Origin of the sequence: Aeromonas sp. S8(2024) (assembly GCF_041403085.1) — a bacterium.
GTDB classification, from domain to species: domain Bacteria; phylum Pseudomonadota; class Gammaproteobacteria; order Enterobacterales; family Aeromonadaceae; genus Aeromonas; species Aeromonas dhakensis.
Window position 1 is genome coordinate 459,410 of record NZ_JBGLRF010000001.1, and the last position, 57,671, is coordinate 517,080.

Annotated in this window: 42 protein-coding genes, 1 pseudogene and 1 other annotated feature (2 of these 44 running past the window's edge); of the genes and pseudogenes, 18 read left to right on the forward strand and 25 right to left on the reverse strand. The window is 61.3% G+C overall.

What is annotated here, in order from left to right:
- Positions 1–693, reverse strand: the 5' portion of a protein-coding gene (rluC, locus tag ACB031_RS02015; protein WP_205214720.1) for a 23S rRNA pseudouridine(955/2504/2580) synthase RluC. The gene continues 252 nt to the left of window position 1, outside the view; the window shows 693 of its 945 coding nt (coding positions 1–693); its start codon is at positions 691–693; the stop codon falls past the left edge of the window.
- 411 nt (positions 694–1,104) lie between these two features.
- On the opposite strand from rluC, the gene rne reads away from it, so the two are divergent.
- Complete coding sequence (gene rne / locus ACB031_RS02020; protein WP_371138891.1) at positions 1,105–4,233, forward strand: ribonuclease E; 3,129 nt, start codon at positions 1,105–1,107, stop codon at positions 4,231–4,233.
- Positions 4,234–4,959: 726 nt separating this feature from the next.
- Here the strand turns inward: rne and ACB031_RS02025 are convergent.
- The 4 genes from ACB031_RS02025 to apbC form a co-directional block, all read right to left on the reverse strand.
- Positions 4,960–6,429 carry an inorganic phosphate transporter gene (locus ACB031_RS02025; RefSeq protein ID WP_371138892.1) on the reverse strand — a complete coding sequence of 490 codons (1,470 nt, stop codon included), beginning with the start codon at positions 6,427–6,429 and terminating at the stop codon, positions 4,960–4,962.
- Positions 6,430–6,828: 399 nt separating this feature from the next.
- Positions 6,829–7,410, reverse strand: coding sequence for a dCTP deaminase (gene dcd / locus ACB031_RS02030; protein ID WP_005300960.1), 582 nt, complete (start codon positions 7,408–7,410; stop codon positions 6,829–6,831).
- A gap of 63 nt (positions 7,411–7,473) precedes the next feature.
- Positions 7,474–8,118 carry a uridine kinase gene (gene udk, locus ACB031_RS02035; protein ID WP_005300963.1) on the reverse strand — a complete coding sequence of 215 codons (645 nt, stop codon included), beginning with the start codon at positions 8,116–8,118 and terminating at the stop codon, positions 7,474–7,476.
- A 110-nt stretch (positions 8,119–8,228) separates the two neighbouring features.
- On the reverse strand, positions 8,229–9,311 hold the full coding sequence (gene apbC / locus ACB031_RS02040; protein ID WP_017779010.1) for an iron-sulfur cluster carrier protein ApbC: 1,083 nt from the start codon (positions 9,309–9,311) through the stop codon (positions 8,229–8,231).
- A 186-nt stretch (positions 9,312–9,497) separates the two neighbouring features.
- Here apbC and metG point away from each other — a divergent pair, with 186 nt between their 5' ends.
- Both metG and ACB031_RS02050 read left to right on the forward strand, forming a co-directional pair.
- Positions 9,498–11,531, forward strand: coding sequence for a methionine--tRNA ligase (gene metG / locus ACB031_RS02045; RefSeq protein WP_371138893.1), 2,034 nt, complete (start codon positions 9,498–9,500; stop codon positions 11,529–11,531).
- 197 nt (positions 11,532–11,728) lie between these two features.
- A complete protein-coding gene (locus ACB031_RS02050; RefSeq protein ID WP_010633965.1) occupies positions 11,729–12,364 on the forward strand; it encodes a glutathione S-transferase family protein in 636 nt (211 codons plus the stop codon).
- A gap of 89 nt (positions 12,365–12,453) precedes the next feature.
- Here the strand turns inward: ACB031_RS02050 and ACB031_RS02055 are convergent, their stop codons facing one another.
- The gene (locus ACB031_RS02055; protein WP_005300975.1) at positions 12,454–12,726 is read right to left on the reverse strand and encodes an acylphosphatase; all 273 of its coding nucleotides are present in this window, start codon (positions 12,724–12,726) and stop codon (positions 12,454–12,456) included.
- An 85-nt stretch (positions 12,727–12,811) separates the two neighbouring features.
- Between ACB031_RS02055 and ACB031_RS02060 the strand changes: the two genes are divergently transcribed.
- Complete coding sequence (locus ACB031_RS02060) at positions 12,812–14,242, forward strand: methyl-accepting chemotaxis protein (RefSeq protein WP_252604744.1); 1,431 nt, start codon at positions 12,812–12,814, stop codon at positions 14,240–14,242.
- A 113-nt stretch (positions 14,243–14,355) separates the two neighbouring features.
- Positions 14,356–15,549, forward strand: coding sequence for a class I SAM-dependent methyltransferase (locus ACB031_RS02065; RefSeq protein ID WP_005300980.1), 1,194 nt, complete (start codon positions 14,356–14,358; stop codon positions 15,547–15,549).
- Positions 15,550–16,032: 483 nt separating this feature from the next.
- Here ACB031_RS02065 and ACB031_RS02070 read toward each other — a convergent pair whose 3' ends face one another.
- The gene (locus ACB031_RS02070; protein ID WP_336289362.1) at positions 16,033–16,677 is read right to left on the reverse strand and encodes a glutathione S-transferase family protein; all 645 of its coding nucleotides are present in this window, start codon (positions 16,675–16,677) and stop codon (positions 16,033–16,035) included.
- A 254-nt stretch (positions 16,678–16,931) separates the two neighbouring features.
- On the opposite strand from ACB031_RS02070, the gene ACB031_RS02075 reads away from it, so the two are divergent.
- From ACB031_RS02075 to ACB031_RS02090, 4 genes are all read left to right on the forward strand, one after another.
- Positions 16,932–18,116 (forward strand): acyltransferase family protein, encoded by a 1,185-nt coding sequence (locus ACB031_RS02075; RefSeq protein WP_371138894.1) that lies wholly within the window; start codon positions 16,932–16,934, stop codon positions 18,114–18,116.
- A 398-nt stretch (positions 18,117–18,514) separates the two neighbouring features.
- Positions 18,515–19,552: a selenide, water dikinase SelD gene (gene selD / locus ACB031_RS02080; protein ID WP_005300989.1), complete on the forward strand. Its 1,038-nt coding sequence runs from the start codon at positions 18,515–18,517 to the stop codon at positions 19,550–19,552.
- Positions 19,549–20,649: a tRNA 2-selenouridine(34) synthase MnmH gene (mnmH, locus tag ACB031_RS02085; RefSeq protein WP_017784306.1), complete on the forward strand. Its 1,101-nt coding sequence runs from the start codon at positions 19,549–19,551 to the stop codon at positions 20,647–20,649. Before selD ends, mnmH begins: the two co-directional genes overlap by 4 nt.
- Before the next feature lie 25 nt (positions 20,650–20,674).
- Positions 20,675–21,319: an MBL fold metallo-hydrolase gene (locus ACB031_RS02090; protein ID WP_005300995.1), complete on the forward strand. Its 645-nt coding sequence runs from the start codon at positions 20,675–20,677 to the stop codon at positions 21,317–21,319.
- Here the strand turns inward: ACB031_RS02090 and ACB031_RS02095 are convergent.
- From ACB031_RS02095 to ACB031_RS02125, 7 genes and pseudogenes are all read right to left on the reverse strand, one after another.
- Complete coding sequence (locus tag ACB031_RS02095; protein WP_010633956.1) at positions 21,309–22,310, reverse strand: HD domain-containing phosphohydrolase; 1,002 nt, start codon at positions 22,308–22,310, stop codon at positions 21,309–21,311. The two genes, ACB031_RS02090 and ACB031_RS02095, sit on opposite strands and share 11 nt — an antisense overlap.
- Positions 22,307–25,476 (reverse strand): annotated as a pseudogene (locus ACB031_RS02100) (response regulator). The gene ACB031_RS02095 and the pseudogene ACB031_RS02100 overlap by 4 nt, the downstream one beginning before the upstream one ends.
- A gap of 204 nt (positions 25,477–25,680) precedes the next feature.
- Positions 25,681–25,968 (reverse strand): 50S ribosomal protein L25, encoded by a 288-nt coding sequence (rplY, locus tag ACB031_RS02105; protein WP_005301003.1) that lies wholly within the window; start codon positions 25,966–25,968, stop codon positions 25,681–25,683.
- Between the two features lie 106 nt (positions 25,969–26,074).
- Positions 26,075–26,926: a hypothetical protein gene (locus ACB031_RS02110; protein WP_371138895.1), complete on the reverse strand. Its 852-nt coding sequence runs from the start codon at positions 26,924–26,926 to the stop codon at positions 26,075–26,077.
- Positions 26,927–26,989: 63 nt separating this feature from the next.
- The gene (hrpA, locus tag ACB031_RS02115) at positions 26,990–30,904 is read right to left on the reverse strand and encodes an ATP-dependent RNA helicase HrpA (protein WP_371138896.1); all 3,915 of its coding nucleotides are present in this window, start codon (positions 30,902–30,904) and stop codon (positions 26,990–26,992) included.
- Between the two features lie 216 nt (positions 30,905–31,120).
- Positions 31,121–31,543, reverse strand: a complete 423-nt coding sequence (locus ACB031_RS02120; protein ID WP_005301012.1) for a CBS domain-containing protein — start codon at positions 31,541–31,543, stop codon at positions 31,121–31,123.
- 84 nt (positions 31,544–31,627) lie between these two features.
- Positions 31,628–32,698, reverse strand: coding sequence for a transcriptional regulator (locus ACB031_RS02125; RefSeq protein WP_005301015.1), 1,071 nt, complete (start codon positions 32,696–32,698; stop codon positions 31,628–31,630).
- Positions 32,699–33,289: 591 nt separating this feature from the next.
- On the opposite strand from ACB031_RS02125, the gene ACB031_RS02130 reads away from it, so the two are divergent.
- From ACB031_RS02130 to katG, 3 genes are all read left to right on the forward strand, one after another.
- On the forward strand, positions 33,290–34,612 hold the full coding sequence (locus tag ACB031_RS02130) for a YjiH family protein (RefSeq protein ID WP_126881823.1): 1,323 nt from the start codon (positions 33,290–33,292) through the stop codon (positions 34,610–34,612).
- Between the two features lie 586 nt (positions 34,613–35,198).
- On the forward strand, positions 35,199–36,887 hold the full coding sequence (locus ACB031_RS02135) for an ArnT family glycosyltransferase (RefSeq protein WP_371138897.1): 1,689 nt from the start codon (positions 35,199–35,201) through the stop codon (positions 36,885–36,887).
- A gap of 740 nt (positions 36,888–37,627) precedes the next feature.
- On the forward strand, positions 37,628–39,814 hold the full coding sequence (gene katG / locus ACB031_RS02140; protein WP_371138898.1) for a catalase/peroxidase HPI: 2,187 nt from the start codon (positions 37,628–37,630) through the stop codon (positions 39,812–39,814).
- 481 nt (positions 39,815–40,295) lie between these two features.
- Here the strand turns inward: katG and ACB031_RS02145 are convergent, their stop codons facing one another.
- The 4 genes from ACB031_RS02145 to ACB031_RS02160 form a co-directional block, all read right to left on the reverse strand.
- Positions 40,296–40,625: a YbaB/EbfC family nucleoid-associated protein gene (locus ACB031_RS02145; RefSeq protein ID WP_005301028.1), complete on the reverse strand. Its 330-nt coding sequence runs from the start codon at positions 40,623–40,625 to the stop codon at positions 40,296–40,298.
- A 113-nt stretch (positions 40,626–40,738) separates the two neighbouring features.
- On the reverse strand, positions 40,739–43,285 hold the full coding sequence (gene dnaX, locus ACB031_RS02150; protein WP_371138899.1) for a DNA polymerase III subunit gamma/tau: 2,547 nt from the start codon (positions 43,283–43,285) through the stop codon (positions 40,739–40,741).
- A gap of 184 nt (positions 43,286–43,469) precedes the next feature.
- Positions 43,470–44,015: an adenine phosphoribosyltransferase gene (gene apt / locus ACB031_RS02155; RefSeq protein ID WP_371138900.1), complete on the reverse strand. Its 546-nt coding sequence runs from the start codon at positions 44,013–44,015 to the stop codon at positions 43,470–43,472.
- A gap of 131 nt (positions 44,016–44,146) precedes the next feature.
- The gene (locus ACB031_RS02160) at positions 44,147–44,524 is read right to left on the reverse strand and encodes a YbaN family protein (RefSeq protein ID WP_244364297.1); all 378 of its coding nucleotides are present in this window, start codon (positions 44,522–44,524) and stop codon (positions 44,147–44,149) included.
- A gap of 178 nt (positions 44,525–44,702) precedes the next feature.
- Between ACB031_RS02160 and dusC the strand changes: the two genes are divergently transcribed.
- From dusC to ACB031_RS02175, 3 genes are all read left to right on the forward strand, one after another.
- Entirely contained in the window at positions 44,703–45,647 is a 945-nt protein-coding gene (gene dusC / locus ACB031_RS02165) for a tRNA dihydrouridine(16) synthase DusC (RefSeq protein WP_371138901.1), read from the forward strand.
- A 97-nt stretch (positions 45,648–45,744) separates the two neighbouring features.
- A complete protein-coding gene (locus tag ACB031_RS02170; RefSeq protein WP_017782825.1) occupies positions 45,745–46,113 on the forward strand; it encodes an RNA polymerase-binding protein DksA in 369 nt (122 codons plus the stop codon).
- Between the two features lie 94 nt (positions 46,114–46,207).
- Positions 46,208–46,975 (forward strand): ABC transporter substrate-binding protein, encoded by a 768-nt coding sequence (locus ACB031_RS02175; protein WP_017778993.1) that lies wholly within the window; start codon positions 46,208–46,210, stop codon positions 46,973–46,975.
- A 39-nt stretch (positions 46,976–47,014) separates the two neighbouring features.
- Here the strand turns inward: ACB031_RS02175 and rnd are convergent, their stop codons facing one another.
- From rnd to ACB031_RS02210, 7 genes are all read right to left on the reverse strand, one after another.
- Positions 47,015–48,127, reverse strand: a complete 1,113-nt coding sequence (rnd, locus tag ACB031_RS02180) for a ribonuclease D (RefSeq protein ID WP_371138902.1) — start codon at positions 48,125–48,127, stop codon at positions 47,015–47,017.
- A gap of 96 nt (positions 48,128–48,223) precedes the next feature.
- Complete coding sequence (gene fadD, locus ACB031_RS02185) at positions 48,224–49,900, reverse strand: long-chain-fatty-acid--CoA ligase FadD (protein WP_080632946.1); 1,677 nt, start codon at positions 49,898–49,900, stop codon at positions 48,224–48,226.
- A gap of 198 nt (positions 49,901–50,098) precedes the next feature.
- A complete protein-coding gene (locus tag ACB031_RS02190; RefSeq protein ID WP_279700023.1) occupies positions 50,099–50,965 on the reverse strand; it encodes an alpha/beta hydrolase in 867 nt (288 codons plus the stop codon).
- A 9-nt stretch (positions 50,966–50,974) separates the two neighbouring features.
- Positions 50,975–51,490, reverse strand: coding sequence for a Slp family lipoprotein (locus ACB031_RS02195; RefSeq protein WP_010633940.1), 516 nt, complete (start codon positions 51,488–51,490; stop codon positions 50,975–50,977).
- A gap of 95 nt (positions 51,491–51,585) precedes the next feature.
- Complete coding sequence (gene tsaB, locus ACB031_RS02200; RefSeq protein WP_017788102.1) at positions 51,586–52,287, reverse strand: tRNA (adenosine(37)-N6)-threonylcarbamoyltransferase complex dimerization subunit type 1 TsaB; 702 nt, start codon at positions 52,285–52,287, stop codon at positions 51,586–51,588.
- A gap of 156 nt (positions 52,288–52,443) precedes the next feature.
- Positions 52,444–54,354, reverse strand: a complete 1,911-nt coding sequence (locus tag ACB031_RS02205) for an ATP-dependent DNA helicase (protein WP_042006787.1) — start codon at positions 54,352–54,354, stop codon at positions 52,444–52,446.
- Between the two features lie 71 nt (positions 54,355–54,425).
- Positions 54,426–54,668, reverse strand: a complete 243-nt coding sequence (locus ACB031_RS02210) for a hypothetical protein (protein ID WP_005301068.1) — start codon at positions 54,666–54,668, stop codon at positions 54,426–54,428.
- A gap of 186 nt (positions 54,669–54,854) precedes the next feature.
- Positions 54,855–54,979 (forward strand) — a sequence feature (His leader region).
- Between the two features lie 28 nt (positions 54,980–55,007).
- Here ACB031_RS02210 and hisG point away from each other — a divergent pair.
- The 3 genes in view from hisG to hisC are tightly spaced (at most 10 nt apart) and all read left to right on the forward strand, a layout consistent with a single transcriptional unit that may run on beyond the window.
- Positions 55,008–55,904, forward strand: coding sequence for an ATP phosphoribosyltransferase (gene hisG, locus ACB031_RS02215; protein ID WP_005301071.1), 897 nt, complete (start codon positions 55,008–55,010; stop codon positions 55,902–55,904).
- Between the two features lie 10 nt (positions 55,905–55,914).
- Positions 55,915–57,240 (forward strand): histidinol dehydrogenase, encoded by a 1,326-nt coding sequence (gene hisD, locus ACB031_RS02220; RefSeq protein ID WP_371138903.1) that lies wholly within the window; start codon positions 55,915–55,917, stop codon positions 57,238–57,240.
- On the forward strand, positions 57,237–57,671 hold the start of the coding sequence (gene hisC, locus ACB031_RS02225; RefSeq protein WP_371138904.1) for a histidinol-phosphate transaminase. The gene runs 636 nt beyond the window's last position; the window shows 435 of its 1,071 coding nt (coding positions 1–435); its start codon is at positions 57,237–57,239; its stop codon lies off the right edge, out of view. The genes hisD and hisC overlap by 4 nt, the downstream gene beginning before the upstream one ends.

Sequence of the window (57,671 nt, forward strand, 5' to 3'; positions counted from 1 at the left end):
AACCAGGGTCGCCTCGGCGAATTGACGGGCAATGCGAAACCGGGTTTCAGATGGCTTGCCATCGGCACTGACCCGCACGACCCGCTCGCCGGATTGCAGGTCATTTTTGCGCAGCGGCGCATTGACCACCTTGACGTGGGGTTGCCACTGGCCACGCACCAGCGCCAGGTACTGTTTGCGCATGGTCTTGATCCGCAGCTGCTCGTGCAGACTGCGCAGGGCGCTGCGCTTCTTGGCGACCAGCAGCACACCGGAAGTGTCGCGATCGAGACGATGCACCAGTTCCAGAAAACGGGCTTCCGGGCGCAGGGCTCGCAGCCCTTCGATGACCCCGAAGCTCAGCCCGCTGCCGCCGTGAACGGCCATGCCGGACGGCTTGTTGAGCACGATCATGGCGTCGTCTTCAAACAGGATCTGGCTCTCCAGACGCTGGATGCTACCAAGGTTGGCCGAGGGCAATTCGTTCTTTTCGGCGACCCGCACGGGAGGAACCCGTACCTCGTCACCGGCGCAGAGTTTGTACTCCGGTTTGATGCGCTTTTTGTTGACGCGCACTTCCCCCTTGCGAAGGATGCGATAGATCAGGCTCTTGGGGACGCCCTTTAGCTGAGTCTTGAGAAAATTGTCGATGCGCTGCCCGTCATGCTCAGCTTCGATGGTGAGCAGCTGCACTTGTTGTTGTATCTGTGTCATGACGCGGATTTTAACACTGCCGACGGCCCTTGGCTGCATGCTTTGTTGAAAAATGGCGCCTTGCTATAAAAGTGATTTAAATGGGATAATAAACAAGGTTTTGTCATTGTGTTCAAGCCTTGTACTAAGTGGCCAAAAATTATGCCACCCAATCCCGAAACACCGTGTATACAAGAACATGACGGTTCCCGGGTGCGAGGTACAGCGCATGGAGAACGCAAACAGAACCGCCTATTTGTCTCCACACCGGTATCCTTTTCATGCCTTCTCGAGAAGGCTGAACCAGAGTGCCCTTAGTTTGCGCCTCATGCATACCCCAACCGGGAGGTTGCCCCAGTATGCTGAAGACCCGAGGCCGGCGCCGGCAGGATCCTGTGGAGGAAATCAAAATGACAAAATAACGAGAACTCAATGAAAAGAATGCTAATCAACGCGACTCAGGAAGAAGAGTTGCGCGTAGCGCTGGTTGACGGACAACAGCTCTACGATCTGGATATTGAAAGTCCGGGACACGAGCAGAAGAAAGCGAACATTTACAAGGGCAAAATCACCCGCGTAGAACCCAGTCTCGAAGCTGCTTTTGTCGACTATGGCGCCGAGCGCCACGGTTTCCTGCCGTTAAAGGAAATCGCCCGCAATTACTTCCCCTCCGGTTACTCCTATCAGGGTCGTCCCAACATCAAAGAAGTGGTCCGCGAAGGCCAGGAAGTCATCGTCCAGATCGACAAGGAAGAGCGTGGCACCAAGGGTGCAGCCCTCACCACCTTCATCAGTCTGGCCGGCAGCTACCTGGTGCTGATGCCGAACAACCCCCGTGCCGGCGGTATCTCCCGTCGCATCGAGGGCGATGAACGGACTGAACTGAAAGAAGCCCTGAGCGGCCTGACCGTGCCGGACGGCATGGGCCTCATCGTGCGTACCGCCGGTGTGGGCAAGTCCCCGGAAGAGCTGGAATGGGATCTGAACGTTCTGCTCAACCACTGGGACTCCATCCACAAGGCGTCACAGAGCCGCTCCGCGCCGGTGCTGATCCATCAGGAAAGCAACGTCATCGTGCGAGCCATCCGTGATTACCTGCGCCGCGATGTGGGCGAGATCCTGATCGACAACCCGGTCATTTTCGAACGCGCCAAGTCACACATCGAGCTGGTACGTCCCGATTTCCTCAACCGCGTGAAGCTGTACAAGGGTGAAGTTGCCCTGTTCAACCACTTCCAGATTGAGAGCCAGATCGAGTCTGCCTTCCAGCGTGAAGTGCGCCTGCCCTCCGGCGGCAGCATCGTGATCGATCCGACCGAAGCGCTGACCTCCATCGATATCAACTCCTCCCGCGCCACCAAGGGCGGCGATATCGAAGAGACTGCGCTGCAGACCAACCTGGAAGCGGCCGACGAGATTGCTCGTCAATTGCGTCTGCGTGACCTGGGTGGTCTGATTGTCATCGACTTCATCGATATGACGCCGGTTCGCCATCAGCGCGAAGTGGAAAACCGTCTGCGTGAAGCCGTGCATCAGGACCGTGCCCGCATCCAGCTTGGCCGGATCTCCCGTTTCGGTCTGCTGGAGATGTCTCGTCAGCGTCTGCGTCCCTCCCTCAACGAGTCCAGCAGCCATATCTGCCCCCGTTGCCAGGGTCAGGGCGTGATCCGTGACAACGAGTCACTGGCGCTGTCCATCCTGCGTCTCATCGAAGAAGAGGCGATGAAGGACAACACCGAGCAGGTGCATGCTCAGGTGCCGGTCGATGTCGCCGCCTATCTGCTCAACGAGAAGCGCAGCTCCATCGCCAGCCTGGAACAACGCAATGATGTGCGTGTCTACATCATTCCGAACCAGCACCTGGAAACCCCGCACTACGAAGTGACCCGCATCCGTCAGAACGAGATCCCGGAAGCGGCCAGCTACGAGTTGAAAACCGAAATTGCCAAGCCGGTCTACCAGCCCAAACAGGCCCAGACCATCGAGCGCGAGCAGCCCCTGCTGCAAGGCTTCGTCCAGGCACCGCAACCGGCTGCGCCGGCGGCCCCCGCCCCTGTTGCAGCCCCGGTTGCCGAAGAGCCGGGCCTGTTCGGCAAGCTGTTCAAGAGCCTCTCCAACCTGTTCGGCGGCAATGCTGACAGCGCCGAGGTCACCGCGCCTGCCGAGAAACCGGCAACGCGCGAGGCTCGCAAAGAGGACGGTCACCGTCATCAGCGCGATGAATCCCGCAGCCGTGGTCAACGTGGTCGTCGTGACGACAACCGCAGCAGCCGCAACGGCGATGCCGGCGAGAAGCGCGAAGGCGTGGCCAGCCGCGAGAACGGCGAAGGCCGCAACCGTCGCCCGCGCAAAGAGCGTGAGCCGCGTCAGGAACGTGAAGCCCGTGGTGAGGTGCGCGAACAGCGCATGGAACGTGAACCTCGCGAGGCTCGTGAGCCGCGTCAGGAGCGCGAACCCCGTGCCCCGCGTCAGGCTCGTGAGCCCCGCGCTCCGCGTGAACCCCGTGCCGAGGTGGTGGTTGACACGCTGGACAGCGTAGAAGCCGTTGTCACCAACGTGGAACAGCGTCAGGAAAAAGAGCAGAAAGTGGCCGAGCGCCGCGAACGCCGCCAACTGCGCAAGCAGATCCGCGTCGATGCGCCTGCCGATGACGCCGCTGTTGCCCACGCTGCCGATGTAGCGCCGGTTGCCGCCGTCGATGCCGTTGACGCGACTGAACAGCAGGATGAGCAGGCAGAAGGCCAGCGTCGTTCCCGCCGAACTCCGCGCAATCAACGTATCGAAGGCCAACGCCGCAAGCGCATCAACGAAGAAGCTCGCAGCCAGCGTGACGATGAAGAGCAGACTGCCGAAGTCGCTGCACCGACTCTGACTGCCGCCGCGCAAGCCGATGCAGCCCAGGTCAAAGTGGAAGAGCCGGCTGTGCCCGTGATCACCATCCCGAGCGCTGAAGCCGTTGCTGCTGCCCTGCAGGCCTCCTCCGCCCTGACCGAGCACGTGGTTGCCGAGGCCGTCGCCGAAGAAGCCCGCGAGCAGGCCGAAGCCGTTGTCGCCGCTGAACCGGTAGCAACCGTCGTCGAAACCGCCCCCGTGGTGGCCGAACCGGTCATTGCTGCTGTTGAAGCCGCGCCTGTTGCAGTGGAAACCGTGGTAGAGGCGGTCGTTGAGCCCGTACAGGCTGTTGAGACTCCGGTTGTCGAGACCAAGCCGGTTGTGGAAGCGACCGTCGAAACCGCCCCGGCAGTTGCAGACGTCGTTGCCGCACCGGCCGTTGAACCGGTTGCCGCTGTGGCCGAGCCTGTTGTCGCTGCAGAGACTGCCAAGGTTGAACCCGCAACCGCAGCCCCGGCTGCCAAGCAGGTCAAGCGCGGTGGCAGCCTGCTGGCTGGTGCCCGCAAGGCCTCTGCCCCGATGGCAACTCCGGCCGCCGCCCCTGCCCTGCCGGCACGCAAGCCGGTCGAGTATGCACCCTTGGTGCGCAGCGAAGTGGCCACTTCCGGCCGCCATGGTGGCAGTACTGCCGCCGTCAACGTCGCTACCAGCCCGGCCGGTCGTCCCTGATTGACCCGCTAGCCTGATAAAAGAGCCACACAGTGTGTGGCTCTTTTTTTATCTCTCTATGTAGCTCGTATTGACCCAGGAGCAGCGCCTGCAACCCGGTCCATTACCGTCTGCTCATCTTCTTTATGCCACTCTGTGCAAACCTAACCCTGGCTTCTCGCACTGCTGATGGTTACCCGTCATGCTTCCCTACCCCACTATCCAGGCTTCACGCTTCTGATACATCCATATGATCTGAAACCCCGGTCGTTTTACGACAGCAGACATGGTCAGTTGAAACCGCGGTTAATACGGCTTGCTCCCCCCCATTCCCGCCGGCTTTCCAAGCAGTGAAGCTGTGATAGCGGAGCAGAACATTGCTCATGGCGTTGCACACTGTCCATTTCTTCTATCGGATATTCACCAACGCACATCTGACTGCCTCGTTACATCATCTGAACTCTGCTGCTCGCGCCGATTGGCCTCCCCATGACTTGAGTGACTGGTCTAACGGGCCACATTTTTGTTGATGTCAAATCCCCTCGCTTTGTAGACGGGTTTCTTTGAAGGTCGTGATATGGGTGAGATCAGTGACGAGTCTTTTACATTGTTTTCAAATATTTAGTTTGATGGCATATAACGAGAGCATTGGCATCCTCGTCAACTACGAAGGTATGGCTGAGTGTTTGTTTTGAAGACATGAAAAAAGGGCCCTTGGGGCCCTTTTGACAATCAGATGGAACTGGTTCAACTGAACAGATGGTTGCTGATCAGGAACAGACCACCGGAGAGCAGCATGGTGAGCGGCAGGGTCAGCACCCAGGCCATCAGAATGGTCTTGATGGTCTGGCTCTGCAGACCCGACTTGTTGGCCACCATGGTCCCCGCTACCGCAGAGGAGAGAATATGGGTGGTGGACACCGGCATGCCGGTCAAACTGGCGATACCGATGGAGGCAGCTGCCGTGATCTGGGCTGCAATCCCCTGGCTATAGGTCATGCAGGAGGAGCCGATCTTCTCGCCTACCGTGTAGACGATACGACGCCAGCCCACCATGGTACCGCAGCCAAGCGCCAGGGCGATGGAGACGATAACCCAGGTCGGCGCGTATTCGGCGGTCGCGGTCAGATCCTTGCGCCATTTGGCCAGATCGGTCAGCTCCTTGGCCGGCAGCGGCAGCTTGGAAACCTTGCGGGCGGTATCGTCGATGCACAGCAGCAGGCGACGTACTTCACGGCGATCGGTCAGGTCCATCTCTTCATAGGTGCGCACCTGGGCAAGACGATTGTCCAGGGTGGCCATGGCCTGCAATGCACCGGAGGCGGCGCAGTGGGTCATCAGCTCTTCCTGGGCCTGGGCAGGCACCTTGAAGTCCACCACCTTGGAAACCAGCTCATGGTTGCGCTGATAGATCTCCATGATGCGCTGGTTGGCATCCTGGGTGCGATCCAGATCGTAGGAGCGGCTGTTCATATCCAGCGCGAAGTAGGCCGGCGCCATGCAGATCAGCACCAGCATCACCAGACCGATACCCTTCTGGCCATCGTTGGAGCCGTGCACGAAGCTGACCCCCATGGCAGAAGCTACCAGCGTGAGGCGAGCCCAGAACGGCGGATGCTTCTTGCCATCCACCAGCAGGCGCTCTTCCGGTGTTTTGTGGATCTTGCTGCTCTGCCAGACACGTTTCATGGCAAACAGCAGTATGGCCGCAATGATGAAACCGACGGTGGGCGAGATGATGAGGGAGAGCATGATATCGATCGCTTTGCCGACGTTGATGCCTTCCTGCAGCGGTTGATGGTTGATCCAGGCATAGGCGCCGCCTACCCCCAGGATGGAGCCGATCAACGTGTGCGAGCTGGATGCGGGGATCCCGAAGAACCAGGTGCCCAGGTTCCACACGATAGCGGAAAACAGCAGGGAGAACACCATGATAAGACCCTGGGTAGAGTCCATTCCGAGCAGCAGATCGATGGGCAGCAGGTGAACAATGGCATAGGCCACCCCCAACCCGCCCATCATGACCCCGGCAAAGTTGAACAGACCGGAGGCCACCACGGCCGTATGTGCCGGCATCGCCTTGGTATAGATGACCGTTGCTACCGCGTTGGCGGTATCGTGAAAGCCATTGATGAATTCATAAGCCAACACAAAAAAAACGGCCAATACCAAACCGATTGACCACCACAAACCCAAACCACTAAACATTTCAAACATAAAAAACGAACCTGTTTATGAGTTGCGGCGGATTATGCCAGAAGGCTGGTAACGCCATACCCGTTGTTGAAATATTTCAGTAAGAAAAAAAAAGAGCATTCAGCCAAAAAATAGCTTAGCGCCAGTCACCATGCGGCTTGTCTTGGATTAATTAAACAGACCTTGCCTGACAAAAACAGTCCCCAAACGGGAACAATTCATCATTTCTGGCCACTCCAATCCCCCTCCACAGGTGCGCGTTGCGTCAATCTTGGACCGATCCAAAAGGGAAAATTGCACAAGGAACCGACAACTTCCCTGCCGACGCAGGTTGCCACCACCATGGATAAGGGCGCCGTTGCGGGCGCCCTTCTTTAGCATGTTGTCTCTTGTCGACGGCCAAGGATCACGCAGGCCAGATCAGTCCTGGTTGATGCGGCTGGCCACGGCGCCCTGCTGGCTCTTGTACTTGGCATTTTCCCGCTTGTTGTAGGGACGCGCCGCCACACCGGAGAGCATCTCGAAGTTCAGCGCACCGATCTTCATCTTGGGGCGCAGCGCCAGCGGCAGCTTGCCACCGTTGTAGAACTCCAGCACGATGCGACCGGACCAGCCCGGATCGATGCGGTGTGCGGTCACATGTACCATGAGGCCCAGGCGGGCCAGGGAGGAGCGGCCGTCGAGCCAGCCGACGATATCTGCCGGCAGGGTAACCGATTCATAAGTGACCGCCAGCGCCAACTGGCCCGGGTGCAGATAGAAGGCTTCCCCATCGGGAATGTGGATTTCGTCGCTCATCACCCGATCGATGGCATCGGCCATCTCGCTGCTCGGCCCGCTCAGATCAATATAGGGGGCGGTGTGATCGCGAAAGACCCGAAACTCGTTGCCCAGCAGCACGTCGACGCTGACGCCACTGATCCGTTCAATACCGGGTCTTGGCTCAATGACGATCTTGCCTTCATCCAGATGACGTTCGATATCGGTATCACAAAGACGCATTGGGCGACTCTCCTGACAAATTGTTCATTTAAAAAAGCCGGGCATCACCCGGCTTGATATCTCTCAACCGATCAACATATGGCGGATCCGCGCCTTGAGCATGTCGATGGCGATGCGGTTCTTGCCGCCACGGGGCACGATCACGTCCGCGTACTGCTTGGAAGGCTCGATAAACTGCAGGAACATGGGACGCACCGTCTTCTGGTACTGCTTGAGCACCGAATCCATGGTCCGGCCGCGCTCCTGCACGTCGCGCACCAGGCGGCGCAGCAGGCAGATGTCGAGCGGGGTATCCATGAAGATGGAGGCATCCATCAGATCGCGCAAGCGGCTGTCGGTCAGCAGCAGGATCCCTTCCAGAATGATCACCCGGCGCGGGGCAAAGGGGGTCACATCGCTCATGCGGGTGTGTTCGGTATAGGAGTACTGGGGTATGTTGACGGCATCCCCCTGCACCAGCTGGCTCAAGTGTTGTACCAGCAGGTCGTGATCCAGTGCGTTGGGGTGGTCATAGTTGGTCTTGACCCGCTCTTCCATGGTCAGGTGGGTCTGATCGCGATAGTAGCAATCCTCGGTGATCACGCCAATTTGACCGGCTCCCAGCTCGGCCACCAGCTCTTCATAGATGGTTTGGGCTATAAGACTTTTGCCGGACGCGGATGCACCAGCAATACCGATGATCACACACGAATGTTGAGTATCAGACATTGAAAAATACCTAAAGAGAAGAGCAGTGGGGATTGTTTAAACCGATCCATTATATAAAAAAGGGTGAGCCCTGCCCACCCTCAAATCCACCCCAAACGGCCGACCGCCGATTATTCATCCAGCGCCATGGTATAGAGGGGGGTCGCAATCGGTTTTCCGCTGAAATAGAGTTCAGCCCCCACCCGACGGGCCAGTTTCAGATAGGCCTCTGCCAGCTCCCCTTTCGGTGCGCCGAACACGGTCGGGCAGCCATCGTCCATGTGTTTGCGGATGTCGATGTGCAGTGGCAGCTGACCCAGCAGCGCCACCTGATACTGCTCGGCCATCTTCTGGCCGCCGCCGGTACCGAATATCGCCTCATGATGACCACAGGCGCTGCAGACGTGGTAGCTCATGTTCTCGACGATGCCGAGCACGGGCACATTGACCTTGTTGAACATGGCCACCCCCTTGCGCGCATCAGCCAGCGCCACGTCCTGAGGGGTGGTAACGATCACCGCTGCCGTGGTCGGTACCTGCTGGGCCAGGGTGAGCTGGATGTCGCCGGTGCCCGGCGGCATGTCCACCACCAGGTAGTCCACCTCGCCCCAGCGGGTCTCGTGGAGGATCTGGGCCAGCGCCTTGCTCGCCATGGGGCCGCGCCAGATGGTGGCATCCTGCTCGGAGACCAGATAGCCGATGCTGTTGCTCTTGAGGCCACAGGCCATCACCGGCTCCATCAACTTGCCGTCATGGCTGACGGGGCGCTCCTTGAGGGTTCCGGTCATGGTCGGGATGGAGGGGCCGTAAATGTCCGCATCCAGAATGGCGACTCGCGCCCCCTCCTTTTGCAGTGCCAGCGCCAGGTTGACGGCGGTGGTAGACTTGCCCACCCCGCCCTTGCCAGAGGCGACCACGATGATGTTGCGAATGCCCTGCACCGCCGCCAGCCCCTGCGCCCGCGGCATGCTGGCCACCTCGATCTCGCCCACCCAGTCGATACGGGTCGCACCGGTGACGCTGCGCAGCCGGGCATCGAAGTCCTGCTGGATCTGCTCGAACAGGGAGTGGCCGGCGAAAGGCAACACCAGCTTGATGGTCAGCGCCGAACCCTGTTTGTCGATGCTGCGTACGAAGCCGGCAGCCACCAGATCCTTGCCCCACCCTGTCGGCTTAAATTCGGCCAGGATCTGTTTTACTGAATCAATCACCATTAACTCCTCATTATCTTGTCATTATCTTGAGGTGAACGGTTACCGCACACAAATCAGTGGCTTGCCTGCTTGCCGACCGGCGTGCGCCGGCGGGCAGAACGAGCCACAACCCTAGGCAGGCTACCCCCAATTCGGGTAACATGCACGGCACTCTATCATCCCAACAAGCACATCAAGAACGACTATATGGCAACTGATCCTCGTACAATGCTGGTAACCTGCGCCCTTCCCTATGCCAATGGCTCCATCCATCTTGGCCACATGCTGGAACACATCCAGGCCGATATCTGGGTTCGTTATCAGCGAATGCGCGGTCACCAGGTGCACTTTGTCTGTGCCGACGATGCCCACGGCACCCCGATCATGCTAAAGGCCCAACAACTGGGGATCACCCCGGAAGAGATGATCGCGGCCGTCTCCCAGGAGCACCAGGCCGACTTCGCCGGCTTCAACATCAGCTTTGACAACTATCACTCCACCCACAGCGACGAGAACCGCGAGCTGGCGGAGCTGATCTACGGTCGTCTGCAGGCCGGCGGCAAGATCAAGAGCCGCACCATCTCCCAGCTGTTCGATCCGGAAAAATCCATGTTCCTGCCGGATCGCTTCGTCAAGGGCACCTGCCCCAAGTGCAAGTCCCCGGAGCAGTATGGCGACAACTGCGACAGCTGTGGCGCCACCTACAGCCCGACCGAGCTCATCGATCCGAAATCTGCCGTCTCCGGCGCCACTCCGGTGATGAAGGACTCCGAGCACTTCTTCTTCGACCTGCCGCAGTTTGAAACCTGGCTGGCCGACTGGGTACGCGGCTCCGGCGCCATTCAGGAAGAGATGGCCAACAAGATGCAGGAGTGGTTCGAAAGCGGCCTGCAGCAGTGGGACATCACCCGTGACGCCCCCTACTTCGGGTTCGAGATCCCGGGCGCCCCGGGCAAGTACTTTTACGTCTGGCTGGATGCCCCCATCGGTTATATGGCGTCGTTCAAGAACCTGTGCAACAAGCGCGGTGACATCGATTTCGACAGCTACTGGAAAGCGGACTCCGAGGCCGAGCTCTACCACTTCATCGGCAAGGACATCGCCTACTTCCACTGCCTGTTCTGGCCATCCATGCTGGAAGGCGCGGGCTTCCGCAAGCCGACCAAGGTCAATGTGCACGGCTACGTGACCGTCAACGGCGCCAAGATGTCCAAGTCCAAGGGCACCTTCATCAAGGCCTCCACCTATCTGAACCACCTGGATCCGGAGTGCCTGCGTTACTACTATGCCGCCAAGCTCAACAGCCGCATCGACGATCTGGACTTGAACCTCGAAGACTTCGTGCAGCGCGTCAACGCCGATGTGGTCAACAAGCTGGTCAACCTCGCTTCCCGCAACGCCGGCTTCATCGCCAAGCGCTTCGACGGCAAGCTGGCCGCCACCTGCGCCGAGCCTGAGCTCTACGCCGAGTTTGCCAATGCCTGCACCGTGATCGCCGAGGCCTACGAGAGCCGCGAGTTCAGCCGCGCCATCCGCGAGATCATGGCACTGGCCGACAAGGCCAACCGCTACGTGGACGACAAGGCCCCCTGGGTCATCGCCAAGCAGGAAGGGGCGGATGCCGAGCTGCAAGCGGTCTGCTCCGTCGGCATCAACCTGTTCCGTGTGCTGATGGCCTACCTCAAGCCCGTCATGCCGCTGCTGGCCGAGCGCGCCGAGGCCTTCCTGGCCGAGACCCTCAGCTGGGATGGTATCGCCGCCCCGCTGGTCGACCACACTGTCGCCCCGTTCAAGGCGCTCTTCTCCCGCATCGAGCCGGCCAAGATTGAAGCCATGATCGAGGCTTCCAAAGAGGATCTGGCCAAGGAGCAGGCACCGAAAGCCACCGGTCCGCTGGTTGATGACCCCATCAGCGAAACCATCGCCTACGACGATTTTGCCAAGATTGACCTGCGCGTGGCGCTGATCACGAAGGCCGAAGCGGTGCCGGAAGCGGACAAGCTGCTCAAGCTGCAACTGGACATCGGCGGCGAGACCCGTCAGGTGTTTGCCGGCATCAAGTCCGCCTACAACCCGGAAGATCTGGAAGGCAAGCTGACCGTGATGGTGGCCAACCTGGCCCCGCGCAAGATGCGCTTTGGCATGTCCGAAGGCATGGTGCTGGCCGCCGGCCCGGGTGGCAAGGATCTCTGGATCCTGGAGCCGCAGGAAGGGGCCCAGCCTGGCATGCGCGTCAAGTAAACGCTACCGTAGCCGTTAACAATGAGGGAGGCCTGGGGCCTCCCTTTTATTTTCCCTCTTTCCTCCTCCCCCTCTCCCGCTGATTGCGCCGTTTTGTGCCTTGCCTCCCCCTTGGGTGCTTGTTGCTCCCGAGCAATTTGCCTAGACTGGCGATTCACTTCGGGCCCATGGCCCCCTTCATCAGGCAAGGAGCAAGCATGATCACCTTATATGGCACCCCCGTCAGCCGAGCCCTGCGCGTATCCTGGTTACTGGAAGAGCTGGACGTGGCATGGCAGTTCCAGTTTCTCGACTTCGCCAAGGGCGAGAATCGCAGTGACTGGTTTTTGACCCTCAACCCGAGCGGCAAGATGCCGGTGCTCAAGGACGGGGAGTTCGTGTTGACCGAGTCCGCCGCCATCATGCAGTACCTGGCCGAGGTGTATGGCCCGAACTGGCTGCCCGCCAGAGGGACCCAGGCCTCGGCGCTGCACGCCCAGTGGGTCAGCTTCATCACCTGTGAACTGGAGCAGCCACTGTGGACCATCGGCAAACACCGCTTCGCCCTGCCCGAGGCCCAGCGCCTGCCGGCCATCTTCCCCACCGCCAAATGGGAGTTTGACAAGGCGGCGGCCATCGCCGAATCCTGGGTGCCCGAGCAGGGTTACCTGCTGGGTGAGCAGGTAACCATCGCGGATCTGCTGCTGGCCCATACCCTGATGTGGGCCACCCGCTTCGAGCAGACCATTCCCCCCAAGCTGGCGGCCTATCGGGATCGCCTGGCCAAACGCCCCGCCCTGCAGGCGGTGCTGGCCAAGACCCAGGCCATCGCCGATGCCGCTCAGGCCGGCTGACCTGCGGACAAGAAACCGTCAATGCAAACGGGAGCCCGCAAGGCTCCCGTTTTTCATGGTTGTTCGGCATCATTGGCGTAGCAAGGCGCTCAATTGGTATGAAAGCCGCTCCCCTTGGGCGGTGGTGCCACCTCATATTCCATCCGGGTCACCTCGGCGGTACGCGGGCCGCGCTCCAGCCAGCCCAGCATCATTTGCACGCTCTGCTCCGGCCCGCAGATGAGGATCTCCACCGAGCCATCTTCCAGGTTGTAGGCATGGCCCCGCAGCCCCAGTTGCAGCGCCCGCTCCCGGGTGAAGTAACGAAACCCCACCCCCTGCACCAGGCCCCACACTCGCACGACAAACGATTGCTCTCCCATTTCTCACACCTTCCCCTTAAGAAATTTCCCTCCAAGGCGATAATGAGCGCGACACTCTCATCCCCTTGCAGGACGCAATACCATTATGAAAGAAGTAAAGTTTCGGTGGGTTGACCGTTATCTCATTCACCTCACGATCAGCGAAAAATTTCTCATCACCTTCTGGTGCCCGCTGCTGTTCATCGCCTTTATCAGCTGGTATCTGCTGGCAGACGGCCATCAGCAGGAGATGCAGCTGCGCCTGGATCAGCTCAAGCAGCGGGTCGAACTGAGCGCCCAGCTGGCCAGCCAGCACGCCGATCTGACCCTGCCGGCCGAGCTCACGCTGAGCCCGACCGGCAGCACAGGGTTGACCCAGCAGGGCGACATCTATCGGTACGGCGCCAGCGCCGGCCAGGCCGGGGTCGTCACCGGTACCCTGGATGCCTCCCGCTACTCCCTGTGGGATGGTCAAGGAACCACCCTCACCATCATAGCCGTGCTGGCCGTCCTGCTGGCCCTGGTGACCCACTACCTGATGACCTTCGTGTCGGGGGCGCTCTACTCCACCAACAAGGCGCTGCAGACAGTGGCGGATGGCGATCTCACCTTCCGCCTCAACTTCTTCCCGGTGCGCGACGAGTTCTCCATCCTGGCCGGCAGCATCGACCGCTTCACCGACCGCCAGCACAAGATAGTACAGCTGGTGGAAGAGTCCGCCGAGGCGCTGACCATGGCCGCCGACGAGTTTCGCGATCATGCCAGCGAAGGCGAAACCATGGCCCGCTCCCAGCGCCAGCACATGGACTCCCTGGCAGCCGCCATGGAGCAGATGTCCGCCGCCATTCGCGAGGTTGCCCGCAACGCCAACGACACCCTGCAGCAGACCCGCCAGTCGAGCGAAGAGGCGGCCAACGGCGCCTCCCGGGTATCGCGCACCATCACCGCCATCCGTACCCTGGCCGACGAGATCGGCAACGCCTCCGGCGCGGTGGAGCGGCTGACCCACAATGCCAATCGCATCAACGAAGTGGTCAACGTCATCAACGCCATCTCCCAGCAGACCAACCTGCTGGCCCTCAACGCCGCCATAGAAGCGGCCCGCGCCGGTGAACAGGGTCGCGGCTTTGCGGTGGTGGCCGACGAGGTTCGCACCCTGGCCAGCCGCACCCAGCAGGCCACGGTGGAGATCCAGCAGATGATTGAAGAGCTGCAAGCTGGCACCGGGGCACTGAACGACATCATGGAGAAGACGGTGGAGCGGGCTGCCAGCAGCCAGCAGCTCATCAGCGAGGTGGGGCTAGACATCGACAAGCTCAGCAACCACAGCGATGCGGTGCTGGAGATGAGCACCCAGATCGCCACCTCGAGCGAACAGCAGAGCTCGGTGGCCGAAGAGATCACCCGCAATCTGGATCAGGTGCGCCATGAAGCGGGCCAGGTGGAAGCCTCTGCCAGCGCCTCGGTGGCCGGCACCGCCGGCCTCAAGGCCACCGCCACCGAGCTGGCCCAGGCATTGAAAGGGCTAAAGATCTGATTTTTTTAACAACAAGCTCCCAGAGCCTGGCGCTATCTGCCAAGGTTGTTTGAGTTTTGCCAGCGGGCCACATAGAATGTGGCCCCTTTTCTTTTGACCATCTGGCAACTCCCATGAGCGCTTCCATCTATCTCGTCAAAGGCCGCGAAAAATCCCTGCTGCGTCGCCACCCCTGGATCTTCTCCAAGGGGATCGAGCGGGTTCAGGGCAACCCCATTGACGGCGATACCGTCGAGATCCTCACCCATGACGGCAAGTGGCTCGCCCGTGGCGCCTGGTCCGGCAGCTCCCAGATCCGCGCCCGGGTCTGGACCTTCGACAAGGATGAGACCGTCGATCTCGACTTCTTCATCCGTCGTCTCAAATACGCCCAGGAGTCCCGTGACGGACTCATCAAGCGTCAGGGCCTCACCGGCTATCGCCTGTGCGCCGCCGAATCCGACGGTCTGCCGGGCTTGACCATCGACCGCTACGCTGATTTTTTGGTGTGCCAGATCCTCTCCGCCGGCGCCGAGTTCCAGCGTGAGCTGATCACCCAGGCACTGCGCACCCTCTACCCAGAGTGCAGCATCTATGAACGCTCCGATGTGGCGGTGCGCAAGAAGGAAGGTCTGAAAGAGCGCACCGGCGTCATCCATGGTGAGACCCCGAACGAGCCGGTGGTGATCGAGGAGAACGGCGGCGTCAAGATCCTGGTGGACATCCGCAACGGCCACAAGACCGGCTTCTATCTGGATCAGCGTGACAACCGCCAGGCCGCCGCCAAGTACACCGAAGGCAAGCGGGTGCTCAACTGCTTCTGCTACACCGGCGGTTTTGGCGTTTATGCTCTCAAGGGCGGCGCCAAGGAGGTGGTCAATGTGGATCTCTCCCAGAATGCGCTGGACATCGCCCGCCAGAACGCCGAGCTGAACGGTCTCGATACCAGCAACACCCAGTTTGTCCGTCACGACGTGTTCAAGCTGCTGCGCGAATACCGCGAGAAGGGCGAGAAGTTTGACGTCATCGTGCTGGATCCGCCCAAGTTTGCCGAGAGCAAGGCCCAGCTGCTGGGCGCCTGCCGCGGCTACAAGGACATCAACATGCTGGCGTTCCAGCTGTTGGCGCCGGGTGGCGTGCTCTTGACCTACTCCTGCTCCGGCCTGATGGAACAGAGCCTGTTCCAGAAGATCGTTGCCGATGCGGCGCTCGATGCCGGCCGCGACGCCCAGATCCTGGAGCTCTTGTCCCAGGCCTCCGATCACCCCATAGGTACCGCCTATCCGGAAGGCTTCTACCTCAAGGGGCTGGTGGTGCGCGCCCGCTAAGCTGAGCAGACCAGCGCTGCCCCCCTTGTCCCCGGTTCCAGATCCGGGCTAAGGCAGGGTGCGGCAAGTCATCAAAAAGCCCGCGATCAAAGCGGGCTTTTTTTATGCGGCCGACAAAGAGATAACCTCCCCCCGACTTTGCCACCAGCAGCGATGGGTACCCCTATCCCTCCTCTCCGACTGACTACAGCCATCCTCAATCAAGAGTTGCCGCATCGTGAACCCGATTCTCATCTCTCTTTCACCCCAGGCATGGCATACACAACCTACCAGCAGAAACATTCCCGGCATTTGTTTTATGCAAAAGCATGAAATATTACGCATCAACATTAAAAATTACTCGGGGAAATATCAGCCATAAACGCATACCCACTCATCTGAATGAATATTGCTGTTTTTCCCCTGCTGTTGATAACGCCATATCCTGTCCGCCTCGCACATTGCCCGGGGCGGCAATATTCCTCCCGGCACACATCATCCCATTTAATCACGCGCCGGCGCCCCCAGCGGGAAGTAGTGCCGAAATGGTCTGGCCTCCTCCACCACCCGCACAATGGAGGGATGGCTGAGCAGACGGGCGCGATAGGCACGCAGGCAGCCATGACTAGCGGGGATCTCGTGGGCCCAGTCGGCGTAGAAGAGCGAGGGGGCGGCGGCGCAATCGGCCAGCGTGAAGTCTGCGCCGGCAATCCAGTGGCGCCCTTCCAGCCGCTGATCGAGCCAGGGGTAGATCTGATCGAGCAGCTCGCGGGCCTCCACTACGCCATAGCGGTCACGCTCAGCGGCCGGGCGCAGCATATCCAGCACCACTTTTTGCATCGGCGTCATCACATAGTTGTCGAAGACGCGATCCAGCATATGCACTTCCAAGCCCGCATCGCCAGGCGGGATCAGGCAGACGGGGCCCGGGTGGTGCGCCTGCAGATGGGCGACTATGGTGCTGCTCTCGAGGATGCAGCGACCGTCATCGAGCAACACCGGGAAGCGCTTGAGCGGCCAGAGGGCGGCAAGTTCGGCGTTGGCCGCCGGCTCTTCGAGATTCCGGTAGTCAAACGGGGTGGCATTCTCGTAGAGGGCGATCAGCACCTTCTGGCTGTAGGATGAGAAAGGATGGGCATAGAGTTTCATCGGGATGCTCCTGGCACGCGGATGGATGATTCACCTAGTCTAGATCCCTTCTCCACTTCCGATGCCGCGCTCATACCTTGCTGGTTTTTGGATGATAAATGCGCATTCATGACGAAAATCACACCCGTATGGCTCTCTTTTAGGTAGGGTGATCCCGCCTGTGGCCGCCAAGCCGGGGCAGCCGACTCATTGATGAGCGGCACCACAACAAAAATCGATGTCAGGCCAAGCTGAACATCATCAAGGATCCCGTCATGAATCAATCATTGCCGCTGTTGACGCCGCTGCGGGGCATCGCTGCCCTGATGGTGGTGCTGTTTCACGCCCGCTTGCTGCTCTTTCCCCAGTGGATGGAGTCGATCGCCGGCCACACCCAACTCATCGAGAACGGCTACCTCTGGGTCGATCTCTTCTTTATTTTGAGCGGGCTGGTGCTGGCCCACGTCTACGGGGAGGCCTTCGCCCGCACGCCCCGCACCATCGGTTATGGCCGCTTCCTCTGGCTGCGACTGACCCGGGTTTATCCCCTCTACCTGGTGACCCTGCTGCTGCTGGTGGGCTGGGAGCTCTACAAGGCCCGCCATGGGATTGCCTTCTACGCCGGCCCCCTGTTCAAGATGTGGGAGTGGGAAGGAATGCCTCCTTTCGGCTCACCCTTTACCCCGGCCGAGGCGCTGCCAAGCGCCTTCCTGCTGCTGCAGGTGGTGACCGATCACGGATTGACCTGGAACTTCGCCGCCTGGTCGCTGAGCGTGGAGTGGATTAGCTATCTGCTGTTTCCGCTGCTCATCCCGCTCGCCGTCACCCGCAGCCGCTGGAGCAACCTCGCCCCCTTGCTGGCCCTGACGGTGCTGGCCTTTATCGTGCACAGCCGGGGCACCCTGGATGTCACCAGCGGGGCACTGGCCATCGGGCGCGGGGTGAGTGAATTCGTGCTCGGCCTCTGGCTGCAGCCGAAGGTCAAGGCTGCCCGCCAGTGGCCCATGATGCAGCAAGATCTGCCGCTACTGCTCGCCTTTCTGCTCCCCTTCGCGCTGATGCAGTTCACCATGACGCCGCAGCTGACCCTGCTGCTGATCAGTGCCTACGTGTTGCTGATCTGGATTGCCGCCTGCCAGGGCGATCGCCAGAGCCCGCTGCTGCGCCTGCTGGATAACCGCGTCACCAACTGGCTGGGGGATCTCTCCTACTCCATCTACCTGCTGCACGCCCTGGTGCTGCTCACCGGCTGCGAGCTTGTCCACTATCTGGCGCCGGGGTTCACTGCGTGGTGGTATGCCCAGACCAACCCCCTGCTGGGGGTGCTGGCTACCCTGTTGATGCTGGCGGTGCTGATCGGTCTCTCGGCGCTGAGCTACACCCTGCTGGAGCGGCCGCTGCAACGGCGCCTGCGCCGGCTCGGCAAGGCTCGCCAGCCGGTGATGGAGCAAGCCGGCTAAGTCCCTCACCAAGATGGCCCCGATGGCAGCATGGTTTGCCTTCGGGGCGATGCCGGGGGAGAGCCTTGCCTGCGTCATGGCAAGGGCGGCTCTCCTTCTCTAAACCCGCTAATTCCCTGCGCTTTGTGTGAATTCCAGTTCGAACCAGAGCGGCCATTTGTGGCATAATGACCCGTCCTGTGGCCCTTGGCGGGGCTGCGCCGGCGCGATGTCGCCCCTCCTCCCCCGTCCTGCCAGGCTGTCTTGCACGGCAAGCCTTGTATCGCTGCGCACACAGCCAGCCTGGGCCACCCAAGTTTCGCGCGCATGCGCACCCATTTGACGGCTCCGCAGAGCCGCTGCACTTATTTTGTTTGTACACATTTGTACACGCACGTTTGCACACACAAGGGGAAAGTATGTCTTCCATTCGTCTGACCCAATACAGCCACGGCGCTGGCTGCGGCTGCAAAATCTCTCCCAAGGTGCTCGACACCATTCTCAAGAGCCAGATCCCGGGCTTTGACGACCCGACCCTGGTGGTCGGCAACAGCAGCAAGGATGACGCGGCCGTAGTCGATATCGGCAACGGTCAGGGCATCGTCTCCACCACCGACTTCTTCATGCCCATCGTCGATGATCCCTTCACCTTCGGCCGCATCGCCGCCACCAACGCCATCAGCGACATCTACGCCATGGGCGGCAAACCCATCGTCGCCATCGCCATCCTCGGCTGGCCCATCAACACCCTGCCGGCCGAAGTGGCCCAACAGGTGATCGACGGCGGCCGCCAGGTGTGCCACGAAGCAGGAATTTCTCTGGCCGGCGGCCACAGCATCGATGCCCCCGAGCCCATCTTCGGCCTCGCGGTGACCGGTATCGTGCCGCTCAATGCCATCAAGCAGAACGACACTGCCAAGGTGGGTGACACCCTCTATCTGACCAAGCCCCTTGGCATCGGCATCCTCACCACCGCCCAGAAGAAGGGCAAGCTCAAACCCGAGCACGAGCAACTGGCCCCCAACGCCATGTGCACCCTCAACAAGATTGGCCAGCGCTTTGCCGAACTGCCCGGCGTACACGCCATGACCGACGTGACCGGCTTTGGTCTGGCTGGCCATCTGCTGGAGATGTGTGAAGGCTCTGGCGTCAGTGCCCGTCTGGACTTCAAGGCGCTGCCGCTGCTGGACGAGGTGGATTACTACCTGAGCGAGGGCTGCGTACCGGGCGGTACCCTGCGCAACTTCGACTCCTATGGCGCCAAGCTGGACGCCATGGACGATCGCACCCGCAACATCCTGTGCGATCCGCAGACCAGCGGCGGCTTGCTGGTAGCCGTCGGTAAAGAAAGCGAAGCCGAGCTCCACGCCATTGCCGCACAGGCAGGGCTGACCCTTTCCCCCATCGGCCAACTGCAGGCCCAAACCGGCAACCAGTTCATCGAGGTTGTCCAATGAGTGCTCTGCCACTGGCCACGGATTACGCCCGGATTTTTCTGGATGACGTTCCGCTCATCGACCTGCGCGCCCCCATCGAGTTCAAGGAGGGGGCCTTCCCCTGCTCGACCAATCTGCCGTTGATGACGGATGATGAGCGGGCCCAGGTTGGTACCTGCTTCAAGCAGCAGGGTCAGGCGGCCGCCATCGCGCTGGGTCATCAACTGGTCGGTGGCGCGGTGCGGGCCGAACGCCTCGAGGGCTGGCTGGCCCAGCTGCGCCGGCAGCCGGATGCCGTGCTCTACTGCTTTCGCGGCGGTCTGCGCTCGCAAACGGTGCAGCAGTGGCTGCATGAGGCGGGAGTCACCCGCCCGCGGGTGGCCGGTGGCTACAAGGATCTGCGTCGCTTTCTCATCGACACGCTCGACGGAGCGGCAGCCGAGTGCCACTGGAGCGTGCTCACCGGCATGACCGGCTCCGGCAAGACCCACATGCTGGCCAAGGTGGCCCAGGCGCTGGATCTGGAGGGGCACGCCCACCACAGGGGGTCGTCGTTTGGCCAGCTGCCCGGCGGCCAGCCCAGCAACATCAACTTTGAAAACAACATGGCCATCGAGCTGCTCAAACGCCGCCAGCAGGGGGAGCAGCGTTTCGTGGTGGAAGACGAAAGCCGCCTCATCGGCCGCTGCTGCCTGCCCAATTCGCTGTTTGACACCATGAGCCAGGCCCCGCTGGTGGTGGTCGAGGTGCCGCAAGAGGAGCGTGCCGAGCAGATCCGCCAGGACTATGTACACGATCTCTGGCTGCGTTATGAGGAGCGTTTCGGCGCTGAAGAGGGCTGGCCGCTGTTTGCCGCCTACCTCACCGATGCCCTAGCCAGACTCAAGCGCCGGCTCGGCGATCAGGCCCATCGCGAGCTGGATCAGTTGATGCAAGTGGCCCTCGAAGAGCAAGGCCGCAGTGGCCACACCGAGCTGCACCTGGCCTGGATCACCCTGCTGTTGACCCGCTACTACGACCCCATGTATCTCTACCAGCTTGGCAACAAGCGCGAGCGCGTCATCTTCCAGGGTGACAAGCAGGCCTGCCTCGACTTCTTTGCCCAGCAGCGTGCCTGATCTTCACCGTACAAGAGGACCCCATATGTTGAAATTCGAGGTGATCCCGGTCACCCAGTTTGCCCAGAACTGCTCCCTCATCTGGTGCGACGAGACCCATCAGGCCGCCCTCATCGATCCGGGCGGAGAAGCGGACAAGCTGCTGGCCGCCATCGCCAAACGGGGGCTGACCCTCACTCACATCCTGCTGACCCACGGTCATCTGGATCACGTGGGCGCCGCCGCCGAGCTGCGCGACAGAACCGGCGTCACCATCACAGGCCCCCACAGGGAAGATGCCTTCTGGCTCGACATGCTGCCCCAGCAGAGCCAGATGTTCGGCTTTGCCCATACTCCGGCCTTTACACCGGATAGCTGGCTAGAACAGGGTGACAAGGTGCAGGTTGGCAAGTGCGAGCTGGAGGTTTATTTCTGCCCGGGTCACACCCCGGGCCATGTGGTGCTGCTCAGCCAGGCCGAGCAACTTGCCTGGGTGGGCGATGTGCTGTTTGCCGGCAGCATAGGTCGGACCGACTTCCCGCGCGGGGATCACGGGACGCTGATCAAGTCGATCACCGAGACCCTGCTGCCGCTGGGGGACGACATCGTCTTCATTCCAGGGCACGGCCCCAGCTCGACGTTCGGCCGCGAGAAGGCAAGCAATCCCTATCTGACGCAACCTATCTGGTGATCTCCCGCTCCTCGCGGGTGTCCCATTGGCTCTTGAGGCGCAAGATCTCCGGCATGATCTCGAGAAAACGTGCGAGCAGCCGGGGATCAAAGTGCTGGCCGGCACCGTCACGCAGCGTGGCCAGCACCTGCTCCAGCGGCCAGGGCTCCTTGTAAGGGCGACGCACGCTCAGGGCATCAAACACATCGGCGATGGCCACGATCCGCGACGCCTCGGGGATCCCTTCGCCGGTCTCCCCTGCGGGGTAACCCGAACCATCCCACTTCTCGTGGTGATGCAGGGCTATCTCCGCCGCCATCCGAAAGATGGGGGCGTCTGAGCGGCTCAAGATCTCGTAGCCGATGCGCGGGTGGGTGCGCATGATGACCCACTCCTCTTCGGTGAGAGGACCGGGCTTCTTGAGGATGTGATCGGGGATCCCAATCTTGCCCATGTCGTGCATGGGGGCCGCCAGCTCCAGCAGCTCCGACTGCTCCGGACTCCAGCCCGCCGCACTGGCCAGCGCGCGGGCGTAGGCGGCCATGCGCCAGATATGTACCCCGGTGTCGGTGTCGTTGTAGTGACCCGCTTCGCTCAGCATCACGATGGCGGTACGGTAGCTGTGCTCGAGCTGATCGAGGCGCACCAGAGAGAGGTGGTTGCGCACCCGGGCGCGCACCGTGCTCGGGCAGACCGGCTTGTAGATGTAATCCACCCCGCCTGCTTCGAACCCCTGGCTCTCGCTGTCTGCGTTGTCGCTCGCCGTGATAAACAGCACCGGGATCCCGGCGTGGGCCGGATCGGCCTTGAGCCGGCGGCACACTTCGTAGCCATCCATGTCAGGCATACGCACGTCAAGCAGGATCAGGGCGGGCTCGTGGCGTGCCACGGCGGCCAGCCCCTCCTCTCCTCCCTTGGCGAAGAAGAGGCTGTACTCCTCCTTGAGGATTTGTCGCAGCAGCCCGAGGTTGCTCGGCTCGTCGTCGATGATCAGCACACGCGGTCGGTTCATGATCCAGGTGCCTCCCGATTCTCCAGATAATCCTCCAGCTTGCAGGTGGCAAGATGGATGTCGAACAGCTCCAGGGCCGCACTGATCTCGCTCACCAGCTCAGTGGGCAAGTAACTCTTGGCCTGACCCAGCGCAGGCTCGATCAGATCCAGATCCTCGCTCATGAGGGCCTGACGCAGAGCGTGCAGGCACACCTCCTGCGCCTCCCCCTGCGCCAGCGGGGAGCTGACGGCACCTGGCTCGCGCCCGGCATAGAGGTCGATGGCCTGCTGCGCCCGCTCCAGCGCCTCGAGCAAGGGGGCGATGAGCTGACTGGTGTCCCCCCCTGTTCGATGGCCTCGTTCAATTCCGCACTGATGCGCGCCACATCGGTGAGCGACAGGCTGCCCGCCACCCCCTTGAGCTTGTGGGTCAGGCTCGCGGCAGCGTCCGTCTCGTGCTGGGCGATGTAACCCGGCAGCACGGTACCGACCGTCATGTAGTCATCGCGAAAACGCCGCAGGTATTTGAGATAAACCGACGCCTCGCCCCAGTTACGCAGACCGGTATCGATGTCGATGCCGGCCACCGGCTCCTGGGCTGACGGCGCGTCGCTGACCGTGATAGGTGCCACACTGTCGGGCAGGTAGCGCAGCAGGGTGGCGATGAGCTGCTCCACGTCGAGCGGCTTGGCGATAAAGTCGTTCATGCCAGAGGCCAGCGCTGCTTCGCGTTGATCCTTGAACACCCCAGCGGTGAGTGCCAGCACGGGGATATCCTCCCGTCCCGGCAGCTGGCGCAGACGACGGGTCGCCTCGTAACCATCCATCACCGGCATCTGCACATCCATGAGCACCAGATCGATGCGCTGCGCCGAGTCGGCAAGGCAGGCCAGAGCCCGCTCCCCATCGATGGCGGTGATCACCACGGCCCCCTCCCGCTGCAGCAAGCGGGTTGCCACCTCCAGGTTGATGTCGCTGTCATCGACCAGCAGTATGTGCACGTCCGGCAGGCGCTGATGGCGCTGACCGCTTTCCAGCGGCTCCACATGTTCGCGTTTCTCGTGAATGAGGCGCGCCACCGCATTGTAGAGACTGGAGCCGGTGACCGGCTTGTGCAGCACCAGATCCACCTGCTCCGAGCCGGGGCGGCGCATCAACTCTTCCTGGGAATAGGCGGTCGCCATGATGATGATCGGCGAGCGATCCTGCTGCTCGAAGGCACGGCGAATGGCCACGCAGGTCTCGAGCCCGTCCATGCCCGGCATCATCCAGTCGAGCAGGATCACGTCGAAACGCTCCCCCTGGCGCAGCAGATGATGCAAGGCCTGCTCGCCCGATTCCACCACCCGTGACTGCCAGCCGAGGGAGCCCACCGTCATCGACAGGGTATCGCGGGTCACCTGGTTGTCGTCGGCGATAAGCAGCGAAACGTGCTGCAGCCGTTCGTGGAAGACCTCTGGTCGCTCTACCTGAGCCAGCCGGACACGGAACCAGAATTCGCTCCCCTTGCCCAGTTCGCTGGTGACACCGATGTCGCCTCCCATCAGACTCACCAGACGGCGGCTGATGGTCAGGCCAAGCCCGGTTCCGCCAAACCGGCGGCTGGTGGAGGAGTCGGCCTGGGAGAAGGCATTGAAGATGTTGGCCTGCTGCTCGGGCGGAATGCCGATCCCAGTGTCGCGCACCCGAAACAGCAAGGTGGCCGTGCCATCTTGCTCGTCCTCCAGCTCGACCTTGACCTCCACCTCCCCGCGCTCGGTGAACTTGAGGGCGTTGCCGGTCAGGTTGAGCAACACCTGTTCGAGGCGCAAGGCATCCCCTATCAGGTGCGTGGCTCGCTCGGGGGCACTGCTCACCACCAGCTCGAGGTGTTTTTCGCCCACGCAGGTGGACATGATGGCCGCCACGTGATCGAGTACCTCTTCCAGACTGAATGGCACCTGCTCGAGCTCGAGCCGGCCCGACTCAATCTTGGAGAAATCGAGGATGTCGTTGATGATCCCGAGCAGTGCCTGCCCGGCCTGGTGGATCTTGCGCACCAGGGCCCGCTGGCCATCGTCGAGCCCTCCCTGCTCGAGCAGGTAGGTCAACCCCATGATGGCGTTCATGGGGGTACGGATCTCGTGGCTCATGTTGGCGATGAAATCCCCTTTGACCCGCGCGAGCCTGGCCGCCTCCTGCTGCGCCAACTGCTCCCGATGCCGACTGTGCACCAGCGAGGCCACTCCGGCACCAAACAGCAACAGCAAGGTGGCGCAACTGGCCGAGATGAGCCCCCAGATGTGAGTGCGGATGGCCAGCAGCTCGCTGCGTGGCACCATGGAGGCGGCTTTCCAGATCAGCTGATCGTGATTGAGTGCCGGGTACAGGGTAGTCCAGCTCCACAGCCCGTCTGCCAGCTCAACCTGGCCACTCGACGCGCCCCAGAATGCCTGCCAGGCCCGGGGAGAAGATTGCTTCAAGGTGAGGTCCGGGCGCTCGAGCATGAACCCCCACTCTTGCGCCGGATCCGGGCTGCGCAGCCAATAACCGTCCTGGTTGAGCAGCATGGTGTGATCGGCGGCCTTGCCACTGCTGTTGGTGAACTCCTTGAGCATGCGAGCGGCCTGCACGTTGATAAGCAGCAAGCCCAGATCGCGGCCCCCCAGACGCATGCGCTTGGCGATGCGGATCATGGGATTGAAGGGGCGATCGATCACGCCGTGTTCGACGTTGAGATCGAGCGGCGAGACGTAAACCCGCTCCCAGGGCAGCGCCATGGCATCGCGAAAATAGTAACGCTCCCCTTTGTTTTGCAGCTGGTCGTCGGCCACACGCTGCAGATGCTGACCCTGACGATCGATACGCACCCGCTCCATGCCGTCCGGCGCCAACCAGCGCACCTGGGCATAGTCAGGATTGCGGTTCATCAGAACGGTAAACTGGGCAGCCATGGTGTCACGCTCGCCGCGGCCCGCCGCCTCGAGCAGAATGGGCTCTTCCGACATGCTGCGCACATGGCGCAACGGCACCGCCAGTTCGTCATCGAGACGACTGCTGGCGAGCGCCAGGAAGGTGCTCTCATCACTGCGAACACGATAGAGCTCGCGCTCGACCAGTGCGTCCCCCAGCAGGTATCCCCCCACCAGGACCAGCACCAGAATGGGTGAGAACAGCAGGAAATATCCCCGTATGATTCCCTTCATGACGGTCAACACCACCCCGTGATTGGACTTGTTCGAATACTTTATATATGTCAGAGCACCACAATTGGTGTCCTGCTGTCAATCATGCCTACAAGTAAAGACTAACAGCACTAGTTGAGTATTTTATTTTTATAGGGAAAAATGCCGTAAAAACAAAGAGGCCACCCGATTGGGTGGCCTCTTCACAGGAACGTTCGTGGTCGATTAGACGCGAACGAAGTCCAGGTGCAGCAGCTTGTAACGTACCGGGTGACGCTGGATAGCTTTCACTTTTACGTTAACTTCTTCGCCGTTGATAACCAGAGTCAGTACGGACTCATAGAATTCCGGCTTTTCTTGGGCCAGGATGAATTTCTTGTGGTCAACGGTGATAGAGACGGCTTCTTTACCTGCACCGTAAACGATGGCAGGAACTTGGTCAGCGTGACGCAGGCGGCGGCTCGCACCTTTCCCCAGGTCAGAACGGACTTCAGCTTGGAATACGAAAGACATAGTATGTATCTCTTTTAGATGAATTTATGGTGCAGACTGCGACCGGTCGGCACCTCGCAAAACGAGCGCGAATACTATCACGGGCCCCGAGCAGTGACAAGAGACCTCAGCGTCCCTGTTCCAATCTGGCAAAACGCTGCAATCGCTGGGCCGGGCTCAGGGCATCGAAACGGGCCAGCGTCTGCGGCGCCGGGCAGTAGAGGGTATCTCCCGCCTTCACCTTGATGCCCTGACCCATCAGCGCCTGGTTGTCATCGACGATGGCCAGCAAATAGCTGTAGGTATCCCCCTCTACCCCGGTCACGGTCCCGTTCTGGGCCAGCATGGCAGCGATGCGCCAGAGGGTCTCTCCTGCGGCGACCTGATGACAGACCCGCTTGCCGCCAGCCGCCGGCGCTGCCAGCGTCAGCGTGCTGCTGACAGGCACCATCATCCCCTGCCCATCCCCCTGCGATGACTCAAATTGCGCCAACCGGGTAGCTGGCGTCTGCCAGCTGGCCTGCTGTGACAAGGCAGCCAGCAGGGGTTCCCCTTGCTCATTTGCCTTGGGTTGGCCCGGTGATGGGGGCACGGCAAACTCCGCCATGAAGGGCACGGCCAGGGTCGCCACCTCTTGTGTCGGATGAGGTTGATAGGCCGCCGGGGTAATGGGTGCCAGCCCGTAGGCCGCTTCGTCGATGCGCCGCAATCTTGCCAGATAGGCTTTGGAGAGCTCGGCCTCCCCCTCGAACAGATCGAAGGGGGGCACCAGCCGGGCTGGAAACAGCACCTGCCAGCGTCCCTTCTTCTTCTTGAGCTCGAGGGTGGGAAATTGATTGCCCCGCCAGGCCACGAACATGGCGGGCGGGGTGCGATGCAGCGGGTAGTACTCCGGGTTCAACTGTACCCAGGTTTGCTCGGCAATGGGCTGATAGCCACTGATGTTGACCATCGCCATCCCTAACCAGAATCCAAGCATCCTTGCTCCTCCGTTAGCGTCCAGGCAGCCGGTAGCGCACCCGCGGCCTTTCTCTTCAGCAGATTAGCACTGGGCGATGGCGTTTAGCACCCGTTTATCGGAGACCGGATAGGGGGTCCCCAGATTCTGGGCAAAGAACGACACCCGCAGTTCCTCGATCATCCAGCGGATGTTGGCCACCTCGGTGGGTACCAGCTGGGATTTGGGGATCTTGGCCAGCAGCGCCTTGTACTCCGATTCCACGCTGTGCACCTTGAGCATGTAGACCCGATCCCGGTTCGGGTCGATGGCCAGCTTCTCCAGGCGCCGCTCGATGGCGCGCAGGTAGCGCAAGAGATCCGGCAGCCGCTGCCAGCCGGTCTCGGTCACGAACCCCTTGTGAATGAGGTTGCCGAGCTGCTGCTGGATGTCGGACATGGCAAAGGCGGTGTCGAGCTGCATCTTTCCCTTGAGCCGCTTCTTGATCTCATGGGACAGCGTCAGCACGGCTTCCACCTGTTTGGCTACCTCCACTACGGCGTCGTTGAGCTCGGCGCGGACATACTCCTTGAGCGCCTCGAAGCCGGCCTCATCCCAGGCCATACCGCCGTGCTGCTCGATGAGCTTGTCGCAGCCGCAGGCGATGCAGTCGTCAATCAGCTCCGCCACCTTGCCAAACGGATTGAAGTAGAGCCCAAGCTTGGCCTTGTTGGGCAGCTTCTCCTGCAGGTACTTGATGGGAGATGGCACATTGAGCAGCACCAGCCGGCGCTGACCGGCCCACATCATCTGCTGTTGCACCTCCGGGCTCTCCACCAGCTGGATGGCGACCGAATCCTTCTGATCCACTAACGCCGGATAGGCCTTCACCTCGAAGCCGCTGCGCTTCTGGCTGTACTCCTTCGGCAGCTCGCCAAAGCTCCACAGGGTGAGGCCTGACTGCTCGATGTCGTCGTCCGCCACTTGTGACAAGGTCTCCTGCACCTTGCCGCGCAGGGACTCTTTCAATGCCTCCAGGTCTTTGCCTTCCGCCACCTTCTTGTGTTTGTCGTCCACCACCCGGAAGGTGAGTTTCAGGTGATCGGGCACCGCGGTCCAATCCCAGGATTCGCGAGGTACGGCCACTCCGGTCATGCGCCGCAGCTGGCGCTCCATCTCATCCAGCAGCGGCCCCTGCTCGGGGTTGATGCTGGCGAGCAGCGCATCGGCATAGTTGGGCGCTGGTACGAAGTTCTTGCGCATCGGCTTTGGCATCGATTTGATGAGGGCCACCAAGAGCTCGTGACGCAGCCCCGGGATCAACCACTCGAACCCTTTCACCTCCACCTGATTCAGGAGCGGCAGCGGGATGTGCAGGGTCACGCCATCGGCGGCCTCCCCCGGTTCGAACTGGTAAGTCAGTTTGAGCTTGAGGCGCCCCTGCTGCCAGAAGTTGGGGTAGTCGAGATCGCTGATGTGGGCCGCATCCCCCTTCATCAACATCTCTTTTTCGAAGTTGAGCAGCTCGGGCTCCTGCTTCTGCGCCTCCTTCCACCACTTGTCAAAGTGACGGGCAGAGATAATTTCTTCCGGCAGGCGGGCATCGTAGAAGCGGAACAAGTCCTCGTCATCCACCAGGATGTCGCGCCGACGGGATTTGTGCTCCAGCGCCTCCACCTCGGCCAAGAGCTTGCGGTTGTCACTGAAGAAGCGGTGGCGGGTCTCGAAATCCCCCTCCACCAGGGCGCGGCGGATAAACAGCTCGCGGCACAGGGCCGGATCGATGCGGCTGAAGTTGATAGTGCGCTCGGCAACCAGGGTCAGGCCATAGAGGGTCACCTTCTCCTTGGCCATGACGGCGCCGTTTTTCTTCGACCAGTGGGGATCGCTGTGGTGCAGCTTGATGAGGTGGCCCGCCAGCGGCTCCACCCACTCGGGTTCAATCTTGGCGTTGATGCGGGCGTAGAGACGGGAGGTCTCCACCAATTCTGCGGCCATCACCCACTTGGGCGGTTTCTTGAACAGGCCCGAGGCCGGGAACAGATGGAAACGGCCGTTGCGGGCACCCAAAAACTCCGGCTTCTCCAGATCCTTGTTGCCAATGTGACTCAAGAGGCCGGTCAGCAGGGCGCAGTGCACCGTCTTGAAATCCGCCGGCTCCTGGTTGGCTTTAAAACCCAGCTCTTTCACCGTCTGACGCAATTGGAAGTGAATGTCCTGCCACTCGCGCACCCGCAGGTAGGAGAGAAACTCCTTCTGGCACATGCGCCGGAACGGGTTGCTACCAAGGGCATCCTGCTGCTCTTTCAGGTAGTTCCACAGGTTCACAAAGGCGAGGAAATCGGACTCCTTGTCTTCAAAGCGTCTGTGCTGCTCGTCGGCGGCCTGCTTCTTCTCCATGGGCCGCTCGCGGGGATCCTGAATGCTGAGGGCGGCGGTGATCACCATCACCTCGCTCAAACAGCCGGTCTGCGCGGCGCTGATCACCATCTTCGCCAGGCGCGGATCAAGGGGGATGCGCGAAAGCTGGCGACCAATTTCGGTCAGCTGCAGCTTGGCTTCGCGATCGCCGGTGGCGGGCAGCTCGCGCACCGCCTCCAGCTCTTTCAAGAGGGTCAGGCCATCCTTGATATGGCGTGACTCGGGCGGCTCCACGAAGGGGAACGCCTCCATGTTGCCAAGGCCGAGTGCCAGCATCTGCAGGATGACGGAAGCCAGGTTGGTGCGCAGGATCTCGGGATCGGTAAAGGCCGGACGGCCGTTGAAATCCTCCTCGGAGTAGAGGCGGATACAGATACCGTCCGCCACCCGGCCGCAGCGCCCTTTACGCTGGTTGGCGCTGGCCTGGGAGACTGGCTCGATGGGCAGGCGCTGCACCTTGGTACGCCAGGAGTAGCGGCTGATACGGGCCGTGCCCGGATCGATGACGTAACGAATGCCCGGCACCGTCAGCGAGGTCTCCGCCACGTTGGTGGCCAGCACGATGCGCCGCCCGGCGTGGGGCTGGAACACCTTGTTCTGCTCGGCGTTGGAGAGGCGGGCGTAGAGCGGCAGTACCTCGGTGTCGCGCAGGTTGAGCTTGCGCAGGGCATCGGCGGTATCGCGGATCTCCCGCTCGCCGTTCATGAAGATGAGGATGTCCCCCAGCCCTTCGCGGGCCAGCTCTTCGACGGCATCGAAGATCCCCTGCAGCTCGTCGCGCTCCTCCAGCCCTTCGCTCTTGTCACTGCTTTTTTTATCAACAAACAGCGGGCGGTAGCGCACCTCCACCGGGTAGGTGCGGCCAGACACCTCGATCACCGGCGCCTTGTTGAAGTGGCGGGAGAAACGCTGCGGGTCTATGGTGGCCGAGGTGATGATGACCTTCAGATCGGGGCGCCTCGGCAGCAGTTGCTTCAAGTAACCCAGGATGAAGTCGATGTTGAGGCTGCGCTCGTGGGCCTCATCGATGATGATGGTGTCGTACTGGGTGAGCATCCGGTCGTTCTGGATCTCCGCCAGCAGGATACCGTCGGTCATCAGCTTGATGTGGGTCTGCTCGCTCACCTGATCGGTAAAGCGCACCTTGTAACCCACGTAGTGGCCAAGCTCGGACTCCATCTCCTCGGCGATACGGGCCGCCACGGTACGGGCCGCCAGACGGCGCGGCTGGGTGTGGCCGATAAAGCCCTTCACCCCGCGCCCCAGCGCCAGGCAGATCTTGGGGATCTGGGTGGTTTTGCCCGAGCCGGTTTCGCCGGCGATGATCACCACTTGATGCTCTTCAATGGCTTTGGCGATCTCCGCCTGCTTCTGGCTGACCGGCAGGTTGTCCGGGTAGGTGACCCTGGGCACACCGGCCAGACGGGATTGATAGCGCGCCTCGGCCACATCCAGATCGGCGGCAATGGTCTCGAGCACGGCGGCCTGCTTGGCTTCCGGCAGCTTCTTGGCCCCGTGCAGACGGCTGGAGAGACGGCGGGCGTCGAGGTTCATGCAGGCAGATAGACGGCGGCGCAGCGCCTCGATAGAGAGAGACAAGGTACGAATTCCTTAAAAGAGTGCCCATCAAGGGCCATATCGATAGCTGGGGGAGATCCTAAAGAGCGAGGCTGGACGGTGCAAGCCTTAAAGCGGCGCCGAGGGGGATGAGGCCTGTATCACAGCGGGCATCGGCATTCCCCATGCGGCAATAAAAGAGCAGGCATGGAGCCTGCTCTGTGCTGCCAACGTGCTGACGAGGTGAAAACTGCGTCCTCAGGCACGTGCCTTGTGTACGAAACAGGTTCCCAGCTGAGCGTGGATGGCCTGCATCACGTCGTGGCGGCTGATGACCCCGAGCAGATGCCCCTCCTCCACGACCGGATAGATCTTGGGCTTTTGTCCCATCATCATCTCGGCCAGCTCGAGGATGCTGGTATCGGGGCCGACGGCCAGCACCTCCTTGCGCATCACATCCCTGACCTGGGCCACCTGTTCACAGTGATAGGCCTCTTTCAACATGACGGCGATACAGTCCTGCTCGGAGACCCAACCCACCAGGTGACCCCGTTCGTCCACCACGGGGCCGCCTAGCTGGCGACTGTTGAGAAACTTTTCCACCGCCGCCTGCACCATCATCTCCGCGCTGAAGGTGATGGGACGAGTCTGCATGTAATCCTTTGCCTTGAGTGATTCCATCGTGCGTTCCCCCAACCTGCCTCCCGGGCGGGAGGCGCGAGCCGGGCACTATGTCCGGCTCACTCCAAGCATAGCTCGCATGGATCAGGAGATGGATTGCAGCAACAGCAGCAGCTCGTTCTGGCTGTGGCAGTCGGTCTTCTTGAACACCCCTTTCAGGGTCGAGCGCACGGTTTCCACCTTGACGCCACGCAGCTCGGCGATGTCGTTGCTGCTGTAGCCCTTGCTCATCAGCACCAGCAGCTCTTTCTCGCCGATGGTGAGCGGATAGAGGCTGGCCAGCGCTTCGATGTCGGGGTTGAAGGAGTGTTCGGGATCCCGCAGCACCACCTCCACATAGCGCTCGAAGCGATTGAGACCACTCATCAGGGTGCACTGGATCAGCAACGGCCGCAGATTGGGCTGACGAGGGATGGACATATAGGCGCTGGCGCCGGGCAGCAGATAGGCGAAGCCATTCAATATCTCTTTGAACTGGCGCTGCTGCTCCTTATTTTGCAGCGAGAAAATACCATTGCCCGCTCGCAGTTCCACGTTCTCGTCGGCAATACGATTGAAGGCCACGTTGGAATAATGGATATGCCCTTTGTCATCGACGATGGCGCTGGGTTTATTATGGTTTTTTACCAGCTGTTGCAGCTGATAGTTCTGGGTTTCCAGGGCCAGCAGGTTCCAATAATGTTGGCTCCAGGCCGCCAGGCCAGAATAAACTTCGCCAAGGGAAGAAATTTCCTGCGCGCTGAAATCATCCTGCGTCGCCGCACGATAGGTAGACAGGCTGCTCAGCCCCCGCCCCTTCACCCGGCAGACACCGCCGGCCGCAAACTGGGCGCCGAAACTGGCCAGCAAACCCGCCGAATTGGAGAGGCTGTTGGCACTGACGATCCCCTGGCAGCCCTTGTCCAGATAGTGATTGAACCACACATCCTGGCGATGGTGCTGGACATAGAACTGCTGCTGGGCTTCGGTCAAACCACTGGAAAAAAGCTTGATGCCGTCGCTCTTGTCATCATCCCGCAACAAGAACAGCGACGAGCTGCCTGACACGTCGGAGCGGAACTGATCCACCACCAACTTAATGTCAGAATCATTAATACCGCACTCATATAACTGGCTTATATAGGGCGATACCCTTTCTTTTACTAATGCCTTCACACCCGAACTCCTAATTTCTTATTTTTATTGAAGTGGCATCTTACTCTGCAATGAGAAACGCGAAAAGTAGTCAAATGAACAAAGGTTTTATAACTGATCCATAAATAGTAATGATGAAACGACATAAGAACGCTCGAAAGCGAAAATCTTAAATCCAAGTTAATGTTTTTTATGATTTTTGTCGCTGATGTTGTGCTTGTCTGTGGCAAACAACAGGCTCCGCCGACGCGACAATGTTGCAACAAAGCAGCCCTCTCGTGCCATTTGCTGCGACAAGTTGCCCAGGGGTGCCAATCAACGCGACTATGTCACTCCACAGACCTGGTTATTTTGGGCCGCTCCACGCCTAAGCGCCTGCCACCTCTCGCCCTCGGCCATGCTGGCACCCTGCCCGACAGCTCCCTGCTCCCCTGATCATTTCTCAAATCCAACCGACTCCCTTTGCCGCCAACCTCATCGCTTACTCGCTGTCGTCGCCGCTCAAGGTGTTTCATTTTGGTTAATTTTGTGTTTAATTCACTCCTGAAATACTTAATGTATATACAAATAACAACCCAACACACGGACTGACACCCACCGCAAGGAGCAGATATGGAATCGGACAACCTACTGTCAACCCCCATGAAGCCAGGCGCAGGCATCAAGCTGCTGCTGACCAGCCTGCTTGGCATCGCCATCTTCTTTATTCCGGTCGAGCTGGGGGGGCGCAGCACCATAGTGGTGGATCATCTGGCCGGCCTGGTGATGACCCAACGCCCCCTGGCGACCGGCCTCATCCTGCTGCTGATTGGATATGGTGCCGTGATGCCCTTGCTCGACGGCCGCTGGCGTGCACGCCCCATCGACAGGATATTGAGCCTGTTCAAGCTGCTGGGCCTGGGAGTGGCCTTGATCTATGTCACCGGGATCGGGCCGGCCTGGTTGATGACCCCGGATCGACTGCCTTTTCTGTTCGACAAGCTGGCCATGTCGGTGGGCCTCATCGTGCCCATCGGCGCCATGGCCCTCACCTTTTTGCTCGGCTTCGGTCTGCTGGAGCTTATCGGCGTATTGATGCAGCCCGTGATGCGTCCCCTCTGGCGCACGCCAGGCCACTCCGCCATTGATGCCGTGGCCTCGTTCGTCGGCAGCTACTCGGTGGGTCTGCTCATTACCAACCGGGTTTTCCTGGCAGGCAAGTACACGGTGCGCGAAGCCGTCATCATCGCCACCGGCTTCTCCACCGTGTCGGCCGCCTTCATGATCATCGTGGCCAAGACCCTTGGCCTGATGGCGCAGTGGAACTTCTACTTCTGGTCCACCCTGGTCATCACCTTCATCATCACCGCCATCCTGGCGCGCGTGCCTCCCATCGCCACCATGGCCCATGAAGGCGACACCGACGAACCCTTGCCTGCCGGCCAACGCCGCTGGCAAGCGGCCATGGTCGCCGGGCTCACCCAATCCAGCCAGGCCGAGCCCTTGCTGAGCCAACTGCGGGACAACCTCAGGGACGGCCTTCACATGGCAGCCGCCGTGGTGCCGACCATACTGTCGGTCGGCTTGCTGGGCCTGCTGCTGGCCCAGCACACCCCCCTGTTCGATCTGATTGGCTGGCTGCTCTGGCCGCTCACCTGGCTGCTCGATCTGGGAGAGCCGCTGGCTACCGCCAAGGCACTCTCGGCCGGCCTGGCAGAGATGTTCCTGCCGGCCATCCTGCTCAAGGATGCAGAGCTGCTGGTGCGCTATGTCGCGGCCGTGGTCTCGGTCAGCTCGGTGCTCTTTTTCTCGGCCTCCATCCCCTGCATCCTGGCCACCCGGATCCCGGTGAGTGTGGGACAACTGGTGGTGATCTGGCTGCTGCGTACCCTGCTTGGCATTGTGCTGGCTGCGCTTTGCGGTCGCCTTGCCATTGCACTCGGCTGGCTGGCTTGAAGGATCAAAGAGGCTCACGCATCAGCACGTTGGCTGAAACACTAAATAGGGAGGCTTGCCTCCCTGTTTATTTAATTTATCGACCCCCTCTCCAACACTGAAAATAATGCATGCCCTGCCCATTCACGATCATCAAATTGATACCGTCTGAGCATCACCAATAATGAGCAAAAATGGGTCAGGTGCATGATGTGCCGCTTGAAAAATTTATAAACAATATAAATCCATTTAAAAAACCGTATGGCAAACGTGACCAAGGCAAGCCTTGAATCAAGACTGTCATGTCGCCTGCGGGCTCACGGTGACAGCTACGTCAGCCCCGCCACAGGCCTCAATGCAGCCGGCTTTTAGATTGATAAACCAACCTGACAGCAGAACAGCTGCTCTCCATTTCTTTTTTTGCAGGCAATATTTGGTAACAACTTCCTCATTATCATTCCCCCATGGCTGTGATACTACAGTTGACTGCCGATCTCTTATTTTTGGTGACACAAATTAAATATGGATATTGTCATGACACATCATCGCCATGCATTTTTCGACAGGGTCGACAGGCAACCGCAATTCATGCGGTCAGGAGGGTCCCATGCTGCCCACTAGACCCGCAGTCGAGACTCATCTCGGTGCCTTGCTCCTCATGGTCTTCGTCATCGTGCTGATGGGTCAGTTTGGCCACCAGCTATGGACGCCAGACGAACCTCGCGAAGCCGCCATCGCCTGGGAGATGTTCAACAGCCGTGAGCTGGCCATCCCGACCCTGGCCGGCAGCAGCTTTATCGAAAAACCCCCGCTCTATTACATTCTGGCCATCCCCTTGCTGGCCCTGCTGCACGATACCCTGGGTATCACGGTGACGTTGCGCCTGGTGGGGGCCCTCTGGGCCCTGGGCACACTGCTGTTCACCGGCCTGCTGGCCAAGCGGGTATTGGGTTCCGGCACTGCGGCGCTCTGGTCGGTCATTGCACTGGGAACCATGGAAGGCTTCATCATGAACAGCCACTGGATCCGGGTAGACACCAGCCTCGCCTTTTTCGTCGCCTTCACCATGTGGGCATTCGCCGAATGGTACCTGGGTGGTCGTTCACGGATGCTCTGGTGCGCAGGGCTCGGTCTCTCCCTCTGTTTTCTGGTCAAGGGGCCCATCGGCCCCATCACCCTCTTCTTTGGCTGGCTGGCGCTGTTCATCCCGGCACTCAGGCGTCATCTTGCCGCTAACGAGGGAGGCCGTTTCGTAATGCAGCACCTCGGCATGAGCCTGCTGTTCGTCATGCCCATTGCAGGCTGGCTGCTGACCCTGTGGCAGCATCCCGAGGGGGAAGCGCTCTGGCAACAGTGGTTCTGGCAAAATCAGGTGGGCAGGTTGACAGGCAGCGCCGCCGAACTGGGCCACATCAAGTCCGGCGAATACTTCTTCTACCTTGTAGGAATCGCAGAATATACCCTGCCCTGGCTGCCCCTCGTGTTCTATTGGGGCTGGCAGACCATCAGGCAGAAACAGTGGAGCGCCTCCCGCCTGTTTCTACTCATCTGGACAGTGGGCACCCTGCTGCTGCTCAGCGTGGCCTCCACCAAGCGGACCCTCTACCTCTTTCCGCTGATGCCGGTCTTTGCCCTGATGATCGGGCAACTGAGTCTCAGCTGGCCTCGCTGGCTGAATGGCTATGGCCGTGGCTGGACCCTGTTCATGTTCCTGTTCGCTCTGGCCCTGCTCATGGCCCCTTTCTACCTGCCGCTGTTGCCGGTGGAGATCCCCGACCAGACCCTTTCCGTCATCAGCACCCTCGGCTGGCGTCATGTGCTGGCGGCGGTATTGCTTATTTTCGCGGCTGAACAGTTATGGCGCTGGCGTGAAATTGAGGGGGCCACCCTGCTGGCCAGTGCATCCGGCATCATGTTCTTGCTGGCATTTACCTTGGCCTACCCCGCCATTGATGCCGCCAAAGCGATGAAAGGCGATACAGAGCGTTTCTTGCTGAAGATCCCCATCGAGCAGCGCGCCCGGATTGCCGGCTGGAACTTTGGTGAAACCGAGCGGGGACTCTTTTCGGTGTACGGCGACTGGCAGATCAAAAACGTCGACACGGCGCGGCTTCATGACATCTTGACTTGCCGTGACCCCATCTTCACCAGCCTGCTCATCAATCAGGACGATAAGAACTTCCAGCTGGCCAGCTTGCTGGCCGGGCATACCTACCGGTTGCTGGCCACGGGGCACCCCAGAGTGGACAGAGATGCCCGCGCCATCTACTGGGTCAAGGGGCGCTGCGACCATTGATGAATTGCACAGAGATAGACCCCATCGGGGAAAGACCATTGAGATAGACGCTGGCTCAAGGTGGCCAGTCAATTTGCCAACGCCGGCTGAACAGCCTGCTCCTGCATCACCAGATCAGGCCGCATAAAGCAAAGAAGCCAGGACTATCCCACTCCTGGCTTCTTTGCTTTTTACGCGCTTACCCGTGTTCAACGCCTGTCAACATGACACGCCTGCACGATATTCCCTTGCCAATGTCCTTCAGATAAGAGTCACAGCCAAAAACCCGGCCATGATTGCTTGCCCGGGCTATCAACATGACCGGCTTTTTAATGAAGAGCTCCCACCGCCATCCATTCGATTCAACCAGGTGCCCTCGTATAGACATTGAGCATTCAATAGAGAGTCATGGTCAGATGGCCTGCGATAAGGCGCAGACTCTTCACGCCCCGCACATCCATGACCAGGCTGAGGCAAAGCGCCGGTTCGACGCTCAACTATCATCTATGTCTCCACGATTTGATCATACTGACAGGCAGCCAGAGATGACGCGCATGTCTGCATGTCGGCGCTCTCGTGTGCAAGGAGATCACGGGTTGTTCGAGCAGAAATTGTCGCATAAAAGCGGATCTTCAATCGTCATTGCCGATGAATGTCAGAGTTTTAACCTTATGTTCAGTAACGCTATTTCAGAGTTAGATTGATCTTAGGAACGAAGAGCACTGTTTCACCGTCATAACGTTAATAAGAGGACATAGTGAATGGACAAACACACTCATGGGGCCGGTCAGTGCCCTTTTGCACACGGAGCCAATACTTCCGCCGGCCAGGAGCCTCAAGTTTGGTGGCCCAATGCCCTCAACCTCGACATCCTGCACCAACATGACCGCAAGACCAATCCGATGGATGAGTCTTTCAATTATGCTGATGCCTTCAGCAGCCTCGATTACAATGCCCTCAAGGCCGATCTGCATACCCTGATGACCGACAGCCAGCCTTGGTGGCCGGCCGACTGGGGGCACTACGGCGGCTTGATGATCCGCATGGCCTGGCACTCCGCAGGCAGCTATCGCGCCACCGACGGCCGTGGCGGTGCCAACACCGGTAACCAGCGCTTCGCCCCCCTCAACAGCTGGCCAGACAACGGCAACCTCGACAAGGCGCGCCGCCTGCTGTGGCCCATCAAACAGAAATACGGCAACAAGATCTCCTGGGCCGACCTGATGATCCTGGCGGGCAACGTCGCTTATGAATCCATGGGGCTCAAGACCTTCGGTTTTGCCGGTGGCCGCGAAGACATCTGGCATCCGGAAAAAGATGTCTACTGGGGCTCCGAGAAGGAGTGGCTGGCGCCGAGCGGCAGTGAAGGGAGCCGTTACAGTGGTGAACGGGATCTGGAGAACCCGCTGGCCGCGGTGATGATGGGGCTTATTTACGTCAACCCGGAAGGGGTGGATGGCAACCCTGACCCCCTGAAAACCGCCCACGACATGCGCGTCACCTTTGCCCGCATGGGGATGAATGACGAAGAGACCGTCGCCCTCACCGCAGGTGGCCACACCGTCGGCAAGGCCCACGGTAACGGCAGCGCTGCCAAATTGGGGCCAGCCCCAGAAGGGGCGGATGTGCATGAACAAGGGCTTGGCTGGATCAACCACGAGAGCCGCGGCATCGGCCGCGACACGGTCACCAGCGGGATCGAGGGTGCCTGGACCAGCAATCCGACTCGCTGGGACAACGGCTACTTCAAGATGCTGCTGGGCCATGACTGGTGGCTCAAGAAGAGCCCGGCCGGTGCCTGGCAGTGGGAGCCCGTCGCCATCAAGGAGGAAGATCGCCCGGTGGACGTGGAAGACCCCTCCATCCGCTGCAACCCCATCATGACCGATGCGGACATGGCACTGCGCTTTGACCCCGTCTACCGGGAGATCTCCGAGCGCTTCGCCGCGGATCAGGCGCTCTTCTCCGACGCCTTTGCCCGCGCCTGGTTCAAGCTGACCCACCGCGATATGGGGCCGCGCAGCCGCTACCTCGGGCCGGAAGTGCCGGGCGAAGTCATGGTGTGGCAAGATCCGGTGCCGGCGGTGAATTACCAGCTCTCCGAGCAGGAGGTGAGCGAGCTCAAGGGCAAGCTGCTGGCCTGTGGCGTGGCGCCAGCCGATTTGATCGCCACTGCCTGGGACAGTGCCCGCACCTTCCGCGGCTCCGATTATCGCGGCGGAGCCAACGGTGCCCGGATTCGCCTCGCGCCGATGAAAGAGTGGGAAGGCAACGAACCGGCTCGCCTCGAGAAGGTGCTCAACGCCCTGACTGCCCTGCAGGCCACCCTGAACAAGCCGGTCAGCATCGCCGACCTGATGGTGCTGGGCGGCAGCGCGGCCGTTGAGCAGGCGGCCAAGCTGGCCGGCGTTGATATCGTCGTTCCCTTTGCGCCGGGCCGGGGCGATGCCGGCGCCGAGCAGACCGATGCCGAGTCGTTCGCCTTCCTGGAGCCGGTGCACGATGGGTTCCGTAACTGGCAGAAGGGGCACTACCAGGTGCAGCCGGAAGAGATGCTGCTCGACCGTGCCCAGCTGCTGGGGCTGACCGCCCGCGAGATGACAGTACTGGTCGGCGGTATGCGGGTGCTTGGCACCAACCATGGCGGCTCGGCCCACGGCGTCTTTACCGACCGGGTCGGGGTGCTCAGCAACGACTTCTTCGTCAACCTGACCGACATGGCCTATAGCTGGCAGCCGACTGGCCGCAACAGCTACCAGATCGTGGATCGTCAGAGCGGCGCAGTGAAGTGGACCGCCACCCGGGTTGACCTGGTGTTTGGCTCCAACTCGGTGCTGCGTGCCTACGCCGAGGTCTATGCCCAGCAAGATGGCAAGGAGAAGTTCGTACGCGACTTCGTCAAGGCCTGGGTCAAGGTGATGAACAACGACCGTTTCGACCTGAAATAATCCGCCAGGTCCGTAGAAATAACGCCAGCCGTGAGGCTGGCGTTATCTTTTGTCGGCACGCGCCGCCAGCGGTGGTGCATCGGCCTCCCCTCACGAACGGGGGACAGGAGAGCGGAAAAAGAGTGAAGCAAGAGAGAGCGGAAGGAATACAAGCAGAGAGTACAGGCCTTGCACCGGTTCGATGTGGTACGCGGCGTGACAGGGGTGGACCCCTACTCATAAAAACGCAGCTGACACGGGGAAAGTGTCAGCTGCGTCATGACTATTCGCGATGCATCCGGATGGTGAAGGCATTTGAATCGCTGCGCAAGCCACTGGCTGACAACGAGAGGAAATCACCTGTCCCATCCTGGCCCATGGGTCGGCAACGACGCTCCAGCGTTACCGGAGCGAGTTGGCGGAGAAGCTGGGGCAAGAGCCCCATCACGACCGACGGGCAGACCATCACGCGCAGCCTATTGCTGCGACAGGAAATGAGTCCTTAAAAGGGCATCTTGAAGCCGGGAGGCAGTTGCATGCCGCCGGTCAGCTCACCCATCTTGGCCTTGTTCTGCTCTTCGACGCGACGCACGGCATCGTTGACGGCCGCAGCCACCAGATCTTCCAGCATCTCTTTGTCATCTTCCATCAGGCTCGGGTCGATTTCGATGCGACGCACGCTGTGGCTGCCGGCCATGGTGACCTTGACCATGCCAGCGCCGGCTTCACCGACTACTTCCATCTGGGCAAGCTGCTCTTGCATCTTCTGCATGCGCTCTTGCATCTGTTGGGCCTGTTTCATCAGGTTCCCCATTCCACCTTTACCAAACATATGTCGTCTCTCGTCTTGAAATCCGGCATCCAGCGCCGGGCCGTGGGTTTACCCGTCCTAAGTGGGGACGGCCAAACCGTTTTTCAACCGGGCACCAGGCCCGGATGGTGTGATCAGTTGCTCAGCGGCTCTATGCTGTCGTGGTGCAGCATGGCGCCAAACCGCTGTTGCAAGAATTGCACGTTGGGATCCTGCTCCAGATCCCGGGTGACCTGCTCCCGCACCCCGAGGTAGAGGCGGTGCTCAATCTCGAGCGGGGTTTCCCGCTCGGGCACCACGCCCAGGGTGACGTTCACCTGTACCGCAAGCCCCAGTTCGGGGCCGATGATCTCGGCCAGATCGGCGCGCGCCCTGTCGCTCACCAGATGGCGCTGCTCGGGTTTGAGAGTCAGCAGCACCTTGTCGCCCTGCTGCTCCATCACCGAATTGATGGCCAGCTGGCGCAGGCGGCCGCCCACACCGGTGCGGGCAATCAGTTCGGCCCAATGGTCGCCGCAATTGGCCAGCAGCGAAGAGGGGATCAATCTGGCCGCCTCCTCACTCCCCTGCGGCTGGTTGTCGCTCTCCAGCTCGTTCCAGTCGATGGTTTCCATGACCGAGGCGGCTGGCTCGATGATGGTCTCCTCAGGGGGCGTTGCAACGGCGGCCGGGGCACTCGGTGCAGCAACCGTCTGCCGGCCGGCATTGCCATCCAGATCCCAGGGCGGCAGATCATCCGCCTGGGGACGCGCGGCAGGCGCTGGCTGCATCACCTGGGTGGTTCGCTCCGGCAAGGGGGCACTGGCGAACGCATCGTTGAAACCTTGATTCAGATACTCTTCGTAGTCGCTGCCGCTCTCTTCATAGGCATCGAGCGGCGGCAACTCATCGTAACCTGACTGGACCGTCTGGGCAGGTGCCTGCACCCGGGGGGCACTCGGGGAGTGGGGCGCTGAGGGCGGCATGGCCGCAGCCGGTGCCACCGGTGCCGGTTTGGCGGCCGCCATCGGCTTGACCGGTGTCGCCCGGGCTGGCGCCGCACTGCCGCTCGGCTCGCCGCGCAGGCGGCTTCGCAGCAGATTGCGCTTGCCCAGCAGGCTCTGCATGCTGGCCACCGTTGAAGAGACACTCCCCTCCCCGCTGTCAGCCACTTCGTCGGTCAGATTCGTTGGGGCGGCGCCTTGTACGGAGGACGCGGGCTCGGCTGCGGCAGGCTGAGCCGTGGGCGCAATAGATTCGGGTGCGGCCTCATAGCCCATCTGCTCGGCTTCACGCAGCAGCTCCGCCTGCTCGGCAAAGAGCGGATCCAGCTCGGCGCCGCCTTCCGGCTCCGCCATGTCAGCCACCTGTGGGTGGGGCTGGGCGGCCTGTCCGGCCTCCTGCGCCCCTTGGTGCTCGACCGATGCAGAAGAAGTAACCGGCGCAGGCGAGTTCGCGGCGTAGGTTGACGGAGCCTGCGGCATCATGCCGGTGGCCGGGGGTAGCTCAACCCCCTCGGGCTTTCCCAAGGTGGGGGCCGTGCTCCTCGCACCAGCGGCGGGCAGGCCACCGAGTGCCGGAGGCAGCGCCGTCAGGCTGGCCGGGTGAAGCACCTCGCGCCGGGGCGAGAAGGCCAGCATCCGCAGGCAGGTCATCTCCAGTGCGGTGCGGCCATCGGGGGCCCAGGGCAGATCCTTGCGGCCACCCAGCACGATCTGATAGCAGAGCTGCACCTCTTCCGGGCTCATGGCCTGGGCCAGCTGCAGCAGGGCATCGGCATCCGCCCCCTGCTCCTGCACGGTAGCCGGCAGCAACTGCGCCATGGCGATGCGATGGAGCAGCCCTTCCAGCTCGGCATGGAGCTGATCAAAGTCGGGGCCCAGGGTCGCTATCTCGGTGATCTTGGCCATGGTGGCGGGTGCATCCTGACGCAGCACAGCTTCCAGCAGCTGGTGCAGATGGCGGTGATCCAGGGTCCCCAGCATGGCCAGCACGCTGTCGGTGCGCACGCTGCCATTGCCGTGGGCCAGCGCCTGATCGGTCAGGCTCAGGGCATCGCGCATGCTGCCATCCGCCGCCTTGGCCAGGGCCAGCAAGGCGCGCGGCTCGAAGGGTTGTCCCTCCTGATCCAGCACCCATTCGAGCTGCTTGGCGATCTGGGTCTGATCCAGACTCTTCAGATGAAACTGCAGGCAGCGCGAGAGGATGGTGATGGGCAGCTTTTGCGGATCCGTGGTGGCCAGCAGGAACTTCACATAGGGGGGCGGCTCTTCCAGGGTTTTCAGCAGCGCGTTGAAGCTGTGGCGCGACAACATGTGCACTTCGTCGATGAGATAAACCTTGAAACGGCCACGGGCCGGTCGGTACTGCACGTTGTCGAGCAGCTCGCGGGTATCTTCCACCTTGGTGCGCGACGCCGCGTCTATCTCCAGCAGATCGACGAAGTTGCCCTGATCGATCTCGCGGCAGGTGTCGCACACGCCGCACGGATGGCTGCTGATCCCCTGCTCGCAGTTGAGGCTCTTGGCCAGGATGCGCGCAATGGTGGTCTTGCCGACCCCGCGAGTACCGCTCAGCAGATAGGCGTGATGCAGCCGTCCCTGATCCAGGGCGTTGGTCAAGGCGGTCAGCACATGATGCTGGCCTACCACTTGTTCAAACGTATGGGGGCGCCATTTACGCGCCAGAACCTGATAGCTCATAGATCTCGATGCAGGGATGACAAGGCATTGAGGCTGGATGCTAACACAAATGCGGGGCGGGCTGTATCGGCTATCGGCCGAGGCGGGAGGGATCGCTTGAATTTCAAACCGATGCCCGCTCGGGCACCGGTTTGGACGCAGGCAACGGGCTGACGAGGCCCGTCTGCGTGATCGGACTGGCGGCTTATTCGCCCGGCAGTTCGACCAGGGAGACCACCTTGACGCCGGCGGCGGTCAGGCGGGCATCACCACCCAGCGACGGCAGGGAGATGATGAAGGCGGCATCGGTCACTTCGCCGCCGGCACGGCGGATCAGCTTGACGGTGGCATCGACGGTGCCGCCGGTAGCCAGCAGATCGTCCACCACCAGTACCTTGTCACCGGGCACGATGGCGTCGGTGTGCAGTTGCAGGGTGTCGGTGCCATATTCGAGGGCGTAGGACTCCTCGATGACGGCGCGGGGCAGCTTGCCCGGCTTGCGAACCGGCACGAAGCCCAGACCCATGGCGAAGGCTACCGGCGCGCCGAAGATGAAGCCGCGCGCTTCGGTACCGACAATCTTGGTGATCCCTTGATCACGATAGTGATTGGCCAGCAGATCGATGGTGGCCTTGAAGGCCTCGGCATTCTCGATCAGGCTGGTGATGTCGCGAAACAGAATGCCCGGCTTCGGATAGTCGGGAATGGTCTTGATGCTCGCTTCGATAAATTTCAGGGTTTCCGGATTCATGGTTTGACCGTTTGTTTTTCGACGCAGATGGTCGTTTCTCTCAGCTTCCCGCCAGCGGGAAATAAAAAGGCCCGTCACGCAAAAATGACGGGCCGACTCCATAGCATTATTGCCGCAATAGCTTAGGGACTTCACTTCTCCATTGCAACTGGCTCCAGCACCGGCAGGCGCATTAACCAGGTGAGCAGGATCACCATTATGGCAATGAGCAGCAGCCTGACCCACAGCAGGGGCACCACCGCCAGCGACACCGAGAAGGAGAGCAGAATAAAGAAAATAGCGCGCCGCCTGGCATGGCGGCGAATGCCGCGATACTGCTGCCAGTCAGCAATGGGAGGCCCGAACCAGGGATGGCTTAGCAGCCAGCGGTGAAAGCGGGGGGACGAGCGGGCAAACAGCCCCGCCGCCAGCAGCATGAAGGGGGTGGTCGGCAGCAGGGGCAGGACTATCCCGACTATCCCGGTGGCGAAGGCAAGCCAGCCCAGGGCCATCAGACACCAGCGTTTCATGGGTACTCCTCTGAATGTATCTCTGCCTTTAGCCTAACAGAGTTGGCCTGGAAGCTGACAGCCTGGCCCAGGCGGTGGCTGTCGATTGGGTTCATCGAGTGGCCAAACGGCTGACAATCCCGGCCATTGCCACTACAATCTGCGCTCTTTTTTCTCTGTTTGCCCTGCGGAACCGGTTATGCGCGTTATTTTGGCCCCCATGCAGGGGGTGCTGGATCACTTGATGCGGGAGGTGCTCACCTCCGTCAACGACTACGACCTCTGCGTCAGCGAATTCATCCGGGTGGTCGATCAGCTGCTGCCGGCCAAGGTGTTCCATCGCCTCTGCCCCGAGCTCAAGCAGGACGGCAAGACCCGGGCCGGCACGCCGGTGCGGGTACAGCTGCTGGGCCAACACCCCGAATGGCTGGCCGAGAACGCGCTGCGCGCCATCGAGCTTGGCTCCCCCGGCGTCGATCTCAACTTTGGCTGCCCCGCCCCCACGGTCAACAAGAGCAAGGGAGGGGCCGTGCTGCTCAAGGAGCCCGAGACCATCTATCGCATCGTCAAGGCGGTGCGCGAAGCGGTGCCGGCCAATCTGCCGGTGAGCGCCAAGATCCGCCTCGGCTACGATGACAAGGATCTCTATCTGGAGAACGCCCAGGCGGTTCATCAGGCCGGGGCCAACGAGCTGGCCGTGCACGCCCGCACCAAGCGCGAAGGCTACAAGGCGCCGGCTCACTGGGAGTATGTGGACGCCATTCGCCGTGCCCTGCCCATCCCGGTCACCGCCAACGGCGAGATCTGGAACCATGCCGATGCCCTCGCCTGCGCCCGGGTGTCCGGCTGCGATGCCCTGATGGTGGGCCGCGGCGCCATCTCGTTGCCCAACCTGGCCAACGTGATGAAGACCGGCTGTGCCCACATGAGCTGGGCCGAGGTGCTGCAGTTGATGGTGAGCTACACCGAGCAGGATTTGGCCAGCGAGAAGGCCGACTACTACCCGAGTCGCATCAAGCAGTGGTTCAGCTACCTCAAGCGGGAGTATCCCGAGGCAGACCAGCTGTTTCAGGAGATCCGGGTACTCAAGGAGACCCATCCCATTCGGGACGCCCTGCTGCAGGCCGCGAAAACTGTGATCTAACCGTTCTTTACTTGACGCATATCATCTTGATAATCCTGTCGCTTCCCTATACTGCCCACAATTTGTTATTCGTCCGTTGGGGGCTAGTGTGTGTGAAATGACGCAAGCTCAGTTGGCCGTGTGGCGTGATCGCCTGCTGACTGACTGGGCGCAAGTAAGAGAAGAGCTGATCGGTCAGCTCAAAGCCTGTCGGCGTGACGAGTGGGCGGAGCAGGTGGATCACTGCGAGCGGGATCAGCTGGTCGATCTCACCAGCCGCCTCGACTTGCCCAAGGTGGAGCAGAGCGTGGCCAGGCTCAAGCGGATCGATGCCGCCCTCTGCCAGATGGATCTGGGCCTCTATGGCCTCTGCTCCGACTGCGAGGAGCCGCTGGCCATCGAATCGCTGGAGCAGGACCCGACCCTGCAACGTTGCCCGCGCTGCGAAGCCCGCTATCGCAAGGGATTCCACGCCCACGAGCTCTGAGGGATGCACCTTCGTGCATTCTTTCCCCCGGGCTGGTCAGCCCGACATTTCTATTCAATAATCAACAACAACCACGCTGAACAGGGATAGCTCCGTGTACAGAGTCTTGTTGTTATGGTGTTTGTGCACCGCCGCGTGGGCGCAGGAGTCACTGCAGGTGGGCTGGGCCAGCTGGCACCCGTTCAGCTTTCGCGACGAACAGCAGCAGCTGCAGGGGCTGGACATCGACCTGCTGCAAGCCATCTTCAGCCGAGCCGGCTTTAGCGCCAGCTACAGCGAGATGCCCTGGGCCCGCGTACTGCGCGAGCTGGAGTTCGGCACTATCCAGCTCACCATGTCCGCCAACCAGACCGCCGAGCGCGAGCGGTACGCCCGCTTCAGCCTGCCCTATCGCAACGAAGAGACTGTGCTGCTGGTGCGCCGTCAGGACAGGGCTCGCTGGCAAGGGATCACCCAACTCTCGGACCTGCTGCCACGGCAGGATTTCACCATAGGGATGATGCGTGATTTTGATTACGGCACCGATTTTCGCACCTTCATGCAATCGCCCCAGATGCAGGATCGGCTGCTGGCCCGCCTGCGGATGGAGCCCTTGCTCAAGCTGCTGCTGGCCGGTCGCATTCAGGGGGTGGTCATCGACCCCATGGGGCTGCAGGAGATGAACCTGGCCGGTATCCCGCTCGATGACCTCACCCCCCTGCTCAATATCCAGCGCACACCGGTGCATCTGATGCTGAGCCGGCGCACCACCACGCCAGCCCAGCTGCACCGGCTGGACGAGGCCATCCAGGCGCTGCTCACCAGCCCGGAATACACCCAGATCCTGGCCCGCTATCGTTATCAGTTGCCGCCCATCAGATGAAAAAACGGGCCAAGTGGGCCCGTTCTCTTATGCGCTATCTCATTGGGCCAACAGATGGCCAACCAGCTCAAAGCGCCAGCCCTGCAGCAGCATGGGCTTGTCGGCCCGGGTCCGCTCTTCGTCGCTCATGCGCCAGCTCCAGGTGAAGTACTGGTGAATGATCTTCTTGCTGGCCACCAGTTCGGGCGGAATATTGCTGGCCTTGGCCTTCTCTTCCACCATCCCCTTGATGCGCTTGAGCTCGGCCTTGTATTGGGGGTAATCCACCAGCCGGCGAATGGGCTCGGGCCAGCCGGCGGGATCGCTCTGCTGGGCGGCGGCCACGATATCCAGCATCCGCTTGCCGTGGATCTTGATCTCGATGGGGGCCAGCCCCAGCTCGTTCAGATCCCGCAGAGAGGTGGGCTTGCGCTCCGCCACCTTGAACAGGTGCAGCTCCTTGACCACGAAGTTGAGGGCCAGATCCCGGCGCACCGCCTCCTGCTGACGCCAGGCGGCCAGCTCGCGCAGTATCGCCAGCTCGCGGCGTCCCAGCTGCCAGGCGTTGACGATGTCGAGATAGGCCTGACGGGGATCGCTGCTCTGGGTCTTGCGGGCGGAGTGGTTCTGACACTCCTGCTCGAACCAGGCGAACTTGCCGCTTTCACGCAGCGCCGCCATCACCTTGTCGTAGAGAGGCAGCAGATAGAAGACGTCGGCCGCCGCATATTCGAGCTGACGGGGGGTGAGCGGACGCGCCAGCCAGTCGGTGCGCGCCTGATCCTTTTCCAGCGTCACGCCGAGAAACTCGTTGACCAGGGCGCCGAAGCCCACCGAGACCCCGTGGCCCAGAAAGGCTGCCGCCAGCTGGGTGTCGTGCATCTGGTTGGGCAGATGACCCGCCTGATGCTGGATGAGCTCCAGATCTTCGCCGGAGGCGTGCAAAATGGCGATCTGCCCTGCCCGACCGAGTCGCTGCCAGAGGGAGGAGAGATCCAGCGTCAAGGGATCCAGCAGCGCCAGCTGATGGCCGTCGTAGATCTGGAACAGGCCCAGCTGGGGGTAATAGGTACGGGTGCGGACGAATTCAGTATCGATGGCCAGGGGAACGTCGGCCAGGGAGGCGAGATACTGATCCAGTTCGGCTTGCTGTGAAATGAGTTGATAATGCATCTGTGCCTGCGCGTTGATCAGGGCCAAAAGAAAAAACCGTGGGCTGACCCACGGTTTTGCATAACGACGGCATGCTGCTTGGCAGCGCCACGCCGGTTACTGCTTGGCAATCTCCTCGTCGCGCAGCACGCGGCGCAGGATCTTGCCCACATTGGTCTTGGGAAGTTCGTCACGAAATTCTACCAGTTTCGGGACCTTATAGGCAGTCAGATGTTTGCGGCAGTGCGCAATAATCTCGTCTTCCAGCAGCTTTGGATCTTTCTTGACCACGAAGATCTTCACCAGCTCGCCGGAGACCTTGTGCGGTACGCCGACGGCGGCCACTTCCAGCACTTTCGGGTGGAGCGCCACCACGTCTTCAATTTCGTTCGGATAGACGTTGAAACCGGAGACCAGGATCATGTCTTTCTTGCGATCGACGATCTTGAAGAAACCCTGCTCGTCGCACACCGCGATATCGCCGGTACAGAGCCAGCCATCCTGCATCACCTCGGCGGTGGCTTCCGGCCGCTGCCAGTAACCGCTCATCACCTGCGGGCCGCGTACCTGCATCTCCCCCGGTTTGCCGAGTTCGTGGATCACCTGACCGTTGTCATCCACCAGCCGGATGTCGGTGGAGCAGACCGGCAGGCCGATGGAACCGTTATAGTCCACCAAATCGTAGGGGCAGACGCTCACCAGGGGTGAACACTCGGTCAGACCGTAACCTTCCAGCAGCGGGGTGTCGGTCAACGCCTTCCACTGCTCGGCCACCGCCCGCTGCACCGCCATGCCGCCGCCGATGGTGAGCTTGAGCTTGTCAAACGGCATGCTCTGGAACTCGCCATTGTTGACCAGCGCGTTGAACAGGGTGTTGACCCCGGTGATGCAGGTGAAGGGGTACTTCTTGATCTCTTTGACAAAGCCCGGGATGTCACGCGGGTTGCTGATCAGCAGGTTGTAGCCACCCAGACGCATGAACAGCAGGCAGTTCACGGTCAGCGCGAAGACGTGGTAGAGCGGCAGTGCGGTGACCACGAACTCCTTGCCCCGCTCCAGCATGGGACCATAGACGCCGAGGCACTGCTCCACGTTGGCAATCATGTTGCGGTGGGTCAGCATGGCCCCCTTGGAGAGGCCGGTGGTGCCGCCGGTGTACTGCAGGAAGGCGAGATCGTCGTTGTTGATCTCGGGCTTGATGTACTGCAGATAACGACCCTTGGCCAGCGCCTGACGCATGGTGCTGGCGTGGGGCAGATTGTACTTGGGCACCAGCTTCTTGACGTATTTCACCACGAAGTTGACCAGGGTTCCCTTGGCCAGCCCCAGGTTGTCCCCCATCCGGGTCAAGATCACGTGCTTGACCGGGGTGTCATAGACCACTTTTTCCAGGGTGTGGGCAAAGTTGGAGACGATGACGATGGCCTTGGCGCCGGAGTCCTTGAGCTGATGCTCCAGCTCGCGCGGGGTGTAGAGCGGGTTGACGTTGACCACTATCATGCCGGCACGCAGGATGCCGAACACGGCGATGGGGTACTGCAGCAGGTTGGGCATCATCACGGCGACCCGGTCGCCCTGACTCAGCTTGAGCTCGTTTTGCAGGTAGGCGGCAAAGGCGCGGGACTGCTCCTCGAGACGACGATAGGTAATGGTCTGCCCCATATTGACGAAGGCAGGCTGGTCGGCGAATTCGGTCACCGACTCTTCAAACATCTCGACCAGGGAGCTGTATTGGTCTGGATTGATCTCGGCGGGCACCCCTTCTGGATAACGCTTCAGCCAGACTTTTTCCACGAACTTCTCCTGCATAACTAGCACCTGTGCGCTCACTGTGTTGCCTCCGTCCCTGTTCACATCCATTTCAAGCAGTTGTTTTAAGCTCATACTCTAATGCCGCCCATATTTACATAGGGCAACATCAATTAACAGCGAATTAACAACAGAAAAATGTGAGGGGGAAGACAAACCTGGAATTATTGAAAGCCGCCGATTCTACCGAATTTGACAAAATTTTTCGATACAAACCGCGGTCTCTGCCGAATTTTCCATATGAAAATGGTGGTTTCCCGCCAAAACGACCCGCTCAATGCGTGTAAAGGCGGCATGACGCTCTCCCCACTGTACCTGCAGGCTGGCAAATCCCTCGCGGCCGGCGATAAACAGCACGGGACAGGCAATGGCCCGGATCAGGGCCTGGGCCTGCCCCTCGCTCATGCGCATGGGGGAGAGATCCCGCAGACGGGGATCGCTGCGCCAGTGCCAGCGCCCTGCCCGCTCTTCCAGCTGCCGCTCGCAGATAAGGCGTGCCGCCTGCGGCGTGATGTCCGCCACCTTGCAGCGCGCCGTCACCGCCTCGTCGATGGAGGCAAAGCCTTGGGAGGCTCGCTCGCGGGTTCGGCTGCGGTTGAGGATGGCCCGGCGCAGTTGCTCCGGCACGGCGTCGTCCGGCTGACTGAGGGGCCCGAGCCCCTCCAGCAGAATGAGCCGCTCCACCTGCTCGGGGAAGACCCCGGCATAGGCGGAGGAAATCAGCGCTCCGAGGGAGTGACCCAGCAGCGCAAAGCGCGACCAGCCGGCCGCCTGGGTGATCTGATAGAGATCGTCCAGCCAGTCGACAAAGACATAGGGTGTGTTCTTGTGATCCGAGTGACCGTGCCCCGGCAGATCGACACAGACGAGGTGAAAATGAGTCAGATAGGGGGCCAGGGGCACAAAGCTTGCGCTGTTGTCGAGCCAGCCATGCAGGGCAAGCAGCAGCGGTTTGTCCCTCTGCTCCCCCTGCGCCGGCAGGCTCTCGAGCAAGGCAACCCGGCGGCCGTCCGCCAGGGTCAGGAAGCGCTCTTGCAGCAAGGTGTTCATGCCTAGCTCCTAGCGGCGCAGCGGCCGTCTCGGCCAGTAGGGATCATAGAAGGGGTCATAGAAGTAGGGATCCATGTAGCGAACCTCCACCTCCTTGACCGGCGGCCACAGCTTGCTGCCCGTCACCTTGAGCACCGAGAAGCGATATTTGTGCTCGCCAATCTGGCTGTCCACCGGCTGGGCTATGGTGCCGAGCACCGTCAGGCTGCGCCCCTTGGCATAGAGGGTCGGGTCGACAAAACCCTGCATGATGGCCAGAAAACGGCCCGGGCTCTGTTCGGTCTGCTCCGGCACCCCGTTGGACTTGAGCGGCAGATAGACCACCTCGATGACGCTCTGATCCGCCTTGTTGTGTACCGACGAGATGACGCCGCTCCAGCGGGCCGGCTTGCCTTCCAGGCCGGCAAGGGCCGGCTGGTAGGCCACCAGCTGGTTGGCGGGCTCATAGGCCAGCTCTTGCGGGACCGAGCTGCAGGCACCGAGCAGAAGGCCGGCGGCCCCCATCACCATTGCACGCTTCAACATGTCACTCTCCTTGGGTCGGGCTGGGCCCGACCTCTCAACCGCCCGCATGGGGCCTGTGTCGACCGGCATGAGCGACAAGTCTGCCACTCCTGCCCTTATTCGCGACCCGGCAGCTTCTTCCAGGTCACCTTGTCACGCAAATATACCGGGGTCGCCTGCTCGACCGCCACCGCCTCGCCGGCCAGCCAGGCGCTACGGGCAAGCGGCAGCATGTCCTCTGCCGCCGGGAAGCGTACCTGGCTCGCCACCAGCTCGTCGGCCAGCGCAGCGAGGGTCTCGCCATAGGTCTCAAATCCGGTACCGACGCGGGTAAAGCTGCCCGGCAGCATGCCGCGGGACGCCACCAGTGCGGCGGGGCCGCTCACCACCTCTTCGCCCACCAGCTGGATGCGGCCATCGATGAGCTCATAATGGCCGAAGTAGACCTCGTCCATGCGCGCATCGATGGCGGTCAACACCCGCTCGGCGCCGTCCAGCCGATGAGCCCCCTGCGCCATGGCGGCCAGGGTGGAGATACCGATCAGCGGTACACCTGCGCCCAGCGCCAGCCCCTGCGCCACGCCGATGCCGATCCGCACCCCGGTAAAGGAGCCGGGACCGCGGCCAAAGGCGATGGCATCGAGCTCGTCCAAGGTTACCCCGGCCTCGTCCAACACAGCCTGAACCATGGGCAGGATTTTACGGGTGTGATCCCGCGGCGCCTCTTCCCAACGGGAGAATACCTTTTCCCCCACCAGCAAGGCGGCGGAGCAGGCTTCGGTGGCGGTATCTACGGCCAGGATCTTCAACTCGTTCATGCTTTCCAATCTCTATAAAATCAGTCAATTACATAATCTGCAAGCAGGCTCTGCCAGCAGTTTTCACATTCTGGTGCGCGCATTGCGGAGCATTCTGCCCCTATCGGCAGCGTGGCCGCCTCGCCAGTGCACGGGTGCGCAGCATCTTCGGTAGATTCAGCCCTTGCGATCGAAAAAACCGCCCAGGGTGGCCAGCTCCCGGGTCCGAGGAATGGCAGGCAGGCTCTTGATGAAGGTCGCGCCGTAGGGTTTGTTGACCATGCGGGGATCACAGATGACCAGTACGCCGTGATCACTGCGATCACGAATGAGCCGCCCCACCCCCTGCTTCAAGGCAATCACCGCCTTGGGCAGCTGGATATCGGCGAAGGGATCACCGCCCCTGAGCTTGCAATCATCCACCCGCGCCTTCAGCAGCGGATCGTCGGGGCTGGCAAACGGCAGCTTGTCGATGATAACACAGGAGAGCGCGGCACCACGCACGTCGATCCCCTCCCAGAAGCTGCTGGTCGCCACCAGCACGGCGCGGCCATTCTCGACGAACTCCTTGAGCAGCCGCTGCTTGTTGTCCTCCCCCTGCAGCAACACGGTGCGACCGATCTCCCGGCGCAGCACCTCGGCCACCTGGCGCATCACCTGATGACTGGTACAGAGGAAGAAACAGCCCCCCGGCGTCTTGTTGATGAGCGGGATCATCAGGTTGGCCAGCTGCTCGCCCCGACCAAAGGCATTGGGCTCGGGCAGAAAGCGCGGCACGCACAGGCGCGCCTGCTCGCCATAGTCGAACGGACTGTCCAGGATAAGCTCGGCGCTGCCGGCCAGCCCCAACTCCGCCTTGAAGTGATCAAAGCGCATGTCCACCGTCAGCGTCGCCGAGGTAAACACCCAGGCCACCTCGGGGCGCAGCACCTCGGCGCCAAAGCGCTCGGCCACCGACAGCGGGGTCAGATTGAGGGTGAAATGGAGCCGCGAGCAGTCATACCAGTAGGAGAAACCGGTCTGGTTGACCGCCAGCACCTCGCCAAGGCGAGTACGCAGCTCGCTGATGCGCTCGAAACAGTGGTCAAGCTGCTCCCCTCGTCCCAGCGCCAGCTTCAGCACCTCGTAACACAGGCCGAGGGCATCGTTGAGGCGGGCCAGCGCCTGGCCCCAGAGCGGTTGGCGCAACATGTCGCGGGTGTTGCCACGACCGCCGTCCACCCCGAAGGCGAGCCGCAAATCCTGGCTCGCGATGGCGAGCCTGTCCGCCGCCTTGCCAAGCTGGCCCATGTCGTGGGCCTCGGCCCGATAGGCAAGCTGGATATCCTGCGCCAGATCCTGGATGGTGCGGCTGCCCACCGACTTGCCGAAGTAGTTGGTGGCGATCTCGGGCAGCTGGTGCGCTTCGTCAAACACATAGACCTGCGCCTCTGGCACCAGCTCGCCAAATCCGGTGTCTTTCACCGCCATGTCGGCGAAGAAAAGGTGATGGTTGATCACCACCACCTGGGCATCCATGGCGCGGCGGCGGGCCACCACCAGATGGCAGTCGTCGTAATAGGGGCAATCGCGGCCGAGGCAGTTTTCATTGGTGCTGGTGACGTGCGCGAGGATCTCGGCGTTCTCCTGCAGCCCCGGAATATCCCCCACGTCGCCGTTGTCGGTGGCGGTGGACCAGGACTTCACCTTGACCAGGTCGTTGAGCACTTCCGGTTTTTGCAGGTGGGATTCGCTGAGCAGCCGGTTCATCCGCTCGATGCACAGATAGTTGCTGCGCCCCTTGAGCAGAGCCACCGGCGGGGTATAGGAGAGTGCGCCGGTGATGGTCGGCAGGTCTCGATAGAAGAGCTGTTCCTGCAGGTTTTTGGAGCCGGTGCTGATCACTACCCGCTTGCCGGACTCCAGCGCCGGCACCAGATAGGCGTAGGTTTTGCCGGTACCTGTGCCCGCCTCCACCAGCAAGCGACCGTGTGACTTGATGGCGCTTGCCACCGCTTCGGCCATCTCCAGTTGCGGGGCGCGGGCGACAAAACCGTCGATATGGCTGGCCAGAGGGCCGTCTGGCTTGAACAGGGTCTGGATGGTCAAAAGGGCGTCCCGCTGCAACAAAAGGGGGCATTATGCCAAAAAGGTGGCAAAAGCGGGACTGACTTCTGTCCCTAGACGAAGAGATCGATCTGGTGATCGGGGTCCGGCTTGTGATCGTCCTCTTCAGGCTTTTCCTGATCACGCTTGGCCGAGGGGTAAGGCTGCTGGCGCTGCTGGGAGTCACCGTTGTCGGTGCTGGTCTTGCGCAGCTGATGCTTCTGGCTGATCTGGGTTACTTCCCGCTTGATGTCGTCACTGCTCGGCGCGGCCGGCGCCCTGGGCAGAATGGGGAATAACAGGTCCTGGCTGGGCATGATGTCGCCTCCTCTGGCTCACCTTGTCTAGTTATCGACCATAAAACCGTTTTCTCAACTTTAATCGACCAAATCACATTTTCCGGTTGCTTTTTCCGTCAAGGCAGGTAGTTTAAATCGGGCGTCAACTACGACATCTTATTTGTAAAGGATTGATTACATGCAGTTCACCAGCCTGAAGACTCATCACCACCATCATCATCCCGAATAGTCTTTCAGGAGGTTGACTGCTGGAAGACACTTAACTGGTGACTTCCAAAAGGACCGCAAGATTCATAAACCCTCGGAAGCACCCACTTCCGAGGGTTTTTTCGTTTTTGACTAGAAGGAAATCGAGCAATGGAAACACAACGTCTGCGCATCGCCATGCAAAAATCCGGTCGCCTGAGCCAGGACTCCCAGGCCCTGTTCAAGAGCTGCGGCCTCAAGATCAACCTGCGCGAGCAACGCCTCATCGCCCATGTCGAGAACATGCCCATCGACATCCTGCGGGTGCGCGATGACGACATCCCGGGGCTGGTGATGGAAGGGGTGGTCGACCTTGGCATCATCGGCGAAAACGTGCTGGAAGAGGTGCAGCTCATCCGCGCCTCCCAGGGCCAGCCCTTTGCGGTCAAGACCCTCAAACAGCTCGACTTCGGCGGCTGCCGCCTCTCCCTGGCGGTGCCGGACGACGTCAACTACACCGGGCCAGAGAGCCTCGCCGGCAAGCGCATCGCCACCTCCTACCCTGGGCTGCTCAAGCGCTTCTTCGACGAGAAGGGGCTCGGCTTCAAGAGCGTGATGCTGGGCGGCTCGGTGGAAGTGGCACCGCGCGCGGGCCTGGCCGACGCCATCTGCGATCTGGTCTCCACCGGTGCCACCCTGGAAGCCAACGGTCTCAAAGAGGTGGAGGTGATCTACCGATCCAAGGCGGTACTGGTGCAGGCGCCCAACCCCTTGTCCGATGCCAAGCAGAAGATCATCGACACCCTGCTGCCCCGCATTCAGGGGATGCAGCAGGCGCGCGAGAGCAAGTACATCATGCTGCACGCCCCCAAGGACAAGCTCGACGCCATCACCGATCTGCTGCCGGGCGCCGAACGTCCCACTATCATGCAGCTGGCGGGCGAAACCAATCAGGTGGCGCTGCACGTCGTCTCCAGCGAGACCCTGTTCTGGGAAACCATGGAACAGCTCAAGGCGCTGGGTGCCAGCTCCATTCTGGTGCTGCCCATCGAGAAGATGATGGAATAAGGATGGACACATGCAGACCCTGATCTGGAAGACCCTCTCCCCCGCCCAGCAGGCCGACGTGCTGACCCGGCCCGCCCTGAGTGACGAAGCCGACATCGGCGCCGTGGTGCGGGAGATCATCGGCTCGGTACGCAGCCGGGGCGATGAGGCCCTGCGCGAGCTGAGCCAGCGCTTCGAACGAGCCCCGCGCCAGCAACTGCAGGTAAGCAACGCCGAAATCGAGGCCGCCTGCGAGCGCCTCGATGACGACATCAAGAGCGCCATCGAGGCGGCCATCACCAACATTCGCACCTTCCACGCCGCGCAAGCGCAACCCGTGGTGCGGGTGGAAACCCAGCCCGGGGTGGTGTGCGAGCTGCGCACCCAGCCCATCGGCCGGGTCGGCCTCTACGTGCCGGGTGGCAGCGCGCCGCTCCCCTCCACCGTGATGATGCTGGCCATTCCGGCAGCGATCGCCGGTTGCCGTGAAGTGGTGCTCTGCACCCCATCCCCGGCCAGCGACGAGATCCTGTTTGCCGCTCGCGCCTGCGGGGTCGAGAAGGTGTTCGCCATCGGCGGCGCCCAGGCCATCGCCGCCATGGCCTATGGCACCGAGACCATTCCCAAGGTGGACAAGATTTTCGGCCCGGGCAACGCCTATGTGACCGAAGCCAAGGGGCAGGTTTCGCGCGACTGGCGCGGCGCCGCCATCGACATGCCGGCCGGCCCCTCCGAGGTGCTGGTGATCGCCGACGAGAGCGCCAACCCGGCCTTCGTGGCGGCGGATCTGCTCTCCCAGGCCGAGCACGGCCCCGACAGCCAGGTGGTGCTGGTGACCACCTCACCGCTGCTGGCCGACGCCATCAACGGCGAGATCAAGCGCCAGCTGGCCAAACTGACTCGGCGCGACATCGCTGCCAAGGCGCTGGGTTCAAGCCTGGTGATCCTCTGTGACGATCTGGCCGAGGCCTGCGCCATCTCCAACGCCTATGCGCCGGAGCACCTGATCGTGCAGACCCGCGCCCCGCGCGAGCTGCTGGACCGGCTTGAAAACGCCGGCTCCATCTTCCTCGGGGCATGGACACCGGAATCGGTCGGCGATTACGCCAGCGGCACCAACCACACTCTGCCCACCTACGGCTATGCCCGCACCTGCTCGAGCCTTGGCCTCGCCGATTATCAGCGCCGCTACACGGTGCAGGAGCTGAGCGAGCGCGGCATTCAGGGCCTTGGCCCCATAGTCCAGCGCATCGCCCAGGCCGAGGGGCTTGATGGCCACAAGAATGCCGTCACCCTGAGGTTGAACGCCCTGGCCGCCGCGCCCCAACCAACAGCACAGCAGAAGGATTTGTCATGAGTATTGCCAATCTGGCGCGCCGCGTGGTGCGGGCCCTCACCCCCTATCAATCCGCCCGCCGCATCGGCGGCAAGGGCCACGTCTGGCTCAACGCCAACGAGGCCCCGCTGGCCTATCCCTTCACCATCGAGGGGAGCCGCCTCAACCGCTACCCCGAGTGCCAGCCGGCCGAGGTGGTGAACGGTTATGCCGCCTACGCTGGGGTCAATCCCGATCAGGTGCTGGTGAGCCGCGGTGCCGACGAGGCCATCGAGCTCTTGATCCGCACCTTCTGCGAGGCGGGACAGGATCAGATCCTCATCTGCCCCCCAACCTACGGCATGTACGCCATCAGCGCCGAGACCTGTGGTGTCGGTATCGTCGAGCAACCGCTTACCACCAGCCGCCAGCCGGACTGGCCCGCCATCGCCGATCGCCTCGGCGACGTGAAG

What these genes read in the sequence shown, in the direction of transcription:
- ACB031_RS02120 (WP_005301012.1), bottom strand. Translation starts at nt 31,543, where the DNA reads ATGGAATCACTCAAGGCAAAGGATTACATGCAGACTCGTCCCATCACC.
- ACB031_RS02160 (WP_244364297.1), bottom strand. Translation starts at nt 44,524, where the DNA reads ATGAAACGCTGGTGTCTGATGGCCCTGGGCTGGCTTGCCTTCGCCACC.
- ACB031_RS02060 (WP_252604744.1), top strand. Translation starts at nt 12,812, where the DNA reads ATGAAAGAAGTAAAGTTTCGGTGGGTTGACCGTTATCTCATTCACCTC.
- ACB031_RS02090 (WP_005300995.1), top strand. Translation starts at nt 20,675, where the DNA reads ATGTTGAAATTCGAGGTGATCCCGGTCACCCAGTTTGCCCAGAACTGC.
- metG (WP_371138893.1), top strand. Translation starts at nt 9,498, where the DNA reads ATGGCAACTGATCCTCGTACAATGCTGGTAACCTGCGCCCTTCCCTAT.
- ACB031_RS02195 (WP_010633940.1), bottom strand. Translation starts at nt 51,490, where the DNA reads ATGTTGAAGCGTGCAATGGTGATGGGGGCCGCCGGCCTTCTGCTCGGT.
- ACB031_RS02210 (WP_005301068.1), bottom strand. Translation starts at nt 54,668, where the DNA reads ATGCCCAGCCAGGACCTGTTATTCCCCATTCTGCCCAGGGCGCCGGCC.
- katG (WP_371138898.1), top strand. Translation starts at nt 37,628, where the DNA reads ATGGACAAACACACTCATGGGGCCGGTCAGTGCCCTTTTGCACACGGA.
- ACB031_RS02135 (WP_371138897.1), top strand. Translation starts at nt 35,199, where the DNA reads ATGCTGCCCACTAGACCCGCAGTCGAGACTCATCTCGGTGCCTTGCTC.
- ACB031_RS02190 (WP_279700023.1), bottom strand. Translation starts at nt 50,965, where the DNA reads ATGAACACCTTGCTGCAAGAGCGCTTCCTGACCCTGGCGGACGGCCGC.
- ACB031_RS02050 (WP_010633965.1), top strand. Translation starts at nt 11,729, where the DNA reads ATGATCACCTTATATGGCACCCCCGTCAGCCGAGCCCTGCGCGTATCC.
- ACB031_RS02170 (WP_017782825.1), top strand. Translation starts at nt 45,745, where the DNA reads ATGACGCAAGCTCAGTTGGCCGTGTGGCGTGATCGCCTGCTGACTGAC.
- ACB031_RS02025 (WP_371138892.1), bottom strand. Translation starts at nt 6,429, where the DNA reads ATGTTTGAAATGTTTAGTGGTTTGGGTTTGTGGTGGTCAATCGGTTTG.
- dusC (WP_371138901.1), top strand. Translation starts at nt 44,703, where the DNA reads ATGCGCGTTATTTTGGCCCCCATGCAGGGGGTGCTGGATCACTTGATG.
- hisG (WP_005301071.1), top strand. Translation starts at nt 55,008, where the DNA reads ATGGAAACACAACGTCTGCGCATCGCCATGCAAAAATCCGGTCGCCTG.
- ACB031_RS02065 (WP_005300980.1), top strand. Translation starts at nt 14,356, where the DNA reads ATGAGCGCTTCCATCTATCTCGTCAAAGGCCGCGAAAAATCCCTGCTG.
- ACB031_RS02145 (WP_005301028.1), bottom strand. Translation starts at nt 40,625, where the DNA reads ATGTTTGGTAAAGGTGGAATGGGGAACCTGATGAAACAGGCCCAACAG.
- tsaB (WP_017788102.1), bottom strand. Translation starts at nt 52,287, where the DNA reads ATGAACGAGTTGAAGATCCTGGCCGTAGATACCGCCACCGAAGCCTGC.
- selD (WP_005300989.1), top strand. Translation starts at nt 18,515, where the DNA reads ATGTCTTCCATTCGTCTGACCCAATACAGCCACGGCGCTGGCTGCGGC.
- rnd (WP_371138902.1), bottom strand. Translation starts at nt 48,127, where the DNA reads ATGCATTATCAACTCATTTCACAGCAAGCCGAACTGGATCAGTATCTC.
- ACB031_RS02070 (WP_336289362.1), bottom strand. Translation starts at nt 16,677, where the DNA reads ATGAAACTCTATGCCCATCCTTTCTCATCCTACAGCCAGAAGGTGCTG.
- ACB031_RS02110 (WP_371138895.1), bottom strand. Translation starts at nt 26,926, where the DNA reads ATGCTTGGATTCTGGTTAGGGATGGCGATGGTCAACATCAGTGGCTAT.
- udk (WP_005300963.1), bottom strand. Translation starts at nt 8,118, where the DNA reads ATGTCTGATACTCAACATTCGTGTGTGATCATCGGTATTGCTGGTGCA.
- dcd (WP_005300960.1), bottom strand. Translation starts at nt 7,410, where the DNA reads ATGCGTCTTTGTGATACCGATATCGAACGTCATCTGGATGAAGGCAAG.
- hisD (WP_371138903.1), top strand. Translation starts at nt 55,915, where the DNA reads ATGCAGACCCTGATCTGGAAGACCCTCTCCCCCGCCCAGCAGGCCGAC.
- rplY (WP_005301003.1), bottom strand. Translation starts at nt 25,968, where the DNA reads ATGTCTTTCGTATTCCAAGCTGAAGTCCGTTCTGACCTGGGGAAAGGT.
- apbC (WP_017779010.1), bottom strand. Translation starts at nt 9,311, where the DNA reads ATGGTGATTGATTCAGTAAAACAGATCCTGGCCGAATTTAAGCCGACA.
- ACB031_RS02095 (WP_010633956.1), bottom strand. Translation starts at nt 22,310, where the DNA reads ATGAACCGACCGCGTGTGCTGATCATCGACGACGAGCCGAGCAACCTC.
- ACB031_RS02130 (WP_126881823.1), top strand. Translation starts at nt 33,290, where the DNA reads ATGGAATCGGACAACCTACTGTCAACCCCCATGAAGCCAGGCGCAGGC.
- ACB031_RS02075 (WP_371138894.1), top strand. Translation starts at nt 16,932, where the DNA reads ATGAATCAATCATTGCCGCTGTTGACGCCGCTGCGGGGCATCGCTGCC.
- apt (WP_371138900.1), bottom strand. Translation starts at nt 44,015, where the DNA reads ATGAATCCGGAAACCCTGAAATTTATCGAAGCGAGCATCAAGACCATT.
- dnaX (WP_371138899.1), bottom strand. Translation starts at nt 43,285, where the DNA reads ATGAGCTATCAGGTTCTGGCGCGTAAATGGCGCCCCCATACGTTTGAA.
- rne (WP_371138891.1), top strand. Translation starts at nt 1,105, where the DNA reads ATGAAAAGAATGCTAATCAACGCGACTCAGGAAGAAGAGTTGCGCGTA.
- mnmH (WP_017784306.1), top strand. Translation starts at nt 19,549, where the DNA reads ATGAGTGCTCTGCCACTGGCCACGGATTACGCCCGGATTTTTCTGGAT.
- ACB031_RS02055 (WP_005300975.1), bottom strand. Translation starts at nt 12,726, where the DNA reads ATGGGAGAGCAATCGTTTGTCGTGCGAGTGTGGGGCCTGGTGCAGGGG.